The sequence below is a fragment of the Nocardia sp. NPDC046763 genome (assembly GCF_040645495.1).
GTDB lineage: Bacteria > Actinomycetota > Actinomycetes > Mycobacteriales > Mycobacteriaceae > Nocardia.
On the sequence record NZ_JBEYYI010000024.1, the window covers coordinates 56,497 to 114,167 of the forward strand.

General features: G+C 68.6%; 51 protein-coding genes and 1 pseudogene (2 of these 52 only partly in view). 24 read left to right on the forward strand and 28 right to left on the reverse strand.

Going from position 1 to position 57,671, the window contains the following annotated elements; all coding sequences use genetic code 11:
* Positions 1 to 943 carry the 5' portion of a DHA2 family efflux MFS transporter permease subunit gene (locus ABZ909_RS31635; RefSeq protein ID WP_357006889.1) on the reverse strand. 542 nt of this gene lie to the left of the window's left edge, so the window shows 943 of its 1,485 coding nt (coding positions 1-943); the start codon lies at positions 941 to 943; the stop codon falls past the left edge of the window.
* An 86-nt stretch (positions 944 to 1,029) separates the two neighbouring features.
* Between ABZ909_RS31635 and ABZ909_RS31640 the strand changes: the two genes are divergently transcribed.
* From ABZ909_RS31640 to puuE, 6 genes are all read left to right on the forward strand, one after another.
* Positions 1,030 to 1,476 carry a MarR family transcriptional regulator gene (locus ABZ909_RS31640; protein WP_357006892.1) on the forward strand — a complete coding sequence of 149 codons (447 nt, stop codon included), beginning with the start codon at positions 1,030 to 1,032 and terminating at the stop codon, positions 1,474 to 1,476.
* Between the two features lie 115 nt (positions 1,477 to 1,591).
* A complete protein-coding gene (locus ABZ909_RS31645; protein ID WP_357007102.1) occupies positions 1,592 to 2,299 on the forward strand; it encodes a GntR family transcriptional regulator in 708 nt (235 codons plus the stop codon).
* 75 nt (positions 2,300 to 2,374) lie between these two features.
* Entirely contained in the window at positions 2,375 to 3,121 is a 747-nt protein-coding gene (locus tag ABZ909_RS31650; protein ID WP_357006895.1) for an aspartate/glutamate racemase family protein, read from the forward strand.
* Positions 3,118 to 4,332, forward strand: a complete 1,215-nt coding sequence (locus tag ABZ909_RS31655; RefSeq protein ID WP_357006898.1) for an aldolase/citrate lyase family protein — start codon at positions 3,118 to 3,120, stop codon at positions 4,330 to 4,332. The genes ABZ909_RS31650 and ABZ909_RS31655 overlap by 4 nt, the downstream gene beginning before the upstream one ends.
* Complete coding sequence (alc, locus tag ABZ909_RS31660) at positions 4,329 to 5,360, forward strand: allantoicase (protein WP_357006900.1); 1,032 nt, start codon at positions 4,329 to 4,331, stop codon at positions 5,358 to 5,360. Before ABZ909_RS31655 ends, alc begins: the two co-directional genes overlap by 4 nt.
* A 91-nt stretch (positions 5,361 to 5,451) precedes the next feature.
* Positions 5,452 to 6,369, forward strand: coding sequence for an allantoinase PuuE (gene puuE, locus ABZ909_RS31665; protein ID WP_357006903.1), 918 nt, complete (start codon positions 5,452 to 5,454; stop codon positions 6,367 to 6,369).
* Between the two features lie 260 nt (positions 6,370 to 6,629).
* Here the strand turns inward: puuE and ABZ909_RS31670 are convergent, their stop codons facing one another.
* The 4 genes from ABZ909_RS31670 to ABZ909_RS31685 form a co-directional block, all read right to left on the reverse strand.
* The gene (locus ABZ909_RS31670; RefSeq protein WP_357006906.1) at positions 6,630 to 7,277 is read right to left on the reverse strand and encodes a hypothetical protein; all 648 of its coding nucleotides are present in this window, start codon (positions 7,275 to 7,277) and stop codon (positions 6,630 to 6,632) included.
* 55 nt (positions 7,278 to 7,332) lie between these two features.
* Positions 7,333 to 7,833 (reverse strand): hypothetical protein, encoded by a 501-nt coding sequence (locus tag ABZ909_RS31675; protein WP_357006909.1) that lies wholly within the window; start codon positions 7,831 to 7,833, stop codon positions 7,333 to 7,335.
* A 2-nt stretch (positions 7,834 to 7,835) separates the two neighbouring features.
* Positions 7,836 to 8,576: a 4-hydroxy-tetrahydrodipicolinate reductase gene (dapB, locus tag ABZ909_RS31680; protein WP_357007105.1), complete on the reverse strand. Its 741-nt coding sequence runs from the start codon at positions 8,574 to 8,576 to the stop codon at positions 7,836 to 7,838.
* A 153-nt stretch (positions 8,577 to 8,729) separates the two neighbouring features.
* Positions 8,730 to 9,185, reverse strand: a complete 456-nt coding sequence (locus tag ABZ909_RS31685; RefSeq protein WP_357006911.1) for a MarR family transcriptional regulator — start codon at positions 9,183 to 9,185, stop codon at positions 8,730 to 8,732.
* Positions 9,186 to 9,282: 97 nt separating this feature from the next.
* Between ABZ909_RS31685 and ABZ909_RS31690 the strand changes: the two genes are divergently transcribed.
* Both ABZ909_RS31690 and ABZ909_RS31695 read left to right on the forward strand, forming a co-directional pair.
* Positions 9,283 to 10,539, forward strand: coding sequence for an alpha/beta hydrolase (locus tag ABZ909_RS31690; protein ID WP_357006914.1), 1,257 nt, complete (start codon positions 9,283 to 9,285; stop codon positions 10,537 to 10,539).
* Between the two features lie 388 nt (positions 10,540 to 10,927).
* On the forward strand, positions 10,928 to 14,173 hold the full coding sequence (locus ABZ909_RS31695; protein WP_357006917.1) for a protein kinase: 3,246 nt from the start codon (positions 10,928 to 10,930) through the stop codon (positions 14,171 to 14,173).
* A gap of 89 nt (positions 14,174 to 14,262) precedes the next feature.
* Here ABZ909_RS31695 and ABZ909_RS31700 read toward each other — a convergent pair whose 3' ends face one another.
* Positions 14,263 to 15,378, reverse strand: coding sequence for an alcohol dehydrogenase catalytic domain-containing protein (locus tag ABZ909_RS31700; RefSeq protein ID WP_357006920.1), 1,116 nt, complete (start codon positions 15,376 to 15,378; stop codon positions 14,263 to 14,265).
* An 84-nt stretch (positions 15,379 to 15,462) separates the two neighbouring features.
* On the opposite strand from ABZ909_RS31700, the gene ABZ909_RS31705 reads away from it, so the two are divergent.
* Positions 15,463 to 16,110 (forward strand): methyltransferase domain-containing protein, encoded by a 648-nt coding sequence (locus ABZ909_RS31705; RefSeq protein ID WP_357007108.1) that lies wholly within the window; start codon positions 15,463 to 15,465, stop codon positions 16,108 to 16,110.
* Positions 16,111 to 16,116: 6 nt separating this feature from the next.
* Here ABZ909_RS31705 and ABZ909_RS31710 read toward each other — a convergent pair whose 3' ends face one another.
* From ABZ909_RS31710 to ABZ909_RS31720, 3 genes are all read right to left on the reverse strand, one after another.
* Entirely contained in the window at positions 16,117 to 16,869 is a 753-nt protein-coding gene (locus ABZ909_RS31710; protein WP_357006923.1) for a hypothetical protein, read from the reverse strand.
* A gap of 88 nt (positions 16,870 to 16,957) precedes the next feature.
* Positions 16,958 to 18,394: a pentapeptide repeat-containing protein gene (locus tag ABZ909_RS31715; protein WP_357006926.1), complete on the reverse strand. Its 1,437-nt coding sequence runs from the start codon at positions 18,392 to 18,394 to the stop codon at positions 16,958 to 16,960.
* A gap of 223 nt (positions 18,395 to 18,617) precedes the next feature.
* Positions 18,618 to 19,862 (reverse strand): MFS transporter, encoded by a 1,245-nt coding sequence (locus ABZ909_RS31720; RefSeq protein WP_357006929.1) that lies wholly within the window; start codon positions 19,860 to 19,862, stop codon positions 18,618 to 18,620.
* 93 nt (positions 19,863 to 19,955) lie between these two features.
* Here ABZ909_RS31720 and ABZ909_RS31725 point away from each other — a divergent pair, with 93 nt between their 5' ends.
* A complete protein-coding gene (locus ABZ909_RS31725; RefSeq protein WP_357006932.1) occupies positions 19,956 to 20,282 on the forward strand; it encodes an ArsR family transcriptional regulator in 327 nt (108 codons plus the stop codon).
* A gap of 25 nt (positions 20,283 to 20,307) precedes the next feature.
* On the opposite strand, the gene ABZ909_RS31730 is transcribed toward ABZ909_RS31725, so the two are convergent.
* The 7 genes from ABZ909_RS31730 to ABZ909_RS31760 form a co-directional block, all read right to left on the reverse strand.
* Positions 20,308 to 20,988, reverse strand: coding sequence for a pyridoxamine 5'-phosphate oxidase family protein (locus ABZ909_RS31730; protein WP_357006935.1), 681 nt, complete (start codon positions 20,986 to 20,988; stop codon positions 20,308 to 20,310).
* Positions 20,989 to 21,077: 89 nt separating this feature from the next.
* Positions 21,078 to 22,916: a protein kinase gene (locus ABZ909_RS31735; protein ID WP_357006938.1), complete on the reverse strand. Its 1,839-nt coding sequence runs from the start codon at positions 22,914 to 22,916 to the stop codon at positions 21,078 to 21,080.
* 84 nt (positions 22,917 to 23,000) lie between these two features.
* Complete coding sequence (locus ABZ909_RS31740) at positions 23,001 to 24,320, reverse strand: pitrilysin family protein (protein WP_357007111.1); 1,320 nt, start codon at positions 24,318 to 24,320, stop codon at positions 23,001 to 23,003.
* Positions 24,321 to 24,426: 106 nt separating this feature from the next.
* Positions 24,427 to 26,688, reverse strand: a complete 2,262-nt coding sequence (locus ABZ909_RS31745; RefSeq protein WP_357006941.1) for a polyribonucleotide nucleotidyltransferase — start codon at positions 26,686 to 26,688, stop codon at positions 24,427 to 24,429.
* 419 nt (positions 26,689 to 27,107) lie between these two features.
* Positions 27,108 to 27,377, reverse strand: a complete 270-nt coding sequence (rpsO, locus tag ABZ909_RS31750) for a 30S ribosomal protein S15 (RefSeq protein ID WP_357006944.1) — start codon at positions 27,375 to 27,377, stop codon at positions 27,108 to 27,110.
* Positions 27,378 to 27,508: 131 nt separating this feature from the next.
* Positions 27,509 to 28,471, reverse strand: coding sequence for a bifunctional riboflavin kinase/FAD synthetase (locus ABZ909_RS31755; RefSeq protein WP_357006947.1), 963 nt, complete (start codon positions 28,469 to 28,471; stop codon positions 27,509 to 27,511).
* 84 nt (positions 28,472 to 28,555) lie between these two features.
* Entirely contained in the window at positions 28,556 to 29,176 is a 621-nt protein-coding gene (locus ABZ909_RS31760; RefSeq protein WP_357006950.1) for a cysteine dioxygenase family protein, read from the reverse strand.
* A gap of 166 nt (positions 29,177 to 29,342) precedes the next feature.
* Here ABZ909_RS31760 and ABZ909_RS31765 point away from each other — a divergent pair.
* From ABZ909_RS31765 to ABZ909_RS31780, 4 genes and pseudogenes are all read left to right on the forward strand, one after another.
* Positions 29,343 to 30,878 (forward strand): annotated as a pseudogene (locus tag ABZ909_RS31765) (HD domain-containing phosphohydrolase); the annotation flags it as partial.
* An 882-nt stretch (positions 30,879 to 31,760) separates the two neighbouring features.
* On the forward strand, positions 31,761 to 32,420 hold the full coding sequence (locus tag ABZ909_RS31770) for a peroxiredoxin (protein ID WP_357006953.1): 660 nt from the start codon (positions 31,761 to 31,763) through the stop codon (positions 32,418 to 32,420).
* A 41-nt stretch (positions 32,421 to 32,461) separates the two neighbouring features.
* Positions 32,462 to 33,568, forward strand: a complete 1,107-nt coding sequence (locus ABZ909_RS31775; protein ID WP_357006956.1) for a sulfite oxidase — start codon at positions 32,462 to 32,464, stop codon at positions 33,566 to 33,568.
* A 44-nt stretch (positions 33,569 to 33,612) separates the two neighbouring features.
* On the forward strand, positions 33,613 to 34,404 hold the full coding sequence (locus tag ABZ909_RS31780) for a metal-dependent transcriptional regulator (RefSeq protein WP_357006959.1): 792 nt from the start codon (positions 33,613 to 33,615) through the stop codon (positions 34,402 to 34,404).
* Positions 34,405 to 34,495: 91 nt separating this feature from the next.
* Here ABZ909_RS31780 and ABZ909_RS31785 read toward each other — a convergent pair whose 3' ends face one another.
* From ABZ909_RS31785 to npt, 8 genes are all read right to left on the reverse strand, one after another.
* Positions 34,496 to 35,230 carry an SDR family oxidoreductase gene (locus tag ABZ909_RS31785; protein WP_357006961.1) on the reverse strand — a complete coding sequence of 245 codons (735 nt, stop codon included), beginning with the start codon at positions 35,228 to 35,230 and terminating at the stop codon, positions 34,496 to 34,498.
* Between the two features lie 95 nt (positions 35,231 to 35,325).
* The gene (locus tag ABZ909_RS31790) at positions 35,326 to 36,120 is read right to left on the reverse strand and encodes an MBL fold metallo-hydrolase (protein ID WP_357006964.1); all 795 of its coding nucleotides are present in this window, start codon (positions 36,118 to 36,120) and stop codon (positions 35,326 to 35,328) included.
* A 52-nt stretch (positions 36,121 to 36,172) separates the two neighbouring features.
* Positions 36,173 to 36,955, reverse strand: a complete 783-nt coding sequence (locus ABZ909_RS31795) for a maleylpyruvate isomerase family mycothiol-dependent enzyme (RefSeq protein WP_357006966.1) — start codon at positions 36,953 to 36,955, stop codon at positions 36,173 to 36,175.
* Positions 36,956 to 36,983: 28 nt separating this feature from the next.
* Positions 36,984 to 37,589, reverse strand: coding sequence for a TetR/AcrR family transcriptional regulator (locus tag ABZ909_RS31800; protein WP_357006969.1), 606 nt, complete (start codon positions 37,587 to 37,589; stop codon positions 36,984 to 36,986).
* A 54-nt stretch (positions 37,590 to 37,643) separates the two neighbouring features.
* Entirely contained in the window at positions 37,644 to 38,537 is an 894-nt protein-coding gene (locus ABZ909_RS31805) for a LysR substrate-binding domain-containing protein (RefSeq protein WP_357006971.1), read from the reverse strand.
* A 75-nt stretch (positions 38,538 to 38,612) separates the two neighbouring features.
* Positions 38,613 to 39,008: an ester cyclase gene (locus ABZ909_RS31810; protein WP_357006974.1), complete on the reverse strand. Its 396-nt coding sequence runs from the start codon at positions 39,006 to 39,008 to the stop codon at positions 38,613 to 38,615.
* Positions 39,009 to 39,132: 124 nt separating this feature from the next.
* Positions 39,133 to 40,086: a tRNA pseudouridine(55) synthase TruB gene (truB, locus tag ABZ909_RS31815; protein ID WP_357006977.1), complete on the reverse strand. Its 954-nt coding sequence runs from the start codon at positions 40,084 to 40,086 to the stop codon at positions 39,133 to 39,135.
* Complete coding sequence (gene npt / locus ABZ909_RS31820) at positions 40,086 to 40,760, reverse strand: 4'-phosphopantetheinyl transferase Npt (protein ID WP_357007114.1); 675 nt, start codon at positions 40,758 to 40,760, stop codon at positions 40,086 to 40,088. The genes truB and npt overlap by 1 nt, the downstream gene beginning before the upstream one ends.
* Positions 40,761 to 41,065: 305 nt before the next feature.
* Between npt and ABZ909_RS31825 the strand changes: the two genes are divergently transcribed.
* From ABZ909_RS31825 to ABZ909_RS31835, 3 genes are read left to right on the forward strand one after another with little or no spacing between them, the layout of a single operon-like run.
* Positions 41,066 to 41,545, forward strand: a complete 480-nt coding sequence (locus tag ABZ909_RS31825; protein ID WP_357007116.1) for a (2Fe-2S)-binding protein — start codon at positions 41,066 to 41,068, stop codon at positions 41,543 to 41,545.
* A complete protein-coding gene (locus tag ABZ909_RS31830) occupies positions 41,542 to 42,549 on the forward strand; it encodes a xanthine dehydrogenase family protein subunit M (RefSeq protein ID WP_357006980.1) in 1,008 nt (335 codons plus the stop codon). Before ABZ909_RS31825 ends, ABZ909_RS31830 begins: the two co-directional genes overlap by 4 nt.
* Positions 42,546 to 44,792, forward strand: a complete 2,247-nt coding sequence (locus ABZ909_RS31835; RefSeq protein ID WP_357006982.1) for a xanthine dehydrogenase family protein molybdopterin-binding subunit — start codon at positions 42,546 to 42,548, stop codon at positions 44,790 to 44,792. The genes ABZ909_RS31830 and ABZ909_RS31835 overlap by 4 nt, the downstream gene beginning before the upstream one ends.
* A 99-nt stretch (positions 44,793 to 44,891) precedes the next feature.
* On the opposite strand, the gene ABZ909_RS31840 is transcribed toward ABZ909_RS31835, so the two are convergent.
* From ABZ909_RS31840 to ABZ909_RS31850, 3 genes are all read right to left on the reverse strand, one after another.
* Positions 44,892 to 45,848 carry a metallophosphoesterase gene (locus ABZ909_RS31840; protein ID WP_357006984.1) on the reverse strand — a complete coding sequence of 319 codons (957 nt, stop codon included), beginning with the start codon at positions 45,846 to 45,848 and terminating at the stop codon, positions 44,892 to 44,894.
* Positions 45,849 to 45,933: 85 nt separating this feature from the next.
* On the reverse strand, positions 45,934 to 48,363 hold the full coding sequence (locus tag ABZ909_RS31845) for an Ig-like domain repeat protein (protein WP_357006987.1): 2,430 nt from the start codon (positions 48,361 to 48,363) through the stop codon (positions 45,934 to 45,936).
* A gap of 27 nt (positions 48,364 to 48,390) precedes the next feature.
* Entirely contained in the window at positions 48,391 to 50,073 is a 1,683-nt protein-coding gene (locus tag ABZ909_RS31850; RefSeq protein ID WP_357006990.1) for an Hsp70 family protein, read from the reverse strand.
* A 49-nt stretch (positions 50,074 to 50,122) separates the two neighbouring features.
* Here ABZ909_RS31850 and grpE point away from each other — a divergent pair, with 49 nt between their 5' ends.
* From grpE to ABZ909_RS31865, 3 genes are all read left to right on the forward strand, one after another.
* A complete protein-coding gene (grpE, locus tag ABZ909_RS31855; protein ID WP_357006993.1) occupies positions 50,123 to 50,647 on the forward strand; it encodes a nucleotide exchange factor GrpE in 525 nt (174 codons plus the stop codon).
* Positions 50,648 to 50,708: 61 nt separating this feature from the next.
* On the forward strand, positions 50,709 to 51,497 hold the full coding sequence (locus ABZ909_RS31860; RefSeq protein ID WP_357006995.1) for an SDR family oxidoreductase: 789 nt from the start codon (positions 50,709 to 50,711) through the stop codon (positions 51,495 to 51,497).
* Entirely contained in the window at positions 51,494 to 52,639 is a 1,146-nt protein-coding gene (locus tag ABZ909_RS31865; protein ID WP_357006998.1) for a Rieske 2Fe-2S domain-containing protein, read from the forward strand. The genes ABZ909_RS31860 and ABZ909_RS31865 overlap by 4 nt, the downstream gene beginning before the upstream one ends.
* Positions 52,640 to 52,706: 67 nt before the next feature.
* On the opposite strand, the gene ABZ909_RS31870 is transcribed toward ABZ909_RS31865, so the two are convergent.
* On the reverse strand, positions 52,707 to 54,104 hold the full coding sequence (locus ABZ909_RS31870; RefSeq protein WP_357007001.1) for an MATE family efflux transporter: 1,398 nt from the start codon (positions 54,102 to 54,104) through the stop codon (positions 52,707 to 52,709).
* 465 nt (positions 54,105 to 54,569) lie between these two features.
* Between ABZ909_RS31870 and ABZ909_RS31875 the strand changes: the two genes are divergently transcribed.
* The 4 genes from ABZ909_RS31875 to ABZ909_RS31890 form a co-directional block, all read left to right on the forward strand.
* Entirely contained in the window at positions 54,570 to 54,845 is a 276-nt protein-coding gene (locus ABZ909_RS31875) for an aldehyde dehydrogenase family protein (RefSeq protein ID WP_357007004.1), read from the forward strand.
* Positions 54,846 to 55,067: 222 nt separating this feature from the next.
* Positions 55,068 to 56,276: a spermidine/putrescine ABC transporter substrate-binding protein gene (locus tag ABZ909_RS31880; protein ID WP_357007006.1), complete on the forward strand. Its 1,209-nt coding sequence runs from the start codon at positions 55,068 to 55,070 to the stop codon at positions 56,274 to 56,276.
* A 1-nt stretch (position 56,277) separates the two neighbouring features.
* Positions 56,278 to 57,363, forward strand: a complete 1,086-nt coding sequence (locus tag ABZ909_RS31885; RefSeq protein ID WP_357007009.1) for an ABC transporter ATP-binding protein — start codon at positions 56,278 to 56,280, stop codon at positions 57,361 to 57,363.
* Positions 57,363 to 57,671: the 5' portion of an ABC transporter permease gene (locus tag ABZ909_RS31890; protein ID WP_357007012.1), read on the forward strand. Its footprint extends 591 nt past the window's final position; 309 of the gene's 900 nt are visible here — the first part of the coding sequence; it begins with the start codon at positions 57,363 to 57,365; the stop codon falls past the right edge of the window. The genes ABZ909_RS31885 and ABZ909_RS31890 overlap by 1 nt, the downstream gene beginning before the upstream one ends.

Genomic DNA, 57,671 nt, shown 5'->3' on the forward strand with positions numbered 1-57,671 from the left:
AGTACAAGGGCAGCAACACCATGACGCCGAACATGGCCCCGCCCGCGAAGAAGCTGGCGCTGGTGGCGGTCCGGAAGGCGTGGTTGCCGAACATCCGGATGTCCAGCAGCTGCCGCCCTCCGCGCAGCGCACGGGTGATGAATCCGGAGAGGCCCGCGAGCCCGAGCACCATGGGCAGCCACACCGACAGCGAGGTCACCGACCCCGTCGTCCCGACCTCGGACAACCCGTACACCACCGCGGACACGCCGCCGCCCGCGAGCACCAGGCCGATCACGTCGAGCGGCTGCGTCGCCACCCCGCTGGTCCGTGGCAGATACCGCAGCCCCAGCGCCAATCCGGCCAATCCGAACGGAATGTTGATGAGGAACAACCACTCCCAGCTCCAGTGCGCCAGCATGAGCCCGCCGATGGTCGGCCCGATGGCGGGCGCGCCCACCACCGCGATGCCGACCACACCCATGACCCGGCCCATGCGCTGCGGCCCGGCCGCCTGACCCAGGATCGTCTGCCCGGCCGGGATCATGAGTCCCGCCGCAAGTCCCTGCAGGACGCGCATTCCGATCAGCCACCCCGCGGTCGGCGCGAAGGCGCACGCCGCCGAGGTCACGGTGAAGGCGACCAGCGCCCCCATCCACAGCCGGGTCACGCCGACCCGCCGCGCCAGCCAGCCGCACACGGTGAGTGAAACACCGAGGGCCAGCAGATATCCGCTCGCCACCCACTGGATCGTGGCAAGCGACGCGCCCAGATCCGCGCCGATGGTGTGCAGCCCGATATTGACCAGCGAGGTGTCCAGCATGCCCATGACCGCGCCGAACACCACCACGCCGGCGGTGCGCCAGACATGCGCGGGGATCTTGTCGGAATGGGCGGGGGCGGGAGCCCTGGCGGGCGCTCCCCCGGCACCGGATTTCCTGGTGTCCGAACGCATTTGCGTCATCGGACCTCTCCTTCGATAGTTGATGAGCGACTCAATTGCAGAGAGTATCAATGATTGAGTAGCTCAACAATAGATATAATCAGCGGGTGCCCGAAGAACGTTCCGACCCGGCCGAGGTCCACCCCCCGAGCCTGCTGCGCCACCCGACCTACGCGCTGGGCAAGCTGCACAAGGCGATGCACTCCCACCTCGGGACACCCCTGCGCGAGCACTGGGTGCTCACCTACCTCGCCGAGAGCAGTGAGATCTCCCAGCAGGAGATGGCCAACGTCCTGGAGATCGACCGCAGCGAAGTGGTGCGGCTGATCGACAGCCTCGAGAAGGCCGGTCTGGTCACCCGCACTCGCGATCCGCACGACCGCCGGAAATACCGGCTGGCTATCACCGCCGCCGGCAATCGGGTCCGCGCGGAGACCGACGCGAAGATCGCCGCCGCCACCGATGTGCTGCTCGCGCGCCTGACCCCCGCGGAAAGGGATACCCTGCACCGACTTTCGCTCAAGGCCCTGGGCTACGACATCGACGAGAGCTGACCCACACGCGCCCGGGCAACCACCGCGCGATGGCTCACAACCAGTGAGGGCTGTGAACCCGGTTACGCGTAGGGCTAGGGTTGGGTCCGTGCCTTCTCGCCCCCGCCTACCCCGTTTGCCCCAGCTCAACCCGCCGCTGGATGCCCGCCGCGGCTACTCCCAGCAGGAGATTCTCGGCGAATTGCGCCGGCTGATCCTGGAGGGAAACCTGCCGCCCGGTACCGGTTTGCCCCTGGGTGAGATCGCACGTGAATTCACCGTGAGCGCCATCCCGGTGCGCGAGTCGCTGCAGACCCTGATCGGCGAGGGCCTGGTCGAGCACCGGCCCAACTTCGGCTACCAGGTCACCATGCTGACCGCCGACGAGCTGCGTGAGCTGTACATCGTGCGCGAGCGCCTGGAGTCCGCCGCGCTGGCCGCGGCCGTGCACAATGCGACCGAGGCCGATCATCAGCTGGCCCGCGAGATCCACGCCCGCCTCGAGCAGGCGGTGCTCACCGAGAACGCGGTGGCCTATCACCGGGAGACCCGCAACTTCCACCTCGCTCTGGTGCGCCCGTCGGGCATGCCGCGCGTGGTGCACATGCTCGAATACGCCTGGAACATCACCGAACCCGTGCAGCCCATGGTGCATGTGACGACCATGGATCGCGTGGTGCTGCACGCCGACCACAGCAAGCAGCTGCAGGCCTTCCTAGCGAGGGATGCTGAAGCGTTGCTGACTGTCACCGAGGGGCACCACGCACGCTTGAACGGCGTCCTCTCGCATCTGCCCACCGACACCGGTTTGTTCGCCGAACCCGCAGGTGAAGAAGATATATAACCCCTGAGCCAGGGGCTTTCGAACATATACGGTTCAAGCAACGCCGGAGCCATTTCTGTTCGATAGCGTGGATCCATGCGGATCCGGGTCATCAATCCCAACACCACCGCCGCGATGACGGCACTCATCGGGGACAGCGCGCGCCTGGTCGCCGCGCCCGGCACGGTGGTCGACGCCGTCAACCCCGACATGGGCCCGGCCTCCATCGAGAGCCACTACGACGAGGCGCTGGCCGTGCCCGGCCTGCTGGCCGAGATCGCGCGCGGCGAGACCGAGGGCGTGGACGGCTACATCATCGCCTGTTTCGGCGATCCCGGCCTGGACGCCGCGCGCGAGCTGGCGCGCGGCCCGGTGATCGGCATCGCCGAGGCGGCCATGCAGGCGGCGAGCCATCTGGGCCGGAAATTCAGCGTCGTCACCACCCTCGGCCGCACCGCCGGCCGGGCCTGGGAATTGGCGGAACGCTATGGCATGGAACGCTTTTGCGCGAACGTGCACGCCTGCGAGATACCGGTCCTCGAACTCGAGGATCCCGAGGCGCGCAAGGTCATCGCCGACGCCTGCCGTGAGGCCGTGCTGGCCGACAACTCGGACGCCATCGTGCTCGGCTGCGCGGGGATGGCGGATCTGTGCGAGTACCTGACCGAGGAGGTCGGGGTGCCCGTGGTGGACGGCGTCGCCGCCGCCACGCTGACCGTGCAGTCGCTGGTCACCATGAAGTTGCGTAAGTCCGGCCGCGGGGAATTCGCGGCCCCACTACCGAAGAAGTACGTGGGATTGCTCGCCGATTTCGGCATCGAGGAACAGGAGGCCCAGGCGTGACGCTGCCACCGGAGACCTGGAACGGGATCGAATCCCGTTTGCAGGCAGTGGATTCGGAGCTGCTGCGGCTCTATCCCGGCGATCGCCCGGGGCAGCCCGTGCACACCGCGTACGCCTCCGGCGCGGACGCCTCGATCGACCTGCCCGCCCAATGGGGCGCGGCCGCACTGGAACTCGCGGCGGAACAGCGGGACCTGCTGGTCGAGCTGGCCGGCGAGGATGCCGTCGAGCGGGTCCTCCGGACCCTGAGCGAGCGCCCCATCCAGGACCTGCGATTCGATTTCGAGGACGGCTACGGCACCCGCGGCGACGAGACCGAGGACCGCGATGCCCTGCGCGCCGGCGCGGTGCTCAAAGCCCTTCCGTCCGAGGTCTCCTCGCGCGGCATCCGCATGAAGGGCCTCACCACCCCGGAGTGGGCGCGCGCCGTGCGCACCCTGGAGCAGGTGCTCGAGGGCGCGGGCGGCGTGCCCGAGGGCTTCGTGTTCACCGTGCCCAAGATCCGCCATGTCGAGCAGGCCGATCTCACCGTGCAGCTGTGCGAGGCCCTCGAGTCCGCGCACGGGCTGGCCGCCGGATCGCTGCGGTTCGAGCTGCAGATCGAGAGCCCGCAGGCCATCATCGCCGCCGACGGCACCGCCCCGGTCGCACAGCTGATCCAGCGCTCGGCCGGACGCTGCACCGGATTGCACTACGGCACTTACGATTACAGCGCCGCCTGCGGTATCGCTCCGAAGTTCCAGTCGCTGGAGCACCCGGTCGCCGACCACGCCAAGGCGGTCATGCAGGCCGCGGCCGCGACCACCGGGGTGTGGGTGTGCGACGGCTCCACCCAGGTGCTGCCGATCGGTACCGACGCGGAGGTATGTGCGGCGGTGTCGCGGCACTTCCGCCTGGTCACCCGCTCGCTCGAGCGCGGCTACTACCAGGGCTGGGACATGGGCGCGGGCCACCTGGTCACCCGCTGGCTGGCCACCTTCGCGTTCTTCCGCGAGGGCCTGGGCATCGCCGCCCCGCGGATCGGCCGCTACCTGGATCGCCAGGGCGGCGCGGTGATGGACGAACCGGCGACCGCGCAGGCGCTGGCGACCGTGGTGCTGCGCGGATTGGCATGCGGCGCCTTCGAACCCGCCGAGGTCACCGCGATCGCCCCCAAGGCCACTGTCGAGGTATTACATCAATTGCGAGAGAGGAAGATTCCGGCGCTATGAGCGACGTTGATTTCACGCTGCTTCCCGATCTGGCCGTGCGCACCCTGGGTGGCGCCGTGCTGTGGGCGAACGACGAGTCCTTCGCCGAGAAGGAGAACCTGATCCGGCCCGAGCAGGCCACCTACTCCCCCGCCACCTTCGGTCACAAGGGCCAGGTGTACGACGGCTGGGAGACCCGCCGCCGCCGCAGCGCCGAGGGCGACCACCCGGCCGGCGACGACTGCGACACCGCGATCGTCCGCCTGGGCGTGCCCGGCGTGATCAAGGGCGTCGTGGTGGACACCGCCTGGTTCAAGGGCAACTACCCGCCCGAAGTATCAGTGGAAGCCATTGCGGTGGAAGGCAATCCGTCGGTCGACGAGCTGGTCGCCGCCGAGGGCTGGACCACGACGGTCGAGCGCGCCAAGGTGTCCGGCGATTCGCAGAACCCGTTCGCCGTTGACTCCTCCAAGCGCTGGACCCACGTGCGGCTGCGCATGTTCCCCGACGGCGGCGTCGCCCGCCTGCGCGTGCACGGCGTCGCCAAGCCCGACCTGGCCTGGCTGGAGTCCGGCCCGTTCGACCTGGCCGCGGTGGAGAACGGCGGCCTGGTCGCCGACTGCTCCAACCGCTTCTTCTCGCACCCGCAGAACGTGCTGATGCCCGGCCGCGCTCGCAGCATGGGCGACGGCTGGGAGACCGCGCGCCGCCGCGACAAGAACACCAACGACTGGGTGCTGGTGCAGCTGGCCGCCGAGGGCGTGATCACCGCCGCCGAAATCGACACCTCGTACTTCCTGTTCAACAGCCCGGGTGCGGGCGCCCTCACCGGTATTCGCGCCGACGGCACCGAGGTCGAACTGCTGGGCCGCACCCGCCTGCAGCCCGACACCCGCCACCGCTTCCTGATCGACGCGGACGCGGCGGTCGTGCGGGTGCGCCTGGACGCCTTCCCCGACGGCGGACTGGCCCGGCTGCGGCTCTTCGGCACCCTGACCGACGAAGCTCGGGCGCGACTGCGCGCCGAGCTGGAAAATGACCTGGCGTGATCGGTCAGGGCCCGGACGCGCCGCTCCACCTCCCCGCGCTTGCTCGCGTAACCACGGAGGGCCCCCGAGCACGCCGAAAGGATATGCAGCCATGAGCGATTTCGATCTGAACTACCCGCGGGACATGGTGGGCTACGGCCCCAACCCGCCGCACCCGCAGTGGCCGAGTGGGGCGAACATCGCGGTCAACTTCGTCCTCAACTACGAGGAGGGCGGCGAGAACAATGTCCTCGACGGTGATGCGGCCTCGGAGACGTTCCTGTCGGATATCGTTCCGGCAGCGGCGTTCCCGAACCGGCACATGTCGATGGAGACCATCTACGAGTACGGCTCCCGCGCCGGACTCTGGCGGGTGCTGCGGCTGTTCGAATCCCGCGATATTCCGCTGACCATCTTCGGGGTAGCGCGGGCGCTGGAGCGCAATCCGGAGGCGGTCGCGGCGTTCAAGCGCAACGGCTACGACATCTGCTCGCACGGCCTGCGCTGGATCTCCTACCAGCTGGTGGATGCCGAGACCGAGCGCGCGCACATGGAGGAGGCGGTGCGCATCACCACCAAGCTCTTCGGTGAGGCGCCCAAGGGCTGGTATACCGGCCGCGATTCACCGCAGACCCGCGAGCTGGTGGTCGAGCACGGCGGCTTCGTGTACGACTCCGATTCCTACGCCGACGATCTGCCCTACTGGGTGAAGGTCGCCGGCCAGGATCACCTCGTTCTGCCGTACACGCTCGAATCCAATGACATGCGCTTCTCCTCCCCCGCCGGGTTCGCCAACGGCGAGGAGTTCTTCACCTACCTGAAGGACGCCTTCGACGTGCTCTACGCCGAGGGCGCGGCGGGTGCGCCGAAGATGCTGTCGGTCGGCCTGCACTGCCGCATCACCGGCAAGCCGGCGCGGGCCAAGGCGCTGGAGCGCTTCCTGGACTACGTGCAGTCACACGAGAAGGTGTGGCTGGCGCGGCGCATCGACATCGCCGAGCACTGGCGCACGGTGCATCCCGCGTCCTGACGGCCGGGAGAAGCCGAAACCCACTGCGGCCCGGGGTGATTGCGCGATCACCCCGGTACCGGGAACGCCGGTGCGGCCGGAATCGCACACCGACTCTCCACCGGGGACCCGCCCGTCACGGGTGCCCGGATCTTCCTCCCGGTGTGGAGTACCGCCGGACGCATCGGCGGCACCACGAATACGGCCCGGAACCAACAGGTTCCGGGCCGTATTTGCGTATCGAGTGATAGCGCCTTTCGGTGCGGTCGGGCGAAACCGCCTCAGAGCGCACCGCTTTCGATATCGCGCTTGATACCCTCCTGCGTCGCCTGATGCGCGGCCACCCCATTGCCGGCGGTGAAGTCGATCAGGGCGGCGTCGGCGACGAAGGTCAGATGCTCATTGACGGTGGTCGTGCCGTCACCGTTGTCGGCGAAGGTGATCAGCTGATGGGTGGTCACATTCGGGACGTCCCAGCTGTCGGTGGTGTAGTAGTGCTCGTCCGGGTGCAGGCGCTGCTCGGCCTGGGTGTGCCCGGGGAAGGTGACGGGGCCCATCGGAATGTCCTCGAGCGCAGTGAAATCCGCGATCTGCGTGTCACCGTCATCGCAGGTGCGGTGGACGATGATGTCTTTCAGGAACGAGTGGCGGCCGATACCGTTGCGGACATCGGTGTACACGTCCCACACCTTGTCCAGCGGCGCGGCGATGGTGACCGGCAGATCCACCTCGGTCACCGATCGGCCGTCGGCCGGGTTCTGCTGCTCGGCCTCGTAGATCGACCAGCTGACCTGCCATTCCAGTTTGTAGTCGTTCTCCGACTCGATACAGGACGGCGCGTCGTCCGCGCGTGCCATCGCCGACCCCACCGCAGGCGACCCCATCGTCGCGCAGGCTATCGCCAGCGCATAACCCACCTTGAACCTCACCGGGCGGACTTTACCCCGGCCGCAACCTACCGGCAGGTTACCTGCGAAATCGCGGCTACCGCGCCCCGGGCCGGTCCTCGCGCTCCAATTCCACTGCGCGCTTCATCATTTCGCGTGCGCGGGTGCGGTCGCCGGCGTAGTCGTAGGCGCGGGCAGCGCGGTAGTTGGTGCGCCAGTTCTGCGGGTCCGCCTCGAACTCCTGCTTCACCCGCTCGAAAAGCGCGTCGGCAGCATCCTTCTCGATGCGTCCGGACGGGCGGCGCGGCAAATCGGAGACATCCAGCTCGCCGCCCTCCTCGTGCATACGGCGGGCCAGGCGCTGGTGGGCGAAGGCCGCGCGAACACTGGTCGCCACGATCCACACGCCCAGCACCGGCAGGATGAACACGCCGATGCCCAGGCCCACCGGGGCCGGCTTACCGGTGGCGATCAGGTCGATCCCGATCCGGCCCAGCAGCACGAAGTAGAACCCGAGCACCACCACCAGGGCCGCGATGAAACCGACCCGCTTGAAGACCTCGCGGCCGTTGCCGTCGGCAGGATTCTCGGCGGGCATGCTCACAGGTCGAGCAGCGGGTCGATGCCCACGGTGAGACCGGGCCGCAGCGGCGTCTTGCGCACGCCCAGCAGCACACCGGGCACGAAGGAGGCGCGGTCGAGCGAGTCGTGACGGATGGTCAGCGTCTCCCCCTGCGTGCCGAACAGCACCTCCTGGTGCGCGACCAGTCCGGCCAGCCGCACCGAGTGCACCCGCACGCCGTCCACGTCCGCACCGCGCGCCCCCTCCAGCTCCTGACTGGTGGCATCGGGGCTGCGGCCCACACCCGCCTTCTCCCGGGCCGCGGCGATGAGCGCGGCGGTCCGGAAGGCGGTGCCCGACGGCGCATCCGCCTTGTTCGGGTGGTGCAGCTCGATGACCTCGACCGAGTCGAAGAAGCGTGCGGCCTGCTCGGCGAACCGCATGCTCAGCACGGCGCCGATGGCGAAGTTCGGCGCGATCAGCACTCCCACCTCCGGCTTGGCCGCCAGCCAGCCCTTCACCTGCTCCAGCCGCTCGGCATCGAAACCGGTAGTGCCGACCACGGCGTGAATCCCGTTCTCCACCAGCCACTTCAGATTGGGCATCACCACATCCGGGTGCGTGAAGTCGACCACGACCTCGGTTCCGGCGGCCGTGAACGCCTCCAGCGAGTCGCCCTTGTCGACCTGCGCCACCAGCTCCAGATCCGCGGCAGCCTCGACCCCGGCACAGATGGCCTGCCCGACCTTGCCGCGCGCCCCGAGCACACCCACCCGGATCCGGTTCGTGGTCACCTGGTCTCCTTCACTCCGCCCAATCAGCAACGGATCGAGCCTATCGGGTCGGCGACACGCCACGCCGCGCGGCCGTTTCGGACCAGTCGGCCACCGGCTTCGGGGCACGGGCGCGGCCGGCCTTCTCCGGGTCGGCAGTCACAGCTGGTCGTAGACCGCGACGAGCCGGTCGAGGACCGCGGTGGCGGACCTCAACGCGGCGATGTCCTGCTCGGCCAGTTCGTCTCGAAGGGCGTCGGTCATGGCCGTCATGCGCTCGCGGCACCGGGTGCGCCCGGCCTCGGTCAGCGTGACCAGCACCGAGCGTTTGTCGCCGGGTGGGCGCTCCCTGGTGACGTATCCAGCCGCGGCCAGGCCGTTGACCAGCTGAGTGGTTGCGGCGCCGGTTGTTTCGGCCATGGCAGCGAGTTGGCCGATCGTGAGCGGCCCGCGGTCGGCCAGCGCGCGCAGGGCGCGCGCATGGGTGAGCGACAGCGCCTTGGGGGATCGGGTCGCGCGCCCCCGGAGCCGGGAATCCGCCGCGCTGAGCCGGTAGGCGGCCCGGGCCAGCAGGTCGAGGGCTGTCGCGCGATCCGCATCGAGGTCTTCGGTCACGGCGGGTCTCCTGTCGGCGGATCGTGCGGGGTTGACAGCAGCTTAGTCTAAGTACTTAATAGATAAGTACTTAGCTTATTGAGAAGGAGCACCCGCCATGACCACTCGATCCCTGGGCCAGAGCTGGGCCCTCGACATCGCCCTCGCCCAGGGCGGATTCGACGCCCTGCATCCGCAGGCGAAGGGCACCATGGAGCAACTCGGTCACGACCACACCGACTTCGACAAGGTCTTCGAACTCGTGCGGAGCGGGGCGATGCTGCCCAAGGCGTGGGCGAGCATCGCCGCCCAGGCCGAGGAGCGCGCCGCCCACCATGAGCGAAACGGGTTCGCGCGCACCGCCGCCGACCTCTACACCCGGGCGGCCGTGATGTGGGGCCGGGCCCAGTACTCGATCTTCGAGGCGGCCGATCCACGCAAACTCGCCTTCCGCGAGCGCGCCAACCATTGCGTCGAACGGCTGGGGGAACTGCGCGGCGGACTGGTCCGGCGGGTGGCGCTGGACTTCGAGGGCAAGCAGATCTTCGCACTGCTGCATCTGCCGGCGGGGCCGGTGCATCGGGCTCCGGCGGTGATTCTCGGCCCCGGCATGGACATGATCAAGGAGGACTACATCGCCGCGGCCGAGCGGTACTACACCTCGCGGGGCGTGGTCGCGCTGTCCATCGAGGGTCCTGGGCAGGGCGAGAGCCGGGCGCACGGCCTGACCGTCGATCTCACCAACTACGAACGCGCCGTGCGGCATTACATCGACTATCTGAGCGAACTGCCGGAAGTGGATCCGCTCCGCATCGGCATGTTCGGCATCAGCATGAGTGGGTATTGGGGATCGCGTGCAGCCGCGACGGAACCGAGGCTGGCGGCGTTGGCGGCCTTCGAGGCGCCGACCGGCGATTTCCGGACCATCTTCGAGCAAGCGCAGCCGACCTTCAAGAACAACTACATGTACATGGCGGGCTACGACGACGAAGCGGCCTTCGACCGGGATCTGCGGGACCGGATGCCGCTGGACGATCTGGTCGGTGACATCGCGTGCCCGGTGCTGTACGGCATCGGCGAGTTCGACGAGCTGACCCCACTCGAACAGGCGCTCGCCAATTACGAACTCGTTCGCGCACCCAAGGAGATTCGCGTCTACGAGGGCGAATTCCATCCGCTGGGAGGCGTGGCGGCCGAAGTCTTCCGATTCGGCGCCGAATGGCTGGAACGAGCCCTGACCGGCGAGTTCACGACGCCGGGACGCGATGTGCGGCACTACGTCCACCGCGACGGGCGCACCACCGACGGCACCGCCGATCCGCAATGGTGGTCGGGCGCGGTGCCGTCGGCCATCCAGCGGCTGCGCTCGGTGTGAATCGCCACCCGGTGAGGCACCGTCCGCGACGTACCCTGGACGCCCGGAAAGACCGGGCGCGCAATGGAATCCATCGTGCGCCCGGCCCTTCGGGCCGGTGGGCCCCTGCCCGCCCGATACCGCCTACTGCAAAGACCCGGCACAAGTCACCGCTCCCGCCGAACAGCAACCCCGACAGTCCCCGAAACCGTCGGCCGCCACCTCGGTGACGGCCGACAGCTGGAAGGCCGCCTCCGCCATCGCGTTCGTTGAGCACATGCGGTGGGTGGCCGGTTTCAGTTCCCTGCCCGCGGCTATCCGACGGCGTTGGAGAGCGCGAACGGCGTGCGCCGAAGGGACCGGTCGGGATATTGTGGCTGGTGCCCGGCGGGGAGATCACGAGTGGCCGATGGTCGAGAGAGATCTGTTCAAGACGCAGCGTGATGTCGGTATCGACGTCGTCACGGAGTTGCGTGCTGCCGGTTTCGAGGAGGCCGAGCAGATCGGGCGGGGCGGTTTCGGGGAGGTGTTCCGCTGTACCCAGCCGGTTGCGGGTCGCACGGTCGCGGTGAAGGTGCTGACCGGCGAGCTGGATGAGAATCGGGAGCGGTTCTTTCGCGAGCAACACGCGATGGGGCGGTTGACCGGGCACCCGAATATCGTCGCCATGCTCGAGGTCGGTGAGACCGCCAGTGGTCACCCGTACTTGGTCATGCCCTATTACGCTCGCGGGTCCCTGGATGCGCGTGTGCGCCGCGACGGCCCGTTGTCGCTGGCAGAGGTGCTGCGTCTGGGGGTGAAGATCGCCGGGGCGCTGGAAACCGCGCATCGAGCCGAGGTGCTGCACCGCGATATCAAGCCGGGAAACATCCTGCTCACCGACTACGGTGAGCCCGCGTTGACCGACTTCGGGATCGCCCACGTCACCGGTGGATTCGAAACCGCGACCGGCACGATCACCGGATCACCGGCGTTCACCGCACCGGAGGTGCTCGGTGGCGACCCCCCGAGCCGGGCCTCGGATGTGTACGCGCTGGGCGCCACACTGTTCTGTGCGCTGACCGGGCACGCGGCCTTCGAACGCCGCAGCGGCGAGGAGGTGGTCGCGCAATTTCTGCGAATCACCCAGCAACCCGTACCGGATCTGCGCGAGCAAGGAATTCCCGACGAAGTCTGCGCGGTGATCGAGGCGGCCATGTCACGCGAACCACGCGGCCGCCCCACCGCCGCGGAGTTGGGCGAGCAACTGCGCCAGATAGAGCGCGATCACGGTTTCAGGGTCGATGCGATGGTGCTGCCGGCCGAACCAGTAGCCGAGCACGCATCGGTTGTCACGTCGGCGCCCGAGGCGGTGAATCGTACTGGAAGCCTGCCGCTCGAGCTGACCAGCTTCGTCGACCGGCGGATCCAGCTGACCGAAATCAAGAACCTGCTGGCGGGGTCACGTCTGGTGACGCTGACCGGTATGGGCGGGGTCGGCAAGTCACGGCTCGCGCTGCAGGTCGCCGACAAAGTGCAGCGAAATTTCACCGACGGTGTGCGACTGGTCGAGTTGAGTGATCTGCACGATGAGGCACTTTTGGTCGACGTCGTGTCCATCGCCCTCGGTCTGCGCAACCAGAGTGCCCGGCCGATGCTCGACGCGCTTGTGGAGTTCTTGTCCGTGCGCAATCTGCTGCTGGTACTGGACAATTGCGAGCACATGATCGAAGCGGTCGCGGCGCTGACCGAATTTCTGCTGCGGAGCTGCCCGCAAGTGCGGATTCTGGCGACCAGTCGAGAGGCACTCGGCCTCGGCGGGGAATCGGTGTTCGTGGTGCCCCCACTGGGGATTCCCGACATGGCGAGCCAACCCGGGCTGCGCGCGGTGACCCGCCACGACGCGGTGACCTTGTTCGCCGAGCGAGCCGCCGCGGCCGTGCCGGGGTTCGAGGTAACCGATGACTCCGTGCTCAGCGTGGCCGGGATCTGCACTCGCCTGGACGGGCTACCGTTGGCGATCGAACTGGCCGCGGCCCGGCTGCGCACGATGTCGCCCGAGCAGATCCTGACCCGGCTCGACGACCGCTATACCCTGTTGACTCGCGGGAGTCGTGTTGCCCCGATGCGGCAGCAGACCCTGCGGTGGTGCATCGGCTGGAGCTATGACCTGTGCACACCGGCCGAGCAGCGGCTGTGGGACCAGCTGTCGGTGTTCGCCGGCGGTTTCGAGCTCGATGCGGTCGAGCAGGTCTGCGGCGCCGATCCGACCGAGACGCAATTGCTCGACACATTGTCCGCGCTGGTGGACAAGTCGATCCTGATCCGCGAGGAAACCCAGGGCACGATCCGCTTCCGGATGCTCGAGACCGTTCAGGAATACGGCAGGGAGCAAGCCGAGGACAGCGGGAAATACCCGGAATACGTTCGGCGGCATCGGGATTGGTGTGTGCGATTGGCACTCCAGGTGGAAGCGGAATGGATCGGCCCGCACCAGCTGCAGTGGGTTGCCCGGTTGGAGCGGGAGCTGCCGAATCTGCGAAACGCGCTGGAATTCAGCCTGTCCGAGTCTGGCGATAGCGCGTTGCGGATCGTCACCGCCCTGTACATGTTCTGGATATTGCGTGGGCGGCTCAGCGAGGGACGTCGCTGGCACGAGCGCGCGCTAGCCCAATCGACCGATGCACAGCCGCTCTATCGGGCCAAGGCTCACCGCGGGGCCGCCACAATGGCCGTCCTGCAGGGTGACCTACCGGCCGCCGCCGAGCACGTGGCACAGCTCGAGGCCCTGGCCGAGCAGAAGGCCGACCCACTGGTCGCAGCCCTGCTCGCCCACGCCAAGGGAAACTACTTCCTCACGGGCGGTGCTGACCATCCGGCTCGTGCGGGTACCACCCTGCTGGCCGATGCCATCGACGCCTACGAGGCATCCGGTGAGCTCGAATCGCAGCTGGACGCCCATATTTCGCTCGGCTGGGCTTACGCGCAACAGGGCGACATCGCGCGGGCTCTCGCGGGCCTCGAGAAGGCGCTCGCGATCACCGAATCCGCCGGTGAAACGGTGGTTCGGTCGTGGGTGCTGTGGGCAATGGGATTCGCCGTGTGGCGAACGGGTGAGCTCGATCGCGCCGAACATCTGTTGCAGGAGGGAATTCGAGCGGCCCGACTGGTGTCCGATCCGGTCGTCACCACCATCTGTTCGGAGGAACTGGCGTGGATCGCGGTCGAGCAGCACGATGTCCGCCGCGCCGCTACCCTGCTGGGCGCCGCCGATACACTGGGTCGCACCGGCGGCAGCTCCGTCTCGTTGTTGCCCCCTATGCTCGTCTACCACGAGGAATTCATCCGCCGCAGTCGCGAGATGCTCGGCGCGCGCGCATTCGAGGCGGCCCATCGGGAAGGCGCCGCAATGAGTTTCGATGCCGCAGCGGACTTCGCGCTCGGCGAGCCAGCCGAGGCGACCGCGCCGCCCCTCCCTTCCGGAGGAAAACTGACCAAGCGTGAGCGCCAGGTCGCCGATCTCGTCGCGCGCGGCCTGACCAACAGGGCGATCGCCGCTCAGCTGGTGATTGCACCACGCACCGCCGATGGACACGTGGAACATATCCTGACCAAACTGGGGTTCACCTCACGCGCACAGATTGCGGCATGGGCCGCCGAACAGACCGAACTCTGAACTCTTTGTCATCGACTCGCCACGCCGACATCAGGGCCGGCACATCCTCGGCCACACCGCTCTCACACATCGGAGCGGAGGTGGGTGGGTCAGTCGAAGGTGATCACCTGGCGGAGGGCGTGGCCGGAGGCCAGTTCGTCCATGGCGGCGTTGATGTCCTCGAGGCGGATGCGGGAGGAGATGAGGCGTTCGACGGGGAGGTTGCCCTCACGCCACATGCGGACGAATTCGGGGATGTCGCGGGCGGGGACGGCGGAGCCGAGGTAGCTGCCTATGATGGCGCGGCCCTGGGCTACCAGGGCGAGGGGGGAGATGGAGGCGCGGGCGTCTGGAGCCGGGAGGCCCACGGTGACGGTGACGCCGCCGGGAGCCGTTGCGGCTACGGCGGTTTCGAAGGCTCGGATGTTGCCTGCGGCTTCGATGACCGCCTCGGCCCGGATGTTGTCGGCCGTGACTTCCTGGGGGGTGTAGGCGGCGGTGGCGCCGAGTTCCAGGGCGGTCTTCAGTTTGTCGGGGACGGTGTCGACGGCGATGACCTCGCGGTCGGTGCCCGCCCGCAGCGCCGCGGCCACGAGCACCGCGGCCATGCCGACTCCGCCGAGGCCGACGACCATGATGCGGTCCGCGGGGCCGGGTTTGGCCGAATTCAGCAGGGCGCCACCGCCGGTGAGGACGGCGCAGCCGAGGACGGCGGCCACCTCGGGTGGGACGTCGTCGTCGACCGGGACCACCGAGCGGCGGTCCACGACCGCGTGCGTGGCGAAGGCCGAAACACCCAGGTGGTGATGGACTTCCGCGCCGTCGCGCAGCAATCTCCTTCCGCCGGCGAGCAATTCGCCCGCGTTGTTGGCGAGGCTGCCGGGCTCGCAGGGGGTGCGGCCGTCGGTGGCGCAGCCGGCGCACTCGCCGCAGCGGGGCAGGAAGGTCATGACGACCCGCTGGCCGACGCGCAGGTCGCTCTCGCCGGGGCCGACCGCCTCGATGCGACCGGATGCCTCGTGGCCCAGCAGCATCGGCACCGGCCGCACCCGGTTGCCGTCGACCACGGACAGATCCGAGTGGCACAGCCCGGCCGCCTCGATCTTGACGAGCAGTTCGCCGGGTCCGGGTTCGCCCAGCTCCAGCTCGCTGATGGTGATCGGCTTCGAGTCGGCGAAGGGCATCTGTGCCCCGATGCGTTCCAGGACGGCACCACGAATCCTCATGCGCCCGACGCTACTCCATCACACCTTCCCAGACAGTGCGAAATCTGCTTCCATGGAGGCCGGACAGGAGCATCCATGAGCACAATGGTGACCACCGGCAATCGAGCCTTCAATCACGTGGTGACGCACTTCTTCGGCAACGTCGCCCGGGCCTACGACACCGCCGCCCTGCAGCAGGTCGTCTACCGCCCGCCGCAGGATCAGGTCCTCGCCGAACTCCGCACCGCCGGATCGCGCCGCATCGCCGACATCGGCTGCGGCACCGGCATTCTCACCGCCCGCATCCAGCGCGAACTGCGCCCGGAGGCCGTCTACGGCGTGGACGCCTCGCCGGGCATGCTGGCCCGGGCCCGTGCCCGCTCCGCCGCCGTGCAGTGGCGGCAAGCCGCCGCCGAGCATCTGCCCTTCGCCGCGGGCGAACTGGACGCGGTCGTGACCACCAGCGCCTTCCACTTCTTCGACCATCCGGTCGCGCTGCGCGAATTCCATCGGGTGCTCGCACCCGCAGGGCTGGTCGCCATCGCGACCATGCATCCCTCCGGCCCGACCTCCCGGCCCATTCGGCGGCTCACTCGCAGCCCACGCTTCCCGGCGCACGCGCCCTCACCGCGCGAAACCCGGAAACTGCTGCAGGACGCAGGATTCGAGGTCGTCGATCAGCGTAAGATCGCCCGGCCGCTGCCGTCGTGGCTGATCCCCGACGTCATCACCGTCGGGCGGCGCGGACGGTAACAGCAGTCACTTCCCCGGGTCGTCGCCGCCGCGGAAGCACACGGTGAGCTCGGGTTTGTCCCAGACCACCCAGACCGCGCCACGGCCGTCGCGCGGACAACCCGCACCCGAGGTGGTGCCCTCGAGCACCGCGGTCGCCTGGACGATGTGGTCGCCCGGAGTCCCGCAGGCGACCTTGGACGGGACATCCATATTGGCGGTGTCGTAGCAGACCCCGGTCCGCCAGTCGAAGGTCAGGCACAAGTGGTAGCGGGCCTTGCCGGTCTTGTCCTTGGGTGCGGATTCCAGCGTGTACAGCGGGCCCGAGCACGGGTCCGGGCCGATCTGCAGCACCCGATAGTTCGCGTCCACCGAGTTGCAGTCCGACGGCTCCGGCGAGCCGGCCTTCCAGCTCGGAACGCCGGTAGCGTCCTTTGCCTGCTGAATGGGTACCTCGACGCAGTCCCCCGTCTTCAGAGCGGCCATGGGATCGGGGGCGCCGGGCTTGGCGGAGGTGGTCGGCAGCCCGGCCTGAACGAGTTCCGGTGGCGCGGCAATAGCGTTGCCGGCGACGGTATCCCGCGGCAGCGGCGAGATCATGGCGGTTACCGCGCCGAACACCAGCACCCAGCCGATCAGGGCCGAGCCCGCTGTCACCGCGCGCGTCCCGCGGCCGATCACCCGATGCGGTGTCCGCCGCGCCCGGCTCGCGACCATCGCCGCGAGGCAGAGCAGTACCACCGCCACACCGGCAACCCAACCGACGCCGTGGCTCCCCACCACACAATCCCCTGTCTCAACTCAACTCGTCTGCAAGCTATCCCACCGGTGAGCTTCGGGCAAAACCGGCGAACAGCCCGCGACAGGCTCAGGAGGCGAGTTCGGGGGTGGACTCGGCGAGCGCAGGCGGCCAGGACGTCGGAGTGATATTGGCCGGTTTGGTGGCCGGGCCGGCGTCCCAGTCGAAGTGGACGCCGACCCACGCCCGGGGCTGTTCGAAGGTGATGGCGCGGGCGTCGAAAGAGACGCGGTGGAAGGAGATGTCGCCGAAGAAGTCACCACCCGTGAAGATCACCGACCGCCCCGCGAATACGGCATCGGCGAAGGAGACCTTGCCGTGGTACTCGGCCCGGGCGAAGGACACCTCCTGGGTGCGGCCGGTCCGCCACCGCACCTGCCCGCCCAGCCGGGCGCCGTCGAAGGAACTGGACTCGGAGTAGAAGCGGCAATCGGCGAAGGTGACACGCGCGCCGGTGAATTCGGCGCCGGTGAAGGTGACCCGGTCGCCGTCGAACACGGTGCGCTCGAAGGTGGTCAGGGCGGCGCCGAAGCGGGCCTCGGCGAAGACGGCACGCTCGCCCGCGAAGGTGGCGCGGTCGAATGCCGTTCGCGCGCCCCGGAATTGCGCGCCCGCGAAACTCACGCCGCCGCCGAAGGTGGCCTCGGTGAAGGTGACTCCGGCATGCTCGCGATCGGTCCGGTCGACCTCGGTGTGCGCGAAGACCGCCCGGTCGAAGACGGCCATGCTGCGGAAGATGGCCCCGTGGAAGGTGACCCGTTCCCCCAGGAACCGCGTCTGCTCGAAGGACACGGTGCGGCCGCTGAGGAACATGGCGTTGGTGAAGCGGGTATTGCGTCCCGCGAAGACGGCGTGCCGGAAGTCGGCGTCCTCGAAGACGGCGTCGGAGAAGTCGAAATCGAGGCGACACCATGGTTTTTCGGCCGCTGGTCGGAGATGCTCGGCGATCACCCGCACGATGGTGTCGCGGACCTGCCGATCATTCTGCCGATAGGTGTACACCCGTTCCACGGCCGTACCGTGATCCTCGACGCGCTGCGATTTGGAGACCAGGTGGCTGGCCCCCTCCTCCGGTTGATACGGCAGCCGCAGGTACCCGCACAGCACATCCACACACTGCTGCCGACGCCAGCGGGCGGAGAACTCGTCGGCCACCCCGGCCATGGCGTAGACCCCGGCGATACGCACCGCCACATCGGGATCCCCGAGCTGGCGGGCGGCGGCTCCGAAGACATCGGCGAAGCGCCCACGCTCGGCATCGCGCTGCCGCCGGTAGGCCACCACCAGGGCGACCGCCCCGAAGACGCCGGCCGCCACGGCGAGCGAAATCTTGCTCAGATCCAGCTGATTCGGCGTCTCGGCCCGCGCACCCAGGAAGTGCCACAGCACCCACCAGGTGACGCCCGCGACGGCCAGCCCGCCGAGCACGGCCAGCAGTGCCGACACCATCAGACCCGACCGGTGTACCGCCCGGCTCACCACCCCACCGAACCTCCACCGCCGCATAGCCGAAGAATAACGACCTCGGCCCGGTCACGCATCGGATGCGGCAATTCCACCGCGACTTCGCGCACCTGAAAATCGCTACACGCCAAACCGTTTCACTGGGAATGCGGAACAGCAACACCGTCTCCGCCTGGCAGCAGCACCGGCCCCGTCTGACGGCAATGCCGCGTCCGCCCGGCGACATGTGGTCACCGGGCGCGCGCGGGTCGGGCCATTCGGGAAATCAGGCGGCCGTCGCAGCCTCCACGGGCTCCTCGACCTCCGTGGCCTCCGCATTGCGGCGCAGCCCGATGGCGGCGGCGCCCAGGCACGCCAGCGCCACCACGACCACGAACCACGGGAACACCGTGCTCAGGCCCCAGGTGGTGGCCGCCCAGCCCGCCACCACGGTCGGCACCGCCATGGCCGAATAGGCCAGCAGGTAGTAGGCCGACATGGTCTCGCCCCGCTTGTGCTGCGGGACAACGTTGGACAGGTGCCGCAGCGATCCGCCGAAGCCGAGCCCGAAGGTGCCGCCGAGGGCGAACCCGGCCAGCAGCACCAGCACCCAGTTGTGGGTGTTCAGCGCCGGAATCGTGATCACCAGCGCAATCGCCATGCCGATATCGCCGGCGATGGCCGCGCGCCGGGCCGGAATCCCGCCCGCGATGGCCTGCGCGATCGCACCCGCGGTCGCGGTCGACGCCACCACCGCGCCGCCGAAGACCAGGTTGTGGATGCCCGTCTTGGCCGAGGCCAGCGACGGGTACAGCGACAGCAGCACGCCCAGCACCGACCAGGCCGCCATCACGCCCAGCGCCGAGAACCAGAAGTCACCGCGGATCTCCTGCGGCACAGCCGGTTTGGCAATGGTGATGCGCTGCTTCTGCCGCGCCCCGTGCGGCTCCCGCAGCGCCAGCACGCCCGCCGCGATGAGCACGCACACCAGCGTGATCACCACATACGGCGTCCGCAGCGGGTGCGGCGCGTACTGGGCCAGCACCGCCGAGCCCAGAATCGCCACGGCCATACCGACATTGAAGGCCACCCCGGACAGCTGCCCGGACCGCGCGCCCTGCTGCGGCCGCAGATCCAGCAACGCCGCCGCGCCCGCCACCACGGTCGCGCCGACCGCGGCCCCGTGCACCGCCCGGGCCAGCAGCAGCATGGCCACATTGTCGGCGAGCAGGAACACCACCAGGCCCACGATCATGAGCGCGAACGCACCCAGCAGGACCGGCTTGCGGCCCACCACATCCGAGATCCGCCCGGACACCAGCACCGCGCCCAGCGCCGCCACCGCGTAGGCGGCGAAGACGAAGGTCGTGGTGAGCGGGGAGAAATGCCAGCTCTGCTGATAGATCCCGTACAGCGGGGCGGGCGCGCCCGAAACGCCCAGCGCCACACCGCTGGCCGCGAGGACGAGCGCGTACGCCCAGGTCTGGCTGCCCTGTTCGGCTCGAGTCGCAACCACCGTTGCCGATGCCATCGAACCCTCCATCAGGTAAGTTTGATTTTTATCGAACCCAACCCTACGTGGGGTTCGACGATTATCAAACTAGTTATCCGAGTGAGGTAGCTCATGCCCGACACCGAAGCGCTGCCCGCGGTGGCCCCGCTGCCTGCGGTGCTCGGCGCACTACAGGACCCCATCCGCCTGGAGATCGTCCGGCGGCTGGCCAATGCCGGCACCCCGCTGCGCTGCAGCCTGACCTACGACGGCGTCAGCAAATCGACCGCCGCCCACCACTTCAAGATCCTGCGCGAGGCCGGCGTCACCGCCCGCGTCACCATCGACGGCAACACCCACCTCCGCCTACGCTCCGCCGACCTGGACACCGCCCTCCCCGGCCTGCTCGCCGCGGTACTGGCCGCCGCGAACGACGAGGCCGCGGCGACCACCGACTAGGCCGAAAGAGCCACCGCACCGCGGCTCATCGAATGGCGGCCTCGGTCGCCAATTGCGCGCGCAGCGACTCGTTCTCGCGCCGCAGTTCCTCGATCTCCGCGGTCAGCCGCTGTTGCTCGGCGGCGGCGTAGCGGCGTTCCAGGGCGATGGCCTCGTCGAGGCGTTCCTTGGTGAAGCGGGGGCGGATGTATTTGACGCAGTTCCAGTTGTAGGCCTCGACGGTGATGACGATCGCCCGCTCGGCGATCTTCTGGATCGCGCCGGTGTATGCCCCCGAGACCCGGTCGACCAGCTCGGGATCCTCGGCGCGCTCGACCATGCGGGCGCGGCCGTAGACCTTCAGCCGCTCGCGGACCGGGTAGTCGATGAAGAACAGGGCGGCGCGGTCGTTCTCGGCGAGGTTGCCCACGGTGACGTACTGACGGTTGCCCGACAGGTCGGCGAAGGCGAGAGTGCGCTCGTCGAGGACCTGGACGAAACCCTTGGGGCCGCCGCGATGCTGGATGTAGGGCCAGCCGTCCGGGGTGGCGGTGCCGAGGAAGAAGGAGTCGGCCGCGCGGATGAATCCCATCTCACGCAGCTCGAGCGGTTGCGGCTCGTCGCGCCCGCTTTCCAGCTGAGCGCCGTAGTCCCGGTAGCTCCCCGCGATCTTCTGACGTTCCCGCGCCGCCGCCGAGAAGGCGATCCGCGCGTACCGATTCGACATGGCGCGTCCTTCCGCTCTCCCGATATCGAACCTATCAGTACGTTCCAGCCGGTCCGAGGCCCGCGTGGTGTGGCGCTCGTCGCCCTCGATCAGGATCGGGTGAGCGGCAGGGACTTCCACCAGTCGACCACACCGCTCGGCGTGGCCGGAGTGCCCCGGGTGTACAGCAGGAACTTCTCCCGCGCGGGATCGTCGAAAAACGTGGTGGCGAAGGCGGTGGAGGGAACATCGGGCACGGAGTCGAAGCGCAGATTGGTGTATTGCTTTGCGCCGCAGTACTCCTTGAAGGAAAGGTTCTCGACGGTACTGCCGGCCGGGCGAATTCGGTTCGCCACCGAACGGGCCGCGGCACCCGAGCCGTAGGCGAACACGACGTACTCGCGAACATCGTGGTCGGCCGAGTACTGGCAGTCCCACGCCGCCGACCAGCCCTCGAAGGCCCACGGCGGCTGGAAATCCTTGGTGTCGTGATCCACCACCCGGCAACTCGCGGCGGCGAAACCCCCGCCCAGTTCGGGCTTCTGCGGAACCAGCCCAGGGAATTGCTTACTGATCTCGCCGATCTCCGCAGCGGGCTGGTTCGGCTTCTCCGAGTTGCCCGACGGCGTGAACAGGAAGACCGCCAGACCCAGCGCGGCCGCCAGGCAGGTGCCGAGCAACACCACCATCCGCACGCCGATCAGCCCTCGGCGCGGCTGCCGCCGCGAATTCGTCTCCACCGCCGGCGAATTCAGATGCCGGCCGGTGCGCGGCCCGGAAAGATCCGGGATATCGGTCAAGCGTCCCGAGCGCACGGCCACCGAGGACTGCGCCGCTCGGCGCTGCGCCCCGGTATCAGACGTCGGCACCCGCCGCGCCCCGGTATCCAACTGCGGCACCCGCCGCGCTCCCGTATCCGACTGCGGCACCCGCCGCGCTCCCGTATCCGACTGCGACACCCGCCGCGCTCCGGTATTCGACTGCACCGCACGTCGCTGGGTCGGCGTGGCCACCGGCGCGGGGCGGGGACCGATGCCTTGATTGCCCGGGCGCGCGGCAGGTGAATTCGCCCGGCGCGCAGGCACTTCCGGGGTGTGGTCCTTCCGCGCCCCGGAAGTGCCTCCGGCCGCCAACGCCCGCTGCGCCGCTGCCGCGAACTCCGAACACGACGGGTAGCGCTCATCCGGATTCTTCGCCAATGCCCGGGCCAGCACCGGATCCAGTGTCGCGGGCAGGCCCGGCCGCCGGGTCGCGACCGGCGGCGGGCTGTCGTACAGATGCGATTTGACGATCGCGCCGAGATCTGCGGCGAGGAACAGTGGCGCCCCGGTCAACAGCCGAAACAGAGTGCAGGCCAGCGAGTACTGGTCCGAGCGGTGGTCCACCGGCAGACTCTGGAGCTGCTCCGGCGCCGCGTAGGCCAGCGTCGCCATCACCGAGCCGGACCCGGTGAGGAGCCCGGTGTCCCCCTGCAGCCGTGCGATGCCGAAGTCGGTGAGCAGCACGCCCGCCTGCTGTTCCCGGGTCTCGCGGGCCAGCAGGATGTTGGCGGGCTTCACATCTCGATGCAGCACGCCCACCCGGTGCGCGTAGTCGAGGGCGTCCGCGGTGGCGGCGACGATCTGCACCGCCTGCTCGGGCGACATGTCGGTCACCGCCTCGGCCTCGATACCGTCGACGTACTGCATGGCGATCCAGAGCCGCCCGTGCTCCATGCCCCGGTCGTAGACCGTGACCACGCCCGGGTGATTCAGCCGCGCGGCGAGATCGGCCTCGCGTTCGAATCGGGTGTGAGTCTCGTTGTCGCCGTGGTACTCCGAGTTCAGCACCTTCAGCGCGATCCACCGGGGCAGGCGTGGATGCCGGGCCAGGTACACCGCGCCCATCCCGCCGCGGCCCAGCTCTCGCTCGATCACGTACCCGGCGAAGTTCTCACCTGGAGAAAGCACAACCCCTCCCATTCCGGCGAGGTGATCATAGCCACAAACGGGCATACCTCACCGGCCAGGCGGGACTACTGCCGAGTAGCGATCTCAGTCCACGAGATGGCGGACGGCAGCGGGCAGGTCGCGGGTGCGGCGGTAGGGTCCGGCCACCGCGACGCCGAAGGGGCGGGCGAGCAGGGCGGCCGCGATCCGGGAGACCTCGTCGGTGGTGACTTCGTCTATGCGAGTGAGGGTTTCGGACACGCTGCGGTGGTTGCCGTAGCTGAGTTCCGAGCGGCCGATCCGGTTCATGCGCGAGCCGGAATCCTCCAGCCCCAGCACCAGACCGCCCCGCAGCGAACCCTTGGCGCGGGCGCATTCGGCGTCGGTGATGCCGTCGGCGGCCACCTCCTCGAGCACGCCGCGCGCCAAACTCGCGACGCGGCCCAGGTTTTCGGGCTGGCAGCCGATGTAGACCGAGAACGCGCCGGTGTCGGCGAAGGTATCGACGCTGGAGTACACCGAGTACGCCAGGCCGCGCTCCTCCCGAATGCGCTGGAACAGCCGCGAACTCAGCCCGCCGCCGAGCACCGTGTTGAGCACCGACAGCGGCCAGCGCTTCTCGGCGTCGTGCCGGCCGAAGGCGCGGGTGCCGAACACCAGATGCGCCTGCTCGCTGTCGCGCTGGATGCGCAGCAGCTTCGGATTGCCGCGCGGCCGGAACTGGCCCTCCCGCCGCGGAGCGGGTTCCAGCCCGGATTCGAGCCGATTCCCGAAGGCGCGGTACACCAGTTCGACGGTGTGCTCGTGCTCGATATTGCCGGCCACCGCCACCACCATGCGGTCGGGCCGGTAGCGGCGCTGGTGGAACGAGCGCAGCTGCTGGGCCTGCATGGCCTCGATGGTCTCGACATTGCCGATCACCGGGCGGCCGATCGGATGATCACCGAAGAGGGCGCTGAGGAAGAGGTCGCCGACCAGGTCCTCGGGATCGTCGTCGCGCATGGAGATCTCCTCCAGCACGACCTGACGTTCCACCGATACGTCCTCGGCCCGGCACAGCCCGTTCATCACCACGTCGGTGACCAGATCCACCGCCAGCGCCAGATCCTCGTCCAGCACGTGCGCGTAGTAGCAGGTCTGCTCCTTGGCAGTGAAGGCGTTCAGCTCACCGCCGACCGCGTCCATGGCCTCCGCGATATCCAGCGCAGAGCGCGAGGGCGTGGCCTTGAACAGCAGATGCTCGAGGAAGTGCGCGGCGCCGGCCACCGTGGGGCCCTCGTCGCGCGAGCCGACTCCGACCCACACGCCGATCGACGCCGAGCGCACGCCCGGCACATGCTCGGTGACCACCCGTAGCCCGCCGGGCAGCACGGTGCGGCGCACTCCGATATCCGTTGCGGGCGCTTGATTCTGGGCAACCACCAGTGAAGAGCCCCCCTGCTCCAGGTTCCGGAGCAAGGGGGCCGTGTCTGTCGCGGCGCGCGCGGAACCCGCGCGCACCGCGGACTGCTTCTTCGTCACAGAGAAATAATTACTCTGCACTCGTCTCGACCGCAGCAGAGGCTTCGGAGTTGTCCGAATCCTCGTCGATCGGCACCAGCGAGATCTTGCCGCGGTTGTCGATGTCGGCGATCTCGACGCGGATCTTGTCACCCACGTTGACCACGTCCTCGACCTTGGCGACGCGCTTGCCGTTGCCCAGCTTCGAGATGTGGACCAGACCGTCGCGGCCCGGCAGCAGCGAGACGAACGCGCCGAAGGCAGTGGTCTTGACGACCGTGCCCAGGAAGCGCTCGCCGACCTTCGGCAGCTGCGGGTTGGCGATGGCGTTGATCGCGTCGATCGCGGCCTGCGCCGACGGGCCGTCGGTCGCGCCGACGAACACGGTGCCGTCGTCCTCGATGGAGATGTTGGCGCCGGTGTCCTCGGTGATCTGGTTGATGACCTTGCCCTTGGGTCCGATCACCTCGCCGATCTTGTCCACCGGGATCTTGATGGCGGTGACGCGCGGAGCGTAGGGGCTCATCTCGTCCGGGGTGGCGATGGCCTCGGCCATCACGTCCAGGATGGTGTGGCGCGCATCCTTGGCCTGGTTCAGCGCACCGGCCAGCACCTTCGACGGGATGCCGTCGAGCTTGGTGTCCAGCTGCAGGGCGGTGACGAACTCGCGGGTGCCGGCGACCTTGAAGTCCATGTCACCGAAGGCATCCTCGGCGCCCAGGATGTCGGTGAGGGCCACGTAGCGGACCTCGTCCTCACCCTTGTCGTTCTTCACGGTGTCCGACACCAGGCCCATGGCGATACCGGCGACGGGGGCCTTCAGCGGCACACCGGCGTTCAGCAGCGACAGGGTCGAGGCGCAGACCGAACCCATCGAGGTGGAACCGTTGGAGCCCAACGCCTCCGAGACCTGACGGATGGCGTAGGGGAACTCCTCCTGCGACGGCAGCACCGGGACCAGCGCGCGCTCGGCGAGCGCGCCGTGGCCGATCTCGCGACGCTTGGGCGAACCCACGCGACCGGTCTCACCGGTGGAGAACGGTGGGAAGTTGTAGTGGTGCATGTAGCGCTTGGAGGTCTCCGGGCCGAGCGAGTCGACCTGCTGCGCCATCTTCACCATGTCCAGGGTGGTGACACCCAGGATCTGGGTCTCGCCACGCTCGAACAGCGCCGAACCGTGGGCGCGCGGGACCACGGCGACCTCGGCGGACAGCGCGCGGATGTCGGCCAGGCCGCGGCCGTCGATGCGGAAGCTGTCGGTCAGGATGCGCTGGCGCACAAGCTTCTTGGTGACCGAGCGGAAGGCGGCGCCCAGTTCCTTCTCGCGGCCCTCGAAGGACTCGGCCAGCTCGGAGAGCACGTCGAGCTTGATCTCGTCGATCTTCTCCTCGCGCTCCTGCTTGCCCGCGATGGACAGCGCCTCGTTCAGCTCGCGCTTGGCGGTGCCCTCGACGGCCTCGTAGGCGTCGGGCTGGTACGGCAGGAAGATCGGGAACTCTTCGGTCGGCTTGGCCGCCAGGGCGGCCAGGTCCGACTGCGCCTTGCACAGGTGGGCGATGAACGGCTTGGCGGCCTCGAGGCCCTCGGCCACAACGGTTTCCGTCGGCGCTGAGGCGCCGTCTGCGATCAGCGCCAGCACATTGTCGGTGGCCTCGGCCTCGACCATCATGATGGCGACGTCACCGTCGACCACGCGGCCCGCGACGACCATGTCGAACACGGCGCCCTCGAGCTGCTCCACGGTCGGGAAGGCGACCCACTGGCCCTCGATCAGCGCGACGCGCACGCCGCCGACCGGGCCGGAGAACGGCAGGCCGGCGATCTGGGTGGACGCCGAGGCGGCGTTGATCGCGACCACGTCGTACAGATCCTTCGGATCCAGCGACATGACGGTGACGACGACCTGGATCTCGTTGCGCAGGCCGTCGACGAAGGACGGACGCAGCGGCCGGTCGATCAGGCGGCAGGTCAGGATGGCGTCGGTGGAGGGGCGCCCCTCGCGACGGAAGAACGAGCCGGGGATGCGGCCCGCGGCGTACATGCGCTCCTCGACGTCCACCGTCAGCGGGAAGAAGTCGAACTGGTCCTTGGGCTGCTTGGAGGCCGTGGTGGCCGACAGCAGCATGGTCTCGTCGTCGAGGTAGGCGACGACGGAACCGGCGGCCTGCTTGGCCAGGCGGCCGGTCTCGAAACGAATGGTGCGAGTGCCGTAGCTGCCGTTGTCGATCAGGGCGACGGACTCGAAAACGCCGGGCTCGACCTCGGCGGCGGAACTGGTCTGGGTGTCGGACATCTTTGTTATCTCAACCTCTCGTCTTCGCCGGATCCAGCACGCATCGATCACGTGCGACCCGGCTCGTGAGCCGTACCCGGCATGGGCGCGCGGCAGCCCTCCTGGCCACAGCGCGCACACCCGGCCCTATCCCCTTGGATACGGCGACGCGGAGGCGGTCATCGATCGAAGCCCTCCGGGCGCGCATGGTTCATCTCACTTCGCGCCCCGAAAAGCCACTACCGAAGACCGACGCCACGCGACGGGTGCATACGGCTCGTGTTGGCGTATACCCGGCCGATCCTCCCCCTCGTGGGGATCCACGGCCACATATACGAAAGGCCAACGAGGAGATTCTATGCCTCCTCGTTGGCCGGTTCGTCAACTACCTCTGCCGACGAGGTGTGTCACCTCGCCGCGCCGAGGGTCCGCGGCTTGGGTCAGCGACGCAGGCCGAGACGCTCGATCAGCGAACGGTAACGCTCGATGTCCTTGTTCTGCAGGTACTTCGAGAGCCGCTTGCGACGACCGATCAGCGCCATCAGGCCGTGGCGGGTGTGGTGGTCGTGCTTGTGCTTCTTGAGGTGCTCGGTGATGTCGGCGATCCGCTTGGACAGCAGCGCGATCTGCGCCTCCGGGGAACCGGTGTCCTTCTCGTGCACGCCGTACTCGGCGAGGATCGCCGACTTCTGCTCAGTGGTGAGAGCCACAGATACTCCTTGTTTCAGTCCGCGCTCGAGGGACCGGACGAATCCGGTTGGGCGCCGCCACGGACCGCAGCAAACCCGACGGGACAGCTTACCGGAGTCTCCGGCTTTGGCGGAAATCGGCCCTGGGAGCCCTATTCTTCGTCGGTGTCGTCGCCGAGCACCTTGCGGGCCTGGTCGACATCCTTGCCGATGGCCTCGACCAGCTCCTCGATGGACCCGAACTTCCGCATGCCGCGCAGCTGTTCGACGAAGTCCACGGCCACGTGCTTGCCGTAGAGATCGGCGTCGAAATCGAGGATATGGGGCTCGACGGTGCGGTTGCGGCCGTCGAAGGTCGGGTTGGTACCGACCGAGATGGCGGCCATGTGGCGCTCGCCCGCCAGCGAGTCGCCGGGTTCGAGGACGGAGAACCAGCCCGCGTACACCCCGTCGGCGGGGATGGCGGCGTGCATGGTCGGGGCCACATTGGCGGTCGGAAAGCCCAGGCCCTTGCCACGGCCGTCGCCGTGCACGACCACGCCCTCGACGCGATGCGGGCGGCCCAGCGCCTCGGCGGCCGCGCCCACATTGCCGTCGGCCAGGCAGCCGCGAATGTAGGTGGAGGAGAAGGTGACGGCGTGCTCGCCGAGCAGCTGCACGCCGTCGACGTCGAAGCCGTGGCGGCGGCCGAGCTCGCGCATGGTGTCGACGGTGCCGGCGGCCTGCTTGCCGAAGGTGAAGTTGTCGCCCACCACGACCTCGGCCACGTGCAGTCGGTCCACGAGCAGTTCCTCGACGTACTCCTCGGGGGTGAGCTTCATGAAGTCACGGGTGAAGGGCATCACCACGAACACGTCGATGCCGAGTTCCTCGACCAGTTCCGCGCGCCGGTCCAGGGTGGACAGTTGCGCCGGATGCGCACCCGGCCGCACCACGTCCACCGGGTGCGGGTCGAACGTCATGAGCACCGACGGAACGCCCCGCACCGCAGCGGATTTCACCGCACGGCTGATGAGCTGGGCGTGACCGCGATGCACGCCGTCGAATACCCCGATGGTGAGGACACACCGGCCCCAGTCCGCGGGCATCTCCTCGAGACTTCGCCATCTCTGCACACGGGAAGCCTACGCAAAGCGCGTCACAGACAATATTCGGCGGTGCGGATCTTCACGGCCGGAAGCATGTCCGTCACCCTGCGTTCACCACTCCGGCCCCCTTGCCGAACTCGCCGATCTGCGATTCGCCGGCGGCGTGGCCCATCCTGAGATGAACCAGTGCTGCCGCCCGGTATCGGGTTCGTACCATCGGCGCGGAAGCGTTCCGACGTCAGCTCCATAGACGTGGACACCGACGCACGGGGTTTCGCCCGCGCAGTCGACGCGATGGACGTCGTCGTCGGTGGTGCAGCAGATCGTCACCTGACCGCGGTGCCACTCGTGTTCCACCGTTGCCACGAGCGGGATATCCGGCGCTGCGGGTTTGACGTAGCGGGTCTCGTGTTCGACACCGGCATAGATCCCGACCACGCCCCAGGTCTCGTGTCCATGGACGGGCGTGGTCTGACCGACATCCCACACCGCAGACACGATGCTGAACGATCCATCGGTCGCGACATGGAGTGGGTACACCACGTAGTGGTCGGTATGCGGCTGAGTGAATTCGGGCGGGAGGGTGACCTCCGAGGCCAAGAGCGCTCGAAGCCGGTCGGCCACCAGAGCCGTGAGCCGGTGTTCGTCGCTGTTGTCATGGACCAGGGCATCGACGTCGCTGGCGAACCTGGTCAGGCCGGCGGCACCGTGACCGGTATGGATGCGGGTCATCGAGACTCCTCTCCGGCTACCTGCCGTCGTCTTCAGCGGAGGTCACTGCGATGGGATCTCCACCACCAAGTAGAGCCCCGTCGAAACGGCCGAACATGAGGAATTTGTCCCATTTTCGGCAGTTGCAGCGTCGGCGTAGCGTGAATAGGCGCGACGACAGGAGACGATCGTGGCGCCGTTTGTTTCCCGAAGAGAGGTTCTGGCGGCACTTTCGATTGCGATCGATCTGGGCTTGGGCCAGCCGATGGAGCACATGCTGCGGTCCGCCGTCATCGGGACCCGGCTTGCCGATCGGCTGTGCCTCACCGAGGAGGAGCGGTCGGCCGTCTTTCATACGTCGCTGCTGATGTGGATCGGATGTCATGCCGATTCGCACGAGTACGCACACTGGTTCGGCGACGACATCACGGTTCGGCACGACAGCTACTCGGTTGATTGGTCCGGATTACCGTATCTCCGCTTCTTGCTGCGCAATGCCGGACGCGGGTTACCGCTGGGCAAGCGGGCGCAGATCGGCGCGGCGTTGATCAAGGACGCCAGGGGCAACCTCGGCAAACTGGTGCGCTCGCACTGCGCTTCCGCATCGCTGCTGGCCGAACAGTTCGGCCTGGGCGAGGAGGTCGCTTCCGCACTGCGATTCGCCTTCGAACGGTGGGATGGACGTGGACTGCCGAATGGCGTTGCGGGCGACGACATTCCGATCGTGATGCGGGTCGTCCAGCTCGCCGATGTCGTCGAGGTGCCCCAACGCGCCCACGGCGTCGAAGCGGCCATCACGGTAGCCGGCAGCCGCAGCGGTGGACAGCTCGACCCGCAGTTGGTGTCCGTCCTCGTCGGCTCGGCACGTGACATGCTCGGCCTGCCGGACGACGCGTGGTCGGCTGCCGCAGCATCATTGCCCGATCCGGATCGGATTGTCACCGGTGCGGAACTCGATACGCTGCTGCAGGCACTCGGCGACTTCGTCGACCTGAAATGTCCATTCACCCTTGGTCATTCGCGTGGGGTAGCCGACCTGGCGCATGCCGCGGCGACCTGCGCGGGACTGGGCGCGGCGGATGCGGACCTGATGCGCCGGGCGGGGTACGTCCACGACCTCGGCCGGATCGGCGTGTCCAACCACATCTGGGAGAAACCGGGCCCGCTCACCGCATCCGAAGCGGAACGCACACAGATGCACCCCTACCTGACCGGCCGGATCTTGAGTCGCGTAGGCGGTCTCGAAGCGGTCAAGGCCGTCGCGGAGCGGCATCATGAACACCTGGATGGCTCGGGGTACCCGAACGGTCTCACCGGCGGCGTTCTCTCCGTGAACGATCGGCTGCTGGCAGCCGCAGTGAAGTACCACAGCTCGCGGGAACCGCGGCCGTATCGTGTGGCCCTCGATCCCGATCAGGCGGCACGCCGTCTGCGCCGTGACGCAGCTGCCGGGCAACTCGAACCAACCGCGGTCGAGGCAGTACTCGAAGCCGCCGGCCACCGGCGGTCCAGACGACCCGCACGGCCGTCCGGTCTGACCCCCAGGGAAGCCGAGATCCTGATCAACGTGGCGTGGGGTCGATCGAATCGCGAGATCGCAAAGGCCCTCGGCGTTTCCGAGAAGACGGTCCGCAACCACGTCGAGCACATCTACAGCAAGATCGGCGTCACGAACCGGGTCGGAGCGAGCCTGTTCGCAACACAGCACGGCATGGTCACCCCCCCTGTCGATGTGAACCAGAAAGATGTGAACCAGAAAACGGGGCGAATGCCTCATGACCGCCCCGGCCGCCGCGACGACGATCGTCGCATGACGACCATCAAGAACCCCAGAACCGCGGCGCAGGCAACCATCGACCGACCCGCGCTATGGCCTGGTACCGACGAACGGTTCGCCGGTTACGGCGTGATGGGTGTGCCGTTCGACACCGGGGACTACCTGGCGCTGCGTCATTTTGCCGCCACGTCGTTCGGTTCGGGCTATCGCGCTGTGTGGCACCGGAATCCGGCAGGCGAATGGACCTTCTTCTCCGACGTGGCGCCGGAACTCAGCTGTGCCCGGTATTTCTCCGACGGCGGCACGGCCACCACGGTCCGCACCCCGATCGAGATCGACTGGGTCGGCCCGTACTCGCTGGAGGTCCGGATTCCCGGCATTCTGGAGTGGCGCATCGAGTTGGAAGCCACCGGCCGTACCCGCCTGCTGAGTGCCCTGGGACGCCACACTCCGACCGCAGTGTGGCGCAACGACCGTTGTCATCGGATCATGGCCAAAGGGCTGGGCCCGATGCTGCAGGTCGGGCATATCCGCATGAGCGGAACCGCTCCGAACGGTCAGCACTTCGCGGCCGGACCGCTCCTGATGTGGCTCGTCTCCGCCAGCCGGGCGCGGTTGCGCGGGGCCGATCTCGGCACGCCCGCGCCGCTGCCGCAGCAGCAGCGGCTCGGCGATCTCTGGCTGCCGCAGCGCGGCGTGTTCGTCGTCGCGAAAGCTGCGTTCGAATCGTTCGACCCAGCCAGACACCTGACCCCTGCCGCCGCGGCGTGATCTCGGGCAGCGCCGTCGGTCATCGATGTACACAACAATTGGCAAGGAGGGACCGCCATGTCACTACGGCTCGGCGACACCGCACCGGATTTCACCGCGGAGACCACCGCGGGCACCATCGGATTCCACGACTGGATTCGCGATTCGTGGGCGATACTCTTCTCCCACCCCAAGGACTTCACGCCGATCTGCACGACCGAACTCGGCCGGCTCGCCGTCCTCGAGCGTGAGTTCGACCGTCGCGGCGTCAAGGTCATGGGATTGTCTGTCGATGCGCTCAGCTCGCACGAGAAGTGGGCCGACGATATCGAGCAGACCCAGGGCGCGCGTCCTGACTACCCGATCATTGCGGATACCGACCTCGCGGTGTCCAAGCTGTACGGGATGCTGCCCGCCGAGACCGCGGGCACCTATGAGGACCGCACGCCAGCGGATAATCAAACGGTACGCAATGTTTTCCTCATCGGTCCGGACAAGAAGATCAAACTGATCCTCGTCTACCCGATGTCGACCGGCCGCAATTTCGACGAGGTGCTCCGGGCAATCGACTCGATCCAGCTCACCGCGCGCCACCTTGTCGCGACGCCGGTCGACTGGACCGCGGGCGAGGACGTCGTCATTCTGCCGTCCGTCTCGAACGAGGAGGCCGAAAAGATCTTCGGCAGCTGGAATGCACCGAAGCCATACATACGGATCGTTCCGGCGCCGGTAGGTTAGGGATCTGCGGGAATTGAAACCAAGGTCAGGAGTGTGCCTCGATGACCTCGACTGCCGGCCGGGCCACGCCCTGGATCAACCCTCGGCTGGCCCAGGGACAAGCCACTGCGGCGGACCTGCTCGTGATCCGCTCCGACCCGCTCAATGCCGAGACGCCTATTTCCGAGCTGAGGGGCAGCGTCACATCGAACGCGCGGTTCTACAAGCGGAATCATTTCCGGATTCCGGATCTGGACCCGGCCGACTGGCGGCTTCGGGTCACCGGCCAGGTCAGCAATCCGTCGACCTTGACCTTGCCGGACCTGCGCCGAATGCCGTCGCGGACACGGATTGTCACCGTCGAGTGCGCCGGCAATGACCGATCGACCCTGGACCCGCCGACGCCGGGGGAACAGTGGGGACCCGGCGCGGTCGGCACCGCGGAATGGACCGGAGTCCCCTTGATCGAGGTACTCGCGCGCGCGGTTCCGGCTCCCGGAGCGTGCGAGGTGGTGTTCCGCGGTGCGGACAGCGGGCCTGTAGACCGGCATTCGGGAACGATCCGCTTCGAGCGCAGCCTCGACCTGACCGATGCCCAGCACAGCGGGGCGCTGCTCGCCTACGCCATGAACGGTGAGCCGCTACCAGCCCTCCACGGCCGTCCGCTACGGCTGGTCGTGCCGGACTGGTATGGGGTGGCATCGGTGAAGTGGCTCACCGACATCGAGGTCCTCGACCATCGGTTCGCCGGGTTCTTCCAGACCGAAAAGTACTGCTACGAGTGGGAGCGCGGAGGGCAGGTCGTCACCGAGCCGGTGCGCCTACAGCGAGTACGGTCCGTGATCACGGTTCCTGCGTCGAACGCCGTTGTGCGCCCCGGGTCGCTCAGCATCCAGGGTGTCGCCTGGTCCGGGCTCGCCCCGATCACCAGCGTCGAGGTCTCGATCGGTGAAGGGAGCTGGCAGCAGGCTCGATTGCCGGGGAAGCAATTGCCGGGCAGCTGGCGCGAATGGGATCTTGTCGCCTCTGTCGATGCCCCCGGACCGACGACTGTGCGGGTGAGGGCGACGGATGCGGCCGGCCACACCCAGCCCGACGAGCCCGCATGGAATCGGTTGGGGTACGGGGCAAACGCGGTCCACTGTGTGCCGATCCGTGTCACGCGATAGCGGACCTTCCTGCCGAACCGTGCTCCCTACCAGCGAGCGCGCCGATGTGTGAAACCGCGCGAGGTGTGCCTAAGCTCGGGTACGTGCCCGGAAAACGAGACATCGCCACCCGCCGTGAGCTGGCCGATCCGTCCGCACCTTCCGAACCCCACAGCAGGACCACGACCATCGCCCCGGTGCTGTCCTCGGTCGCCCAGGACTACCTGAAAGTGATCTGGACGGCGCAGGAGTGGTCCCAGGAGAAGGTGTCGACCAAGCTGCTCGCCGAGAGGATCGGCGTCTCCGCCTCCACGGTGTCCGAGGCCGTCCGTAAGCTCGCCGACCAGGGGCTGGTCGAACACGCCCGCTACGGGGCCATCACGCTCACCGAAGACGGCCGCCGCGCCGCGATCGCCATGGTGCGCCGGCACCGGCTCATCGAGACCTTCCTGGTCAATGAACTCGGCTACGGCTGGGACGAGGTGCACGACGAGGCCGAGGTGCTCGAGCACGCCGTCTCGGAGACGCTGATGGAGCGCATCGACGCCAAACTCGGCCACCCCGACCGGGATCCGCACGGAGACCCGATTCCCTCGGTGGACGGCGCGGTGCCAACTCCCCCGGCCCGCCAGCTCAGTGATTTCGACGCCGGCGAATCCGGCCGGGTGGCACGGATTTCCGACTCCGATCCGGCCATGCTGCGCTACTTCGATTCGCTCGGCATCGCGCTGGACACACCCATCGCCGTGGTGGAGCGGCGCGATTTCGCGGGCACCATCGCGGTGCAGGTCGACGAACGCACGATCGACCTCGGAAGCATTGCGGCCGAAGCGATCTGGCTCAGCGAAGCGCACTGAACGGGCGGCCGCAGCCCATTATCGACCCGGGTGACCTGTCCCCGTTCGAGGCGTCGCGCAGGCGGCATCCGGACAACCGCCGGCGCCGATGTCAGACGAGGCGGTGCCCGCCGTCCACGTGCAGGACGGTGCCGGTGACGAAGTGGTTGCCGATGACCGAAAGCACCGCTGCCGCAATGTCGTCCGGACGCCCCAGCCGTTTGGCGGGCAGCTTCTCGGCCATGGCCGCCAGCCGTTCCTCCTTGTCCTCCCAGGGCATCGACTCCCAGATATCGGTCAGCACCCAGCCGGGCGACACCGCGTTCACCCGGATCGGGCTCAGCTCCACCGCCAGCGCCCGCGTCAACCCTTCCAGCGCGGCATTCACCGCCGCCACCATGGCCCCGCCCACCGCCGGGCGGTAGGCGGCGATCCCGGATATGAAGGTGAGCGAGCCGTTCTCGGTCAAGCGCGCGTGCTTGGCCAGCAGCATCGACCCGATCAGTTTGGTCTCGAGAAAGCCGCGTCCGCGCTCGAAGTCGAAGGTGGCGACGGGTCCGTACGCCCCGGTGAGATCGGCGGCGGTGGTGATCACGTGATCGACCGTCCCGACGGTCTCGAACAACCGCGAAACCTGTTCCTCGTCAGCGACATCCGCGACGACGGCACTGACCTTCCCATCTCCGAGCTCCCGCACCGCGTCGGCCAGTCGCTGCTCCGACCTGCCGACGATGATCACCTCGTTGCCCGCCGCCAGCAGGGCGTCGGCGATCGCCTGGCCCATACCGGAGCCGCCGCCCACCACGACCGCACGTCCGACCTGTGTTCCGAATCCGTTGTCTGTCATGCCATTCAGCAAACCCGCGGCGCGCACCCTCGTCCACGACGCGCGGTCGAACAGCTGTGAGGCCGGGGCTAACACCGCAGCTCCGGCCGCGTGCGTCAGGGCTGCAACGTCGCGAGCATGGCCTCCAGCTCCCGCTGGTCCGGGCCGACGAACGCGGGCACCTCCGGCGCGGCGTCCGCCAGGTCGAACAGCCGCTCGTTCAGGCCCCGGGCCGGGGGCAGGTGGGTGCTGTAGATACCCGAGGGATCCAGACCGCGCACGGGATCGACGGTGGCCGAATACTTCTCGGCATCGACGAGGTGGATCCAGGGACTGTCCACGGCCACCCAGAGGCGCTGCGCGGCGGTCAGTTCGGCCTCGGCGGCCTGGGCGTCGGGTGCGGTGGCCAGTTCCGCGCTGGACAGCGGCGCACCGAAGCAGTCCGAACTGAACAGTGCGCCGGAGCGGGTGTCGAAGACGCCCACGGTGGCCGGGTTGTCGAACAGCGGCGGCCGGAATCCGATCAGGTCACGGTCGCCGACACCGAGTCGCTGCCCGGGATTGAGCAGGTAGACCCGGTCCATGGGGATATTCCACTGGCAGGACAGGAGTCCGACGCCGATGAAGCTGGAGACCAGCCGGGCCTGCGGCGCGGCGTCGAGCAGCCGCCACAGTCCGCCGGTGTGATCGCGGTCGGGATGGGTGAGCCAGACCCAGCGCACGTCGGCCGGGTCGATGACGCGGCTCAGCGCGCCGAGGAAATCCTTGTCGGCGTTGCTCAGGCCGGTGTCGATGACGACCGGTTCGGCGGCGTGCAGGACGTAAGTGTTGACCGGGAGGAAGCCGAGGCTGGGGACCTCGATGAAATCGCTCAGGACGGTCACATCGGGAGTGATCGAGTGGATGTTCATGGCGGTTCCTGAAGCAGTGCTGCGGATGGAAACCTCTGTCCCGCCTCGATATTCAGAACGGGATCAACGTGCCGAACGGGGCGTCGGCCCGGCCGCGCCCCGAGAGCGTGCGACAGAACTCGATCGCATCGAGTTCGAACGATTCGCCATCGCCGTCCGGCGACGACCAGGTGCCGCCGGCCGGACCCGTGAGGGTGAGCCGGTAGGGCTTGCCATGCCGTTGGGTCCATTCCCGCACCACGTCGTCCACGATCCGGCCGTCATGATCGGCGGTCGGCTCCGGCCGCCGCGCGACAGCCCGGCCCAGGTCGATGCGGTGCATCCACGGATCCCGGGTCAGGATGATGTCGATGAGGTAGCCGAGACTCCAGCGTTCGGCCAGCCCATTGATCACCTGTGGCTCCGCCATCGGACGCCGCCGGAGGAGGCCGGGGGCGCGGCGGCGGCACTTGGCGGCCCGCGGCCCCAGGTCGGCGAGCATGACGACCAGTTCTTCCGGTGTGTGCCTGCCGAATTCGCGGACCTGCAGGGCGGTGAGCGCATCGATCATCTCCGCCTCGCCGCCCGGGCGCTCGGCCGCGATGCGCATCTGCCGTCGGTTCTCGAACGGGGACGCGGCCATGGCGGCCATGCCGACGACGTGCGATACCAGCTGATGCACGGTCCAGTCGGGGCAGTCGGTGGGCAGGTCCCAGTCGCCGGGCGCGAGTCCGGCGACGGTGTCGGCGATCCGGCGGTATTCGTCCGCAGCGAGCCGCATGGCCTCACGACGTTCGAGCTGGGGGCGGCGCGGCTCCTGAGCGGTGGTCCGCTGGCTGGATTCGTTGTCGCGCATGGTCTTTCCTCGTGTCGGGACGGGCCGCCTACTCGGGGCCGGGCGGCAGGCCCACGCCGTCGGCCCACATGGTCACCGCGCGATCCAGCAGGCGGCTGCGGCTGTCGCCGCCCGGATCGTTGGCCAGCTGCTGATCGACCAGGCCGCCGATCAGCGCGAAGAGGATCTCCACGTCGCCGCGGTCGGTCACACCGATCTCCCCCAGTAACTCCACCGTCTGCCGGACGACCCGCACCGACGGCGCGAACGCGTGCTCCGAGGGCTCGAAGCCCGGAATCGTGCGCTGGTTCATCAGCTGATAGCGGGCCAGATCGGCCACCGAGAAGTCGAAGAAGTTCCGCGCCATTGTTCGCACCCGTGCGCGTGGATGGGCCGGCAGCGTCACGCGGGCTCGCGCGGCCAGCTGTTCGTACTCGAGCCAGGCCGAGCCGAACATGGCGTCGTAAATGGCGTTCTTGGAAGCGAAGTGGGTGTACAGCGACGGGGGGCGCATGCCGATCCGGGTGGCCACCTCGCGCAGAGTCAGCTGAGCGAGGCCGTGTTCCCGGACCAGCGACCAGGCGACCTCCAAGATCTCCTGCCGAGTCGCCTCACGGCGTTCGGCCTTCCTATCGCGTGTAGTTTCGCCTAACACAGTTAGAAGTATGAGCTGCGTCACTCTCGAATTCAAGGACCGGACGGGAACCGGTCAGCTGGAACCGAGGCGGAGGCCGCCGGCGAGGGCGTCGGCCATGGTGTGCAGCAGGGGGTTTCGGGTGGTGGTGCGCCAGGCGGCGGCATAGGTGATGACCAGGGGGCGGGGTTGCAGCGGCCGCCAGACCAGGCCGGGGACCGTCGCGGTGCGGGCGGAGCCGACGCCGATGGCCCCGGGGCGGAGCGGAAGCAGCTGCAGCATCTGGGCGTGGCTCATGGCGCTGTCGCTGAGGACGACGGTCGCACCCCGCTCGCGCAGTTGCGACAGCACCGAGTCGTGGACCTCGGGGGCGGCGTCGCGGGCGAACATGATGAGTTCGTGGTCGCCGAGGTTCGACGGCTCCACCGAAACCGCTGCCGCCAGGGGGTGTTCGCGGGACATGACGATGCCGAGCTCCTCGTCGGCAATGGGGGTGCAGGTGAGGTTATCGGCCAGCCGGACCGGCATCCGCAGCACGGCCAGATCGACCTCCTCCCGATCCAGCAACCGCGCCTGCTCGCCACTGGTACCGGTGGACAGCGCGATGCGCACTCCGGGCTGGCGGGCCTTGAGCAGCGCCTCGAGCCGCCCCGGCAGCCAGGCGGGCGCGCCGTTCACGATGCCGAGCCGGAACACCGCATTGCCGGGCTGGGCGACGGCCCGGGTCTCCCGCAGCGCGGTCTCGGCCGCCTCCAGCACATTCCGGGACGTCGTCAACAGCACCTCACCCGCGGCCGTCAGCTCCACGCCGTGACTGCCGCGGATCAGCAATGGCCCGCCCACCTCACGTTCGATGGCGCGGATCTGCTGGCTCAACGTCGGAGTGGAGATGAACAACCGCTCCGCCGCGCGCCGGAAGTGCAGCTCCTCCGCCACCGCCACGAAATACCGCAACTGCCGCAATTCCACCCTTGAAGAGTAGGCGGCCACGCGGGTGCGCGAACAACCCGCCGGGCATCGGAATCGCCTCGGAATTCGAGGGCTCTACGCCCAGCCCGGTCCCGGGGCGGGCGAGGTGACGGTGGCCCAGCGTTCGGCGATGCGGCGGCCCTGGAAGCGCCACAGCACGAAGCCCTGGAAGCTGAGCGGCTGCCCGGTGGCGCGGTCGGTCCAGCGCCAGATGTTGCGGCACATCACCCGGTCGCCCTCGGCGAGCATCTCCACCACCGTGACGTGCAGGTCGGGCATGGCCTCGTACATGCCGAGCATCATCTTCTCGTCGCCGGTCAGGTCGGTGGGCCGGCCGCCGGGACCGTCGTGGTCGAGGAAGTCGGGGGTCATATTGCGGTGGATGACAGCGGCATTGCGCCGGTTCACGAACTCCTCGAAATGGTCGGCGACGAACTGCTTCATGGATTCGAGGGAGAGGTCGGTGGGCATCTTCGCCTCCTCTACGCGGCCGAGCGACGCTCTCCATGGTGCGCCCGGTCGCTCACGCGGCGTGAGGGATTGGGCAGCGCGGTGTCGGCGATTGGGCAGTACCACGCCGGTAGACCGGGCCGCCTCAGAGATTCGCGGGGCGGACCACCATGACCGAGGAGGCGCGTTTGCCCGATTCCTGGAGCAGCGCGATGGCGTGGCCGTCGGGATCGACGGCGGCGTAGACGCCGGGCAGGCCGATCGGGTCCAGCCAGCGGCCGTTGCGCAGGTCCTCGGCCTGGGCGGCGGTGATGTCGCGGACCGGGAAAGCGGTGCGCACGGCCGTGTCGATGTCCAGGCTCAGCAGCGGTTCGCCGGCCTCGGCCGCCGCGGCCAGCTGGTCCAGGGTGCGGGCGTGCTCGAGGGTGAACGGGCCGACGCGGGTGCGTCGCAGCGCGGTGAGATGGCCGCCGACACCGAGCTTTTCACCGAGGTCGCGGGCCAGGGCCCGGATGTAGGTGCCGGAGGAGCACTCCACCTCGACATCGAGATCGACGAATCGGGTTGTGCCGGTGTCGATATCGCGGCGGGCGAGGACGTCGAAGCGGCTGACGGTGACGGGCCGGGCGGCCAGCTCCACCTCCTCACCGGCGCGGGCGCGGGCGTAGGCGCGCTCGCCATTGACCTTGATCGCGCTGACGGTGGCGGGCACCTGCTGGATATCGCCGGTCAATGCGGCTATGCGCGAGGCGATCTCGGCGTCGGTGAGATGACCGGCCGCGGTGGTCGCGGTGACCTCGCCCTCGGCGTCGTCGGTCACGGTGGACTGCCCGAGCCGGATGGTGGCGGTGTACGCCTTGGTGGTCAAGATCAACTGCCCCAGCAGTTTGGTGGCCCGTTCCACACCCAGCACCAGCACGCCGGTGGCCATCGGGTCGAGGGTGCCGGCGTGCCCGACCTTCTTGGTACGCAACAGCCTTCGGCTCTTGGCGACCACGTCGTGGCTGGTCCAGCCACCGTCCTTGTCGACGATCAGCAGGCCGCCGAAGGCGTCGACCAGCGGGGGGAGCTTCTCGCGCCTGGCCTGCACCGCGCCCATCAGGCCTCCACGATCGCGGTCAGGATGAGGCCGTCGCTGATCAGCCAGCGGCCGTCGAACGAGGTCAGGGGACTGCCGCCGTCGGTGACCGGGCCGGGGACGAGCAGCTCGGTGTGGAAGGTACCCGCGCCGCTGCCCGCGGACTCCTCGTCCACGGTGAACGTGATGTGCGCGTCCTCGAATCCCAGCCACTTGCCGGTGAGCGGGAACCACGCCTTGTAGGTGGCTTCCTTGGCGCAGAACAGCAGCCGGTCCAGGTGCAGATCGGTGCCGGGCAGCACGGTCTGCAACCACTGCCGCTCGGGCGCCAGGCTCACCGAGTCCAGGACGCCATCCGGCAGCTGACCGTGCGGTTCGGCATCGATGCCGATGGACCGGAAGCGCAGTTTGTGGCCGAGCGCGGCGGCCCGGTAGCCGTCGCAGTGGGTGAGACTGCCGACGATGCCGCGCGGGAACACCGGTTCACCGGTGCCGCCCTTGCCGATGGCGACGGCGGGCTCCCCGAGCTGGGTCAGCGCCTGCCGGGCGCAGTAGCGCGCGCCGATGAAGTCCCGGCGCCGCTTCTCGACCGCGCGGGCAATCAGGTGCTCCTCGCCGGGGTGCGGTTTCAGGTCCTCCGGGTACGCCGTCAGTTCGGCCGCGGCGACCCCGTTGGGCAGAATCCTGCCGAGTATGCGCGCCGACTCCGTCGCCGCGACTGCCCGCTCCTCGATGACCCGCCTCCTGCTCGCTTCCGGCACTGCCGAATCGAGCCTACCGGGCAGGCGCGGACCGCTCCGCCGTTCACCCGGGGAGCGTTCTTCGCCGGACACCGCCGCGGGTCCGTTGCTAGGCTTTTGCCAGCTCATATCCAATCCGCAGTCCGCAACCATCGCGGCACGCCCCGGCGAGTCCGCGAGGCAGGAGGCGCGATATGACCGTCGAACCATCGAAACGGACCGGCCCCGCGCCGGCCGGATTCATCGGGCCCACCCGCACCATGACCACCCTGCGCGTCAACGGCCACGACCACTACACGGTGCTCGAACCCCGCACCAGCCTGCTGGACGCGCTGCGCGAGCATCTGCACCTGACCGGCACCAAGAAGGGCTGCGACCAGGGCGCCTGCGGGGCCTGCACGGTGTGGATCGACAATCGGCGGGTGCTGGCCTGCCTGACCCTGGCGCTGGCCGCCGAGGGCCGCGAGATCACCACCATCGAGGGCGTGGCCGACGGGGACCGGCTGCATCCGATGCAGCAGGCGTTCCTGGCGGCCGACGGATTCCAGTGCGGCTACTGCACTCCCGGCCAGATCATGTCGGCCATCAAATGCGTCGAGGAGGGCCACGCCGAATCCGAGGCCGAGATCGCGGAGTGGATGAGCGGCAATATCTGCCGGTGCGCGGCCTACCAGAACATCCGGGAGGCCGTCTGCCAGGGCCGGGATGCCCTGCGGCGCGAGGACGGTGAGCTGCCGTGAAACCCATCTCCTACGCCCGGCCGACCACCGTCGAACAGGCGGTGAGCACCGTGACCTCCAGGCCCGCAACGGTTTTCCTGGCGGGCGGCACCACCCTGGTGGACCTGCTGCGCACCGGCGCGCTGGAACCGGACAATGTCGTGGACATCACCTGGCTGCCGCTGGGCGGAATCCAGCACACCGACGACGGCGGGCTGCGCATCGGCGCGCTCGCCACCATGAGCGAGGTGGCGGTGGAACCCGGTGTGGCCGAACGCTATCCGTTCCTGTCGCAGGCGCTGCGCCAGGGGGCTTCGGCGCAGCTGCGGAACATGGCGACCATGGGCGGCAACCTCATGCAGAAGGTGCGGTGCTCGTATTTCCGGGATCCCGCAAGCGCCTGCGACAAGCGCGATCCCGGGTCGGGATGCGATGCGATCGACGGATTGCACCGGGGGCACGCGATTCTCGGGACCGGGCAGCGGTGCTTCGCCACCCATCCCTCGGATGTGGCGGTCCCGCTGACGGCCCTGGAGGCGACGGTCACCGTGTGGGGTCCGCGCGGGGAACGCACGATCGCCTTCGACGACTTCTTCCTGCTGCCCGGCCGCACGCCGCAGCTCGAGCATCCGATCGCCCCCGACGAACTGATCACCCGTATCGATGTGCCCGCATTGCCGTTCGCCCGCAACTCGCACTATCTGAAGGTGCGCGACCGGGAGTCCTACGAGTTCGCGCTCGCCTCGGCGGCGGTCGCGCTGAGCGTCGCCGACGGCACGGTGCTGGAGGTGCGGATCGGGCTGGGCGGTATCGCGACCAAGCCGTGGCGGGCCCGGATCGCCGAGCAGATGCTGATCGGGGTGTCCGCGACCCGGGAGAACTTCGACAAAGCCGCCGCGACCGAGCTGCAGGGCGCGGACACCTCGCATCCGATGAACGCGTTCAAGGCCGAGCTGGCGCGGCGGACGCTGGTGCGGGCGCTGGAAACGGTGTCACCGCAGCCGCATTCGGGAGCGACGCGATGACGGCCACCGCGGCCCGGCCGCTGATCGGTCAGGGATTCGATCGCGTCGACGGGCGCGCCAAGGTCACCGGTGCGGCGCAGTACACCGCCGAGGTGCCATTGCCCGGGCTGGCGCACGCGGTGATCGTGGGCGCGCGGATCGGCAGCGGCACAGTGCTTTCCATCGATGGTGGACCTGCGCTCGCGGCGGGGGCGGTCGCGGTGTACACGCACGAGAACCTGCCGAGGGTGGCGGCCATCCCGCCGCAGTGGCCGTCCGGCTTCGGCGGGCCCGCGCCCGGGCAGACCTTCTTCCCCTTGCAGGACACCACGATTCACTACTACGGCCAGCCGATCGCCGTGGTGGTCGCGGATACCTTCGAGTGCGCCCAGCACGCGGCGGGGCTCGTGACGGCCGGCTACGACGCACAGCAGCCGCTCATCCGGCTCGAGGACGGACGCGAGGCGCAGTATCAGCCGAAGACGGTGTACTGCGGTCTCGTCCCGGCCGTGCAGTCGCGCGGGGACTTCGAGATGGCGGCCGACACCGCGGCCCACACGGTCGACGCCACTTACCATTTCGCCGCCAACCACCACAATCCCATCGAATGCTCGGCCACCGCGGCGAGCTGGGACGGCGACACCGTCACCGTGTACGACGCCACCCAGGGCGTGAGCGCCACCCAGGCCACGGTGGCCGCGTACCTGGGCATCTCACCCGCGAATGTGCGAGTGGTCGCGCACTACGTGGGCGGCGGCTTCGGCGGCAAGGCACTGATCTGGCCGCATGTCACGCTCGCGCCCATGCTCGCCCGGGAACTGGGCCGACCGGTCAAGGTGGTGCTCACCCGCGAGCAGATGTTCTACGGCACCGGATTGCGGGAGGAACAGGAGCAGCGGGTCACGCTGACCTGCGACGGCAAGGGGACCTTCACCGGGCTGCGGCACCACAAACTGTCGGTCACCTCACCGTTCGACGACTGGACCGAAGTGTCACTGGGTGTGGCCGGGCAGGCGTACGCGATTCCGCACTGGGACGGGCAGTATCGCCTCATTCGGGGCAACCTCATGTCGCCGACGTTCATGCGCGGGCCCGGCGAGGCCTCCGGCATGCTCGCCATGGAGTGCGCCGTCGACGAGCTGGCCGCCGACATCGGCATGGACCCCATGGCATTACGGCTGCACAATCACGCCACCATCGACCCGGCGAGCGGGCATCCGTGGAGCTCCGACGGGTACGCCGAATGTGTGCGCACCGCCGCCGAACGCTTCGGCTGGTCAGGCGAGACCGGGCGCGGCGCCCCGCGCGCCGACGGCCACTGGCTGCTGGGCTGGGGCATGGCCACCGCCGGATACCCGGTGTACGAGCCGGGACAGCCGCAGCGCGCCCATGCGCGACTGCTCGCCGACGGGGCGCTGATCGTGCAGGCGGGCACCCAGGACTTCGGCACCGGCGTGGCCACCGCCATGGCGCAGGTCGCCGGGGACGCCCTGGGCATCGAATTCGACCGCATCCGAGTCGATATCGGCGACACCGACTACCCGAACATCGCGGCGGCCGTCGGATCGATGGGTGCGGGCATGATCAGCGCGGCTGTGCACACCGCGTGCACCGATCTGCGCGGGCAGTTGATCGCGCTCGCGATCGGCGATCCGGAATCACCGTTGCACGGGCGGATCGCCCCGGAGATCGAGGCGCGCGGCGGGCGACTGCGGGTGCGCTTCAATCCCGCTGTCGGCGAGACATATTCGGCGCTGCTGACCCGGCACCATCTCACCGACCTGGAGACCATCGGCACCTGGCACCCGCCCACCGGCGATCTGCCGTTCGGGCGCATCAGTTTCGGCGCGCAGTTCGCCGAGGTCGCGGTGGATCCGGAGCTCGGGCTGGTCCGGGTTCGGCGCATGGTGGGGACCTTCGCGCCCGGGCGGGTGCTCAATGCCAAGCTGGCGCGCAGCCAGGTGCTGGGCGGCATGAACTGGGGGCTGTCGCAGGCGCTGCTGGAGGCGACGGTGCCGGATGCGCGGACCGGTGCGTGGGCCAATCCGTCGCTGCTGGAATATCTGCTGCCCGTCAATGCCGACGCACCGGAGGTCGACATCTCCTTCGTGAAGGTCAACGACCCGATCGTCAACCCGCTGGGTGTGAAGGGGCTCGGCGAGCTGGGCATGATCGGCGCGGCCGCCGCCATCGTGAACGCGATCGCGCACGCCACCGGCAAACGCATCCGAGACTTCCCGGTGCGCATTGAACACCTACTCTGAAAACCGGTGTCTCACCGGTGAATCGGGCCGGCCGCCTCGGCATGCGGCCGGCCCGGCGCGTCACCCGCCTCCGCAATGATCTGCGCCGCGGCGCGGGTGTCAGGCCAGGCCGCGGCGGCGTTCGGCGGCTTCCTTCATCTTCAGGGCGGCGGCCTGCATTTCGGGGGTGATCTTGAAGTGGCCACCCCACTCGTTGAGGGTGTCGCCGTAGTCGGGGACGGGGAGGATCTGGCGGAGGAGCTTGTCCGGGAGGCCGCGGCGCTGCCATTCGCGGGGGTAGCCGAGGGAGACCTCTTCGAAGCGGACGCCGTCGTACCAGGTGGTTCGGGGAATGTGGAGGTGGCCGTAGACGGCGCAGACCACGTTGTAGCTGGTGTGCCAGTCGGAGGTGAGGTCGGTGCCGCACCACAGGGCGAACTCCGGGTACCACATCATGTCGACCGGCTTGCGTAGCAGCGGGAAGTGGTTGATCAGCACCAGGGGGGTGTCGGCGGGCAGGGCGTCGAGGCGGCGCTGGGTGTACTGGACGCGGGCGTGGCACCAGGCGTCGCGCGTCAGGTACGGCTCGGCGGAGAGCAGGAACTCGTCGGTGGCCACCACATTGCGGTCCTTGGCGATGGCCAGGCCCTCGGCCTTGGTCTTCGCGCCGTCCGGCAGCCAGGAGTAGTCGTAGAGCATGAACAGCGGGGCCAGGGTGACCGCGCCGCCGAACTCCTCCGCGCCCGCGCCCTCCCACACCGGGAACGGGTCCTCCGGCGTGACGACGTCCACGTCACGGCACAGCGAGACCAGGTAGTCGTAGCGGGCCGCGCCGTGCATCTGCACGGGATCCTTTGCGGTGGTCCACAATTCGTGATTGCCGGGCACCCAGATGACCTTGGCGAAGCGGCCGCGCAGGGTCTCCAGGGCCCAGCGGATGTCATCGGTCTTCTCGCCGACGTCACCGGCCAGGATGAGCCAGTCCTCGGGGGAATCCGCGCGGATCGCCTCGACCACCGGTTTGTTGCCCTGATGACCGACATGGATGTCGCTCACCGCCATCAACTTCGGAATCACCCAGCTCCGCCTCTCTGTTCGCGACCGGTCCTCGCAGCAACAGACCCGGCCCCCACCAGATTCCCATGCGGGGCCACAGCGGCTCTCAGCGCACCCAGCGAATCCGGGCGTTCGGTCCGAATCCAGCCGCGACAGTGAGAATTCCGGTGGCATCGCGCCGGCAGGAAGCCACGGCCACGTGACAGGGCCGTGGGATCTCGGACGGGATCCGCACCCCGCCGTCGATCTCGTAGCGCATATTGGTGACCTTCCACCGGCGCGCCCGGGGATCCTCGGGATCCGCCGGCGGGGCGTCGGGGCGGGCCACCACCATCACCTCGGTGATGCCGATCGGCCATTCGAAGACCAGCAGCCCGCGCTGTTCGGTCAGGCTGCGCGGGGTGGGCATACCGCTGGGCGGTTCGCCGTCCGGCCCGCGGCCTACCGCATCCGGCTCACCACCCTGGGCCGAATCGCGGTCCGAATCCCCATCGGACCGGGCCATTTCGGAGGCCCGGCCGGAGACGGACGCAACCACCCCGTACACCGGCACCGGTCCGGTCAGCGCCCCGCCGTCCTCCAGCGCGGTACCGCGGGTGCGGCCCACCACCCGCCACGACCCGTCGGCCAGCAGTCGCGTGACCCGGTACTCCACCCGCGGGGTCCGCGACGGGAGCCAGGTGATCACCACCGTGCCGTCCGGCTTGCGGCTCGCCGTCACCGCTCCCGGCGCGCCCACCTGCAGTTCGGCCAGCGCCGCCAGCGCCTCGGCATGGTCGGTGCACACTTCGAGCACGGCCCGCACGGCCTGCATGCGCAGTCCCGGATCCGACGGCAGCGCCTCGAACAGCCGCCCCGCCTCCATCACCGCCGCCCGTGCCCGCCCGATCAGCAACTCCCGGCTCGCTCCCCGCGGATCCGGATTGGGCACATCCGCCGCCCGCCGGTCCAGAAAATCCAGATGCTCGCCCAGTGCCTCCACGAACCGCCGCCCCACACAACAGGACACGGCCGCCCGCCAATGCACGGCCGCCGCCGCCAGCACCCGCTCGACCTCTTCCCCGACCGCCCGCACCGACCGCGCCCCCAGACTGTCGTCCCCGACACCGCGCCGCGCATCCGTGACGAATCCGGCTGCCTCCCTGGGCCGTCCCGCCCGCAACGAGGCCCGCGCCGCCCGCAATGCCGCCTCCCACGGCCGCCCGGCACCCGCACCGGCCGCCCCGCCCGTGTAGGGCGTCCGCTGCCACTGCGCCGCCGCCGGGGCCTCTCCACGACCTGGAGCAGTTGCGCCACCGCCCGAATACCGTGGCCCGCCACCGGTTCCCGAGGCGTCGCCCGTGCCGGCGGGATCGCGACCGAATTCGCGTCCGGCGGTCGCTGAGGCAGTCGATGTTCCCCGCTCGCCAGTCGCGTCCGCGGAATTTCGGCCAGCGCCGGATTCGGCGGCCGCGTCGGTCCCTGGCGGAGCACCATTCCCGGCAGGTTGGGTCGAAGTCGTTGTGGCGGAGCTGGTCTGCACGGGACCACCGGGGCGGGGCGGGGCGGCGAGGTGTTCGCGGCCTTCGACGGTGGTGCCGAGTTCGTCGGCGAGGGTGATGAGGATGCGTTCGGCGGCGGCGCGGTCGAGGCCGGCGGCGATGGCCACGCCGAGCAGGTAGTCGAAATCCGCTGCTACCAGGAGGTCTTCGACGAGTACGGCGGCACGGACCTGGGGGCGGAGCTGATCGGTGACCGTCTCGGTGACGGCGAGGAGGTAGGCGTCGACCGGGGCACCGCCGGGCTCGAGGAGGTCGCCGATATGGATGAGGAGCTCGTCGAGGACCACGCGGACCCGGCCGGGCGGGAGTTCGCGGGTGCGGGCGCGCAGGGCGCCGGCGCGCAGGCGGATCTCGTTGGTGTGGTGGGCGGCGGCGAATTCCATGCCGAGCAGGGCCAGCAGGGTGGGGACCGGATCGCCGGGGAGCAGGCGCTCGTATTCGGCGAGGAGCGCGCGGATCTGCCGGCGGCGTTCGGCACTCAGCGTGGGCGCGGCGGGCGCCGGCGCGGGCGCCTCGTCGACGATGCGGTGGCGTCGCACCCGGGCGGCGATCTCGGCCACGGTCAGCCCGCCCATGCGGCCGATGTCCTCGAGGCCGGGGATCTTGGCGGCGGGAATGCCGCCGTGCCGCGCCACCAGCCGCTCGATGGCGGCGTCGAGCATCTCGTAGCGCTCGGCCTCCCGCCGGGCCCGCAACTGCGTTACCCGATCCGCCTCGACGAGCCGGGAACCGGTGTGCAGCAAGGGTTCCGAGAGCTCGGCGTGCGCGTCCACCAGCAGCCCGGCCAGCACCCGGTACTTGGGATGGTCGCGCAGCTTCTGCCAGAGCGTCCAGACCGCCTCGACCCGCGCCGCCACCTCGGCGTCGCTCAGCCGCGCGGCCTCCGCGAGCGGAATGTCGTACAGCTCGAAGGTATCCGACTCCCCGAGCCCGCCCCGGCGTTCGACGGCGGCGAGGACGCGTTTGCGGTAGTCATTGGAATCGAAGGCATGCATGGCTTGTCGTCGGACAGCGTATCCCGGTCAGGAGTTGCGGCGGCGGGTGCGCTGCAACTGATCCAGCTCGCGCTCCACATCCGCCTGCGACAGGGTGGCCCCGGTCTGCACCGAAAGCATCAGCGGCAGATCGGCATCCACATGGTAGGCGGTCACGTGCAGCACCCCGTCGAATCCCATCTCGAAGGTCACCCGGACTTCACTACCCTCCGGATACCCGGGTGGAATGTCCCGAATCCTGCCCTCCACCAACACCTTCGTGTCCTCGGGCCGGGTCGACGCCGCCTGCCCCTGCTGCTCCACGATGGTCAGCTCGATCTGATCCTGGTCCGCCCGTACCGTCCCGTAGGACCGCCGCACGCGAATGGGCAGAGTCTGATTGCGATGCACCAGCCAGCTCGCCGCCAGCCCGTTGAACGGATCCAGCGCCAGCACCCCGAATCCACGCGACACCACCGTGTCCACCTGGATCTCGATCATGCGGCGCACCAGGCTCACCGGCTGCCCGAACGAATCGGCCACCCGCGCCAGCGAGGCCTCCAGATCACCCGGATCGGCCTCGCTCAGCCCCGCGCCGCCGCGTAGTCGCCCACGGGTCACCAGATCCGCGGCCACCAGCCGCTCCATCTCCAGCTTCTCGCCGTAGAGCGCGGCCCCGCGCGCCACCGACAGATCCGGATCGCGCAGCTCACCGGTCAGCCCGAATTCCTTGTGCAACTGCTCGGCCACCATCGGCATCCGCGACGAGCCGCCCACCAGCAGCAGCCGATCCACCTGCCGGACCCCGCGCTGCCCGGCAGCGGCCAGCACCGCCCTGGTGAGGTCCACCGTGCGCCGCATGAGCGAGGCGGTCATGGCCTCGAGCTCGGCGCGGGTCAGCGGGATCACCGCCCGGGCGCCGTCGTGCGCGATCACCACCTCGGTGCTGTCGGCGGTGGTGAGCTCGCGTTTGGCCTGCTCGGCCGCCAGCACCAGCAGCTGCGAGCCGACCGAATCGTCCAGGGGGTCTTCGGCATCCGGATTGGCGGCACAGAACCGCTGGGACAGGTGCAGCGCCAGCCGCTCGTCCCAGTCCGCGCCGCCGAGCTGATGATCGCCCTCGACCGCCAGCACCGAGATGCGCCGGTCGGCCAGTTCGATGACGGTGGCATCGAAGGTGCCGCCGCCGAGGTCGTAGACCAGCACGGTCTCGCGCGCCGGCGACGCACCGATCTCGATGGCACCGTCCAGCCGCCCGAAACCGTAGGACAGCGCCGCCGCGATGGGCTCGGACAGCACACCCGCCACCTCGAATCCGGCGTAGGTGCCGGCCTGGATGGTGGCCCGGCGCTCCTCGTCGCCGAAGTAGGCGGGCACCGTGATCACCACCCGTCGCACCGGTTCGCCGCCCGCGAATTCGGCATCGGCGGCAAGGCTTTTCAGAATGAGGGAGGAGACCGCGGGCGCCGACCACAGCTGCCCGTGCGCGCCGAACCGCCACTCCGCGTCCCCCATGCGGCGTTTCACCAGCGTGCACACGTGGTCGGGATCCAGGCGGGCCTGCCGGCGCGCGCCCTCCCCCACCACATGGTCGGTGGCGGAGGCGAACAAGACAACAGACGGGACGGTCGGATCTCCATTGAGCCCGATCAGCACCTCCGGCCGGCCATCTGCGTCAATTGCCGCAATTGCGGAATTCGTTGTGCCCAGATCGATTCCATAGACCCCCATGGCGGCGATGGTAGCAGCCGGGACCGACCACCAGGTCTATCGTTCGAGCATGACCGATCCAGCCCCGGCGGCCACCCTCCCGGTTCTGTCCGCAGTGCCCGCCCCGACCGACCTACCGGCCACGACGCTCGACCGCATCACCGAACGCATCGACGACCTGGCCCGCGTCATCGCCCGGCAGGCCGCCACCATCGAGCGACTGGCCGACGAGGCGAAACTGAAGATCCGGGACGAGCGGGCCGAAACCGAGGCACCCCTGATCCGCGACCTGTTCGCCCTGCACGGCCTGGCCCAGACCTTCGCCTCCACTACCGATTCGGAGCCGGACCGCCAGGGCTTCGAGACCATGAGCCGCCGGGTCGAGCGCATGCTGGCCGAGCGGGGCGGTGAGCTGGTGACGCCGTTCCGGGGCACGGACTTCGATCCGGACACCATGGAGGCCGCCGAGCTCACCGACACCGATGATCCGGCCGCCGACCGGACCGTGGAGTCGGTCATCCAGCCGGGGCTGACGATAGGAGATCGATCCATCCGGCCCGCGAAAGTCGTTGTGCGCCGGTATCGCAGGGCCTGATCGCCCCGCCGCCCGAAACTGACACTTGTTCCAGTAAGCACAAGTGCTTAACCTCGGGCTCATGACCTACTCCGCCGCCACCGCGATTGTCACGGGTGCCGCCTCCGGCATGGGGAGGGCGCTCGTGACCCGGTTGCTGCAGCGCGGCGCGTGCGTCTACGCCGTCGACCGCGCGGTGGCGGGCCTGGATTCCCTGGCCGCGAGCAGCGCCGGCGACCTCACCACCATGGTCGCCGACGTCACCGACCGCGAGGCCCTCGCGGACGTGGTCGAGCGGGCCGTCGCCGAGCACGGGCGGCTCGACTTCATGTTCAACAATGCCGGCATCGTGGTCGGCGGCGATTTCGCCAAGATGACCGACATCGCCTGGAACCAGATCGTCGACGTCAACTTCTGGGGTGTCGTGCACGGCACCCAGCTCGCCTACGCGCGCATGCTCGACCAGGGCGGCGGGCACATCGTCAATACCGCCAGCAGCGCGGGCGTCCTGCCGGTGGCGCGATCGGTCGCCTACACCGCCACCAAGCACGCCGTGGTCGGCCTGAGCACCGCGCTGCGCGCCGAGGCCGCCGAACACGGCATCAAGGTCAGCGTGGTGCTGCCCGGCGTGGTCGACACCGGCATCTTCGACAGTGCCGTGAACCTGCCCGGCTACGACTATCGCGCCTCCATCGACAAGCTGCCCTTCGCCAAGGTGAAGCCGCTCGCCGCCGCCGACACCATCCTCGAAGGCGTGGCGAAGAACAAGCAGTACATCAGTTTTCCCGCCTACAACCGCCTCATCATCGGGCTCAGCCGGCTGCTGCCCGACGTGATGGCGCCGATCATCAATCGCGGAGGACGCACATGAGACAGCAGTATCGCAGCATCGATGTCGGTGAGCCGATGACCCGATTCGCCCGGGGCTGGCACTGTCTCGGGCTGGCCGAGAGCTTCCGGGACGGAAAACCCCACTCGGTCAACGCCTTCGGCACCAAACTGGTGATCTGGTCCGACAGCAAGGGCGAGCTGCACGCTCTCGACGGGTACTGCCGGCACATGGGCGCGGACCTCGCCTACGGCAGCGTCAAGGACGACAATATCGCCTGCCCCTTCCACGATTGGCGCTGGCGCGGCGACGGTAAATGCGCCGCCATTCCCTATGCGCGCCGCGTTCCGCCGTTGGCGCGCACCCGATCCTGGATCACCTGCGAGGAGAACGGGCAGTTCTTCGTCTGGAACGATCCCGAGGGCAACCCGCCGCCGCCGGAGGTCGCGATCCCGCACATCGAGGGCATCGACACCGACGAGTGGAGCGACTGGGACTGGAACACCCTGCTCATCGAGGGCGCGCACTGCCGCGAAATCATCGACAACAACGTCGATATGGCGCACTTCTTCTACATCCACTACGCGTACCCGGTGTACTTCAAGAATGTGTTCGAGGGGCACGTCGCGACGCAGTTCCTGCACTCCAAGGGGCGGCCGGACGTGCACGCGAAGTCGAACTACTCGCAGGAGATGTCGCTGTTGCGTTCGGAGGCTTCGTATTACGGGCCGTCCTACATGATCAACACCCTGCACAACGACTTCGGCGACAACACCGTCGAGGTGGTGCTCATCAACTGCCACTACCCGGTGACGCACAATTCCTTCGTCCTGCAGTGGGGTGTGAGCGTGCAGCGCATCAAGGGCCTGCCGCCGGAGAAGTCGGAGAAGCTGGCCAAGGCGTTCGGCAAGAGCTTCGGCGTCGGATTCCTGCAGGACGTGGAGATCTGGAAACACAAGACCCGCATCGACAATCCGCTGCTGACGCAGGAGGATGGGCCGGTCTACCAGCACCGGCGGTGGTACGAGCAGTTCTATGTCGATGTCGCCGACGTGAAGCCGGAGATGACCGACCGGTTCGAATACGAGGTCGACACCACCCACGCCAATGAGAACTGGCAGGCCGAGGTCGCCGAGAACCTCGCAAGGCAGGCCGCCGCCCAGGCGAACGGCGCGGCCGACTAGCTCCACGGCGGCCGAGGCGCATTCTCCGCCTCGGCCGCCGAATCCGCTGCCGCCGAGCGCATTTCTCCTAAGCGGCGCGGCGCGGCACCTCGGCCCCCACCCGCGCCCAGCGTCCGGACAGCGCCCGCCAGCTGACGGCGACCAGGCGCAGCAGCATGAAAGCGACCAGCCCGGTCCAGATTCCGCCGATCCCCCAGTCGCAGGCCAGCGACAGCCAGATCATCGGCAGGAACCCCAGCAGCGCCGACCCCAGCGTGGCATTGCGCAGGAACGCGGCATCGCCGGCGCCGAGCAGCACGCCGTCGAGCGCGAACACCACGCCCGCCACCGGGATCATGGCGACGAAGAACCACCACACCACGTGGGTGCGATCCAGCACCGACGGATCATCGGTGAACAAGCGCGGGATCACCGGGTATCCGGCCGCGAACACCGCCGCCAGCAGCACCGAGAAGACCGTCGACCAGCCCGTGATCCGCCGCGCCAGACCCTGAGCGCCGCGCGCGTTCCCGGCTCCCAGCGCCGCGCCCACCAGGGTCTGCGCCGCGATCGCCAGCGAATCCAGGGTCAGCGCAAGGAAATTCCAGATCTGCAGCACCAGCTGATGCGCCGCCACCGATGCCGCCCCGAACCGCGAAGCCACCGCCGCCGCCGACACGAACGACGCCTGGAACGCCAGGCTCCGCACGATCAGATCCCGCCCCAGCACCAACTGCGCCTTCATGATCTCGACATGCGGTGCGAGCGGCACTTTCGCCCGCCACAGCGCACTCACGAACAGCGCACCGGAAATCGACTGCCCCACCAGATTCGCGACCGCCGACCCCTCCAGCTCCATTCGCGGCGCCCCCAGCAGCCCGTGCACCAGCGTCGGGCACAGCACCCCCGAAACCACCAGCCCCGCAACCACATACATCAGCGGCCGCCGAGTCTGCTGCACCCCGCGCGTCCACCCGTTCCCCGCCATCGACAACAGGATCAGCGGCACCCCGAACAACGCGATCCGCACCCACGACTCCGCCGCCCGCGCAATGTCATCCCCACCCGCAATGGCCCGCGTGATCGGCCCCGCAAAGATCTGCACCACCAGCACGATCGCCAACCCCGCACCCACCGCGATCCAGCTCGCCTGCACCCCCTCGATCATGGCCCCGCGCTCATCCCCCGCCCCGTGCCGCCGCGCCGCCCGAGCCGTCGTCCCATAACTCAGGAACGTCAACTGCGAACTGACCTGCGCCAGTATCAAACCGCCCACCGCCAGCCCGGCCAGCGCCAAAGCCCCCAGCCGCCCCACCACGGCCATATCGAACAGCAGATAGATCGGCTCCGCGACCAGCACCCCGAGCGTAGGAATCGCGATCCCGAGAATCCGGCGCGGCCCGGCCGCCGCGGCCTCGCCTCCCCGAGCCGTCGCCAGAGATCCCGGATCCTCCCCCGCGCCGTCGAACACCTCAGTACCGCTCATCCGCTCACCATCCCACACCGACTCGACGCCCCGAAGCCACCGCGCTGCACCGCCCGCATGCCCGCGCTCTCCCGCACCACGCCCGCCACCAGCCCGTTTTCCGCCACGGCGCACCCGGCACGTCCCCGCGGCCGCGCCCGAATATATGAACTGCCCGACCGACGGCAGCATCCACGCACAACCGACGGATCGCAAGGCGAAGGCCGAATATTCCTACTGATCGTCGGGGCCCGCACGTGTAAGCATGCGCAAGAGTGGGACACGGGCTGCCGTGGCCCCCTGCCACTGCGCGCCTGTCCCAGGTCGTGCCGGCGACCTGGGCGGGCGCGTCGGCGTACCCCTCGCACCCTGCGCATTCCCGCTGACTCGAACACCGGATGCGGGAGCACGGAAACGGTGTGAGAGTGATTACCGCAGGACGCGAGAGTTGGTTTGCCACCGCACAAAACCAAAGTAGGAGTGCAGTTGACTCAGCAAGAACTGCAGTACATCGGTGGTGAGCGCCGCACCGGATCCGGTGCGCCACTGACTATCACCGAACCCGCGACCGGCGCGGTGATCGCCACTGGCGTGGGAGCCGACGCCACCGACGTCGAAGTCGCCGCCGCGCGTGCGGCGTTTCCGGCGTGGGCGGGTAAGACTCCAGGCGAGCGATCCGACATCATGCATGGCTGGGCGCGGCCGCTCGGCGAGCGCGCCGCGGACCTGGCGGCCGAGTATTCGGCCGATCACATGACGTGATCGTCCGCACCGAATAAGCATCTCCCGACCCGCGAGGGCGGACCCGCCGGGTCCGCCCGCACAGGCATGTCCGCACCATTTTCGCGTGTTGACAACTAATTTCGTTGAGTAACGTGGATTTTTCAACGGATTCACTTGCCATGTAACAGAATTACGGAAGTATTCACTTCACGCGCAGACCACCGCGTACTCGTTCTCCCCTCGTGTGAAGGTGCGTTCCGCATGAATCCCTCCGACTCCCTGCAATCCCCGCGGGGCCCGTTGTCCCCCCGGCCCACCCGCCGCGGCCTGCTGCGCGGCGGCGCACTGCTGGCACTCGGCGGCGCGCTCGCCGCCTGCGGCACCAAGGGCTCGTCCAAGAACGGCGAACTGGCCTGCGCCATCCCCGCCGACACCTCGGCCACCGAGAAGACCATCGCCTTCTCCAACTGGCCCGGCTACCTGGACGAGGACGCGTCCAATGCCGAAATCCACCCCACCATGGCGGCTTTCACCGCCAAGACCGGCATCAAGGTCGACTATGTCGCCGATATCAATGACAACAACGAGTTCTGGGGCAAGGTCGGCGCACAGCTGAGCTCCTGCAAGAGCATCGACCGCGACATCATCGTGCTCTCGGATTCCACCGCCGTGCGCGTAGTGCGACAGGGCTACACCCAGAAGCTCGACACCTCGAAGATGCCCAACTTCGTGCGCAATCTGCATCCCATGCTGCGCGGGCAGAGCATCGACCCGGCCAATGATCACCTGGTGCCGTGGCAGTCCGGTCTGGTCGGCATCGGCGTGAATACCCATGTGACAGGTGAGATCCGGACCATCGACGAACTGCTGACCCGCCCCGACCTCGCGGGCAGAGTGACCTGCCTGACCGAGATGCCCGACACCATGGGCCTGATGCTGCATTCCCTCGGCAAGAGCGCCGCACAGTTCACGGACGACGACTACGACAACGCACTGGCCAAACTGCAGAAGGCCGTGCAATCCGGGCACGTGCGCAAATTCACCGGCAATGACTACGTGCAGGATCTGGCCAAGGGCGATATCGCCGCGTGCATGGCGTGGTCGGGTGATGTCATCCAGCTCACCGCCCAGGATCCGAAGATCAAGTTCATCAATCCGGACGAGGGCCCCGTGCTGTACTCCGACAATGCCATGCTGCCGGTGACCAGCCCGCACGCCGCGAATTCCATGGCCCTGCTGGACTATTACTACGATCCGGCCGTCGCCGCCAAGCTGGCCGCCTTCGTGCACTACGTCTGCCCGGTGGCCGGCGCGCAGGAGGAAATGGCCAAGTTCGATCCGGTGCTGGCCCAGAACCCGCTCATCTTCCCCGACACCGCGACGCAGCAGAAGCTCCAGATCTTCATGTCGCTCGACGAAGCCAAGGAGAAGGCCTATCAGGCCAAATTCCAGGCCCTGACGGGCGCGTGATATGACCGACCAGGACTTACGCCTCGAGGGCGTCACCAAGAGTTTCGCCGATTTCACCGCGGTCTCGGACCTGACCCTCACCATTCCCGACGGCTCGTTCTTCGCGGTGCTGGGCGCCTCCGGTTGCGGCAAGACCACCGCCTTGCGCATGATCGCGGGCCTCGACGAACCGACGGCCGGACGAATCATGCTGGGCGACAGCGATATCACGCGATCGCGCCCGTATCGGCGGCCGATCAACACGGTGTTCCAGAGCTACGCGCTCTTCCCGCATCTGAGCGTGGCAGAGAATGTGGGATACGGCCTGCGCCGCAAGGGAATCGGCAAGACGGCCGCGCGGCAGCAGAGCGATCAGATGCTGAAACTGGTGCAGCTGGAGGGCTTCGGCGAGCGCAAACCCGCGCAGCTGTCCGGCGGCCAGCAGCAGCGGGTCGCGCTGGCGCGCGCCCTGGTGAACCGTCCCGAGGTGCTGCTGCTCGACGAGCCCTTGGGCGCACTGGATTTGAAGCTGCGCCGGCAGATGCAGCTCGAGCTCAAGCGCTTGCAGAACGAGGTCGGCATCACCTTCGTGCACATCACCCACGATCAGGAGGAGGCCATGAGCATGGCCGACACCGTAGCGGTGATGAACGGCGGAAAGCTCGAACAATCCGGTGCGCCACAGGACATCTACGACTTTCCGGCGAGCGCGTTCGTGGCCAACTTTCTGGGGCAGTCGAACCTCATCGAGGCCACGGCGACCGGCGGCGGGGAAACGGTGAGCATCGAGGCGCACGGCCATCGACTCGGCGTCCCCGCCCAGCGCTGCCGCGTCACCTCCGGCCCGGTGCTGCTCGGGATCAGGCCCGAAAAGCTGGGCCTGACAACCGATCCCGAGCATCTCCCGCTCGGCCGGGTCAGTGTGACCGGCATCGTCACCGACACCATCTTCCTGGGCGTCTCCACGCAGTATCTGGTGAGTTCGACCTGGGGCCAGGAACTGTGCGCGCATGTGCCCAATGCGGGCTCGGGCGCGGCGATCCGGCCGGGCGCGCAGGTGGCGGTGCACTGGGATCCGGCGCATGCCTTCCTGCTGGGACGGCCGTAATGGCGGCCGTCATCCCGGCGGGCACTGCCGCCGCGCCCGTCGCCGCACCGCGCGGAAAACCGGGTGTCACACCGTATTTGCTGCTCGCGCCCGGTGTGCTGTTCCTGGTGGTGTTCTTCGCGGTGCCCACCGTGCAGTTGCTGGCCGCGAGCATGTACGACCGCACCGGGTCCGTCGAAAACGGGTACGCGCAAACGTTCTCACTGGACAACTTCGGCTACGCCTGGGACCTCTACCACGAGCAGATGCTGCGGTCGTTCGCGTATTCGCTGATCTGCACCGTGCTGTGTGTGCTGCTCGGCTATCCG

What these genes read in the sequence shown, in the direction of transcription:
- ABZ909_RS31650 (WP_357006895.1), top strand. Translation starts at nt 2,375, where the DNA reads ATGCGGATCCGGGTCATCAATCCCAACACCACCGCCGCGATGACGGCA.
- alc (WP_357006900.1), top strand. Translation starts at nt 4,329, where the DNA reads ATGAGCGACGTTGATTTCACGCTGCTTCCCGATCTGGCCGTGCGCACC.
- puuE (WP_357006903.1), top strand. Translation starts at nt 5,452, where the DNA reads ATGAGCGATTTCGATCTGAACTACCCGCGGGACATGGTGGGCTACGGC.
- ABZ909_RS31675 (WP_357006909.1), bottom strand. Translation starts at nt 7,833, where the DNA reads ATGCCCGCCGAGAATCCTGCCGACGGCAACGGCCGCGAGGTCTTCAAG.
- ABZ909_RS31690 (WP_357006914.1), top strand. Translation starts at nt 9,283, where the DNA reads ATGACCACTCGATCCCTGGGCCAGAGCTGGGCCCTCGACATCGCCCTC.
- ABZ909_RS31695 (WP_357006917.1), top strand. Translation starts at nt 10,928, where the DNA reads ATGGTCGAGAGAGATCTGTTCAAGACGCAGCGTGATGTCGGTATCGAC.
- ABZ909_RS31700 (WP_357006920.1), bottom strand. Translation starts at nt 15,378, where the DNA reads ATGAGGATTCGTGGTGCCGTCCTGGAACGCATCGGGGCACAGATGCCC.
- ABZ909_RS31705 (WP_357007108.1), top strand. Translation starts at nt 15,463, where the DNA reads ATGGTGACCACCGGCAATCGAGCCTTCAATCACGTGGTGACGCACTTC.
- ABZ909_RS31715 (WP_357006926.1), bottom strand. Translation starts at nt 18,394, where the DNA reads ATGCGGCGGTGGAGGTTCGGTGGGGTGGTGAGCCGGGCGGTACACCGG.
- ABZ909_RS31720 (WP_357006929.1), bottom strand. Translation starts at nt 19,862, where the DNA reads ATGGCATCGGCAACGGTGGTTGCGACTCGAGCCGAACAGGGCAGCCAG.
- ABZ909_RS31725 (WP_357006932.1), top strand. Translation starts at nt 19,956, where the DNA reads ATGCCCGACACCGAAGCGCTGCCCGCGGTGGCCCCGCTGCCTGCGGTG.
- ABZ909_RS31730 (WP_357006935.1), bottom strand. Translation starts at nt 20,988, where the DNA reads ATGTCGAATCGGTACGCGCGGATCGCCTTCTCGGCGGCGGCGCGGGAA.
- ABZ909_RS31745 (WP_357006941.1), bottom strand. Translation starts at nt 26,688, where the DNA reads ATGTCCGACACCCAGACCAGTTCCGCCGCCGAGGTCGAGCCCGGCGTT.
- ABZ909_RS31760 (WP_357006950.1), bottom strand. Translation starts at nt 29,176, where the DNA reads ATGACCCGCATCCATACCGGTCACGGTGCCGCCGGCCTGACCAGGTTC.
- ABZ909_RS31770 (WP_357006953.1), top strand. Translation starts at nt 31,761, where the DNA reads ATGTCACTACGGCTCGGCGACACCGCACCGGATTTCACCGCGGAGACC.
- ABZ909_RS31775 (WP_357006956.1), top strand. Translation starts at nt 32,462, where the DNA reads ATGACCTCGACTGCCGGCCGGGCCACGCCCTGGATCAACCCTCGGCTG.
- ABZ909_RS31780 (WP_357006959.1), top strand. Translation starts at nt 33,613, where the DNA reads ATGTGTGAAACCGCGCGAGGTGTGCCTAAGCTCGGGTACGTGCCCGGA.
- ABZ909_RS31785 (WP_357006961.1), bottom strand. Translation starts at nt 35,230, where the DNA reads ATGACAGACAACGGATTCGGAACACAGGTCGGACGTGCGGTCGTGGTG.
- ABZ909_RS31790 (WP_357006964.1), bottom strand. Translation starts at nt 36,120, where the DNA reads ATGAACATCCACTCGATCACTCCCGATGTGACCGTCCTGAGCGATTTC.
- ABZ909_RS31795 (WP_357006966.1), bottom strand. Translation starts at nt 36,955, where the DNA reads ATGCGCGACAACGAATCCAGCCAGCGGACCACCGCTCAGGAGCCGCGC.
- ABZ909_RS31810 (WP_357006974.1), bottom strand. Translation starts at nt 39,008, where the DNA reads ATGCCCACCGACCTCTCCCTCGAATCCATGAAGCAGTTCGTCGCCGAC.
- truB (WP_357006977.1), bottom strand. Translation starts at nt 40,086, where the DNA reads ATGGGCGCGGTGCAGGCCAGGCGCGAGAAGCTCCCCCCGCTGGTCGAC.
- ABZ909_RS31825 (WP_357007116.1), top strand. Translation starts at nt 41,066, where the DNA reads ATGACCACCCTGCGCGTCAACGGCCACGACCACTACACGGTGCTCGAA.
- ABZ909_RS31835 (WP_357006982.1), top strand. Translation starts at nt 42,546, where the DNA reads ATGACGGCCACCGCGGCCCGGCCGCTGATCGGTCAGGGATTCGATCGC.
- ABZ909_RS31845 (WP_357006987.1), bottom strand. Translation starts at nt 48,363, where the DNA reads ATGCATGCCTTCGATTCCAATGACTACCGCAAACGCGTCCTCGCCGCC.
- ABZ909_RS31850 (WP_357006990.1), bottom strand. Translation starts at nt 50,073, where the DNA reads ATGGGGGTCTATGGAATCGATCTGGGCACAACGAATTCCGCAATTGCG.
- grpE (WP_357006993.1), top strand. Translation starts at nt 50,123, where the DNA reads ATGACCGATCCAGCCCCGGCGGCCACCCTCCCGGTTCTGTCCGCAGTG.
- ABZ909_RS31860 (WP_357006995.1), top strand. Translation starts at nt 50,709, where the DNA reads ATGACCTACTCCGCCGCCACCGCGATTGTCACGGGTGCCGCCTCCGGC.
- ABZ909_RS31865 (WP_357006998.1), top strand. Translation starts at nt 51,494, where the DNA reads ATGAGACAGCAGTATCGCAGCATCGATGTCGGTGAGCCGATGACCCGA.
- ABZ909_RS31870 (WP_357007001.1), bottom strand. Translation starts at nt 54,104, where the DNA reads ATGAGCGGTACTGAGGTGTTCGACGGCGCGGGGGAGGATCCGGGATCT.
- ABZ909_RS31880 (WP_357007006.1), top strand. Translation starts at nt 55,068, where the DNA reads ATGAATCCCTCCGACTCCCTGCAATCCCCGCGGGGCCCGTTGTCCCCC.
- ABZ909_RS31885 (WP_357007009.1), top strand. Translation starts at nt 56,278, where the DNA reads ATGACCGACCAGGACTTACGCCTCGAGGGCGTCACCAAGAGTTTCGCC.